Origin of the sequence: Phaeocystidibacter marisrubri, from assembly GCF_008933165.1 — a bacterium.
Lineage (GTDB): Bacteria > Bacteroidota > Bacteroidia > Flavobacteriales > Schleiferiaceae > Phaeocystidibacter > Phaeocystidibacter marisrubri.
The window spans coordinates 634,385-689,114 of record NZ_WBVQ01000001.1 but is presented as its reverse complement, the minus strand read 5'-3'; the positions used below and the strand labels follow the sequence as shown (position 1 = coordinate 689,114).

The following is a 54,730-nucleotide window of genomic DNA, read 5'->3' as shown; positions in this document are numbered from 1 at the left end:
AGCAGCAGCTCGTTATCTGATCTGATTTCAGGTACGAATTGCCTGGTTCATCTCATTAAACCCTGTGTTGTCGCTCCTAAAAGTTTCTCTGGAAACGGAGAACGCGCCTCACAAAAAATGATCAAATTATGCCAAGAAGTGTAAATCACGTTGCATCTCGCGCTCGCAGAAAGCGCCTTATGGAACTATCAAAAGGTTACTTCGGACGTCGTAAGAACGTTTGGACAGTAGCCAAAAACGCGGTTGAAAAGGGTCTTGTTTACTCTTATAGAGACCGTCGTAACAAAAAACGCACATTCCGTGCATTGTGGATCGCGCGTATTAACGCTGGTGCACGTTTGAACGGTATGTCTTACAGCGTTTTCATGGGTAAAGTAAAAGCTGCTGGTATCGAGCTTAACCGTAAGGTTCTAGCCGATCTAGCGATGAACAACCCAGAAGCTTTCAAAGCAATCGTTGAGAAAGTAAAATAAACACTCCGCAAGACTTACAGTGAAGCCCCACCAAATTGGTGGGGCTTTTTTTGTTGGGGGTTGGTTGTTTTAGGAGTTTGAAGGGTTTTAGAGGTTTTAGAGGTTTGAGGAGTTTTAGAGGTTTGAGGGGTTGGATGACGGGTGACGGATGGGGGGTGTTGAAGTCTAAGCTCTGAAGACTGCCATCAATTCCGTAATTTTATAAATCATAATCAAAAACCAACACATGAAACTCGGAGCATTTTCTATCAGTCTATCTGTAAAAGACATTCACGAGTCTAAAGCCTTTTATGAGAAACTAGGTTTCACGTATAAAGGAGGCAATATTGATCAAAATTGGATCGTACTGAAAAATGAAAATGCCGTGATTGGTCTTTTCCAAGGGATGTTTGAAGGAAACATTCTCACCTTCAACCCTGGATGGGATAGCGATGCTCAGAACCTTGAAGAATTTGACGATGTGCGCGCTATTCAAGAGCACCTAAAGAAGCATGGTATTCCTTTGACCGCTGAAGCCGATTCCAACACCTCAGGCCCCGCTCATATCACCATGAAAGATCCAGATGGGAACGCCATTCTTATTGATCAACATCGATAGGATCTTCTGAATCCCCCCTCTCCCATTCTAGCCGTTGGATGATAGTCGTACTCTCCCGATCAATATGACTGCCTTTTCATGAAGCTCAGAATGCTGGGAAATCTCCACCCGAAAACAATCCGGAGATTCAAGCGATACATTCGCTCTAATTAGATTCTCCGTTTCTATGGTGAATAATTTGGATGACAATGCGCTCAATGGATTTGATGAACATAGTTTTCCCTTGGCAGAGCCTCGGATACTGGAATTGAGAGTCTCACGTCCAAGTCCTGCCAAAATTACTTTCCACATCTTCGTTCCCCCTTTGATAATTTTTCATCTTTGTCCTCAATGAAAGCAGCCAAACTTCACAATCTAACTGGCTTGATTCGAAAATTGAGTCCAGCCAAAATTTGGAACGGTATTCAACTGATTTCTGGGTACTATGCCTCCCGAATCACCAAGAAGCCTATTCAGTGGGGAGAGCCATTCAGCCTCAGCATTGAACCAACCACCGCTTGCAACTTAGGCTGCCCTGAGTGTCCCAGTGGCTTGAAGCAATTCAGTAGACCTACGGGGAACTTGCGAATGGATCTCTTCCAAAAAATCATTGATCAGGTATCGAAGAAACTCATCTACCTTACCTTCTATTTCCAAGGAGAACCTTTTATCAATAAGCAGTTTTTGAAGATGGTGAAATATGCCTCCGACAAAGGTATTTTCACCTCAACCTCTACCAATGCCCATTTCATCAGTCCAAAGGTGGCCGATGAAATTGTAGAATCAGGACTGGATCGATTGATCGTAAGTGTGGATGGAACCACGCAAGAAACCTATGAGATGTATCGCTATCACGGCACGCTTGATAAAGTTCTAGAAGGAACAGCCAATGTGATTGAAGCGAAGAAACGCCTCAAGTCAAATGCTCCAGAGATCATTTTCCAATTTTTGGTAGTGAAGCACAACGAGCATCAAATTGACGACCTGCACGCATTGGCGAAAAAGATGGGTGTAGATAAAGTGGCGCTCAAAACCGCTCAAATCTACGACTATAAAAACGGGAGTCCACTGCTTCCATCCGACCAAAAATACAGTCGTTACAAGCAAAACCCCGACGGAACCTATAGCATCAAAAGCAAGCTGCACAATCACTGTTGGAGATTGTGGCATTCTGCTGTTGTTACTTGGGATGGCGACATCGTTCCATGCTGTTTTGACAAAGATGCCAAGTACAAAATGGGTACTTTGAAGGATCACACTTTTCAAGATATCTGGTACGATAAAACTTACCAGAATTTTAGAAATAGCATCATTCAGTCTCGTCAAAACATCGACATCTGTCAGAACTGTACCGAGGGAAGTAAGGTTTGGATTTAACCTGTAGAATGAATGCTACCATGGAGATACAATTGCGAAATCTCCAATGAACCGTACAGAAGTACCCTTGTAATCCTAGCAGCCCTAATTACTGGAGAACTCGCAGCGTTTCCCTTAAATGTTCCTAAGGAAGTGCAATGATGATCTGCACGAAATGGCAACCTCAGACTTTGGTGTAATGCCCCAGGTAAGGATGAACATAGAATTAGCATTAGATGGAGTTCAGATTGGACTTTACAACATGGCTATAGAATTGAGAGGATTCCAATTTGGATTGTGGAACGTGAATGGCAAACGATCCCTGCCATTGATCAATGGGCAGTTCTAGCTCCTCGGTTACTTCTCATCAGATCGAAATGTGATTATCGATTAACTAAGAGTAATCCGCAGTACTCACTTCTATGGATGTATTGCCCCTTTTTATTTTGGAACTTTAAAGCTCCTGCCCAAGCCACCTGCGAAGCCCTTGCCCCAAGCCACCTGCGAAGCCCTTGCCTCAAGCCACCTGCGAAGCCCCTGCCTCAAGCTACCTGCGAAGCCCCTGCCCAAGCCACCTGCGAAGCCCCTGCCTCAAGCCACCTGCGAAGCCCCTGCCTCAAGCTACCTGCGAAGCCCTTGCCTCAAGCCACCTGCGAAGCCCTTGCCTCAAGCCTCCTGCGAAGCCCCTGCCTCAAGCCACCTGCGAAGCCCTTGCCTCAAGCCTCCTGCGAAGCTCCTGCCCCAAGCCTCCTGCGAAGCCCTTGCCTCAAGCCTCCTGCGAAGCCCCTGCCCCAAGCTACCTGCGAAGCCCCTGCCCCAAGCCACCTGCGAAGCCCTTGCCCCAAGCCACCTACGAAGCCCTTGCCTCAAGCCACCTGCGAAGCCCTTGCCCCAAGCCTCCTGCGAAGCCCTTGCCTCAAGCCACCTGCGAAGCCCTTGCCTCAAGCCACCTGCGAAGCCCCTGCCCCAAGCTACCTGCGAAGCCCTACCCAAATCAACAGCGACAAAGCATAAATCACCAGCCCGTAAATCGTTGTAATCATCGATACTTTAACGCCACCGGCAAGCATGGCTGGAGAAATATCCATCATCGACATTTCGATGGCCTTGAAAGCGGAGAACAAGCCAATCAGCTGACCCAAAACCCCGATCACCAATGCAAGAAGTCCTGCATCCTTGATATAAGCTAGCTTTCTTCTTCCTTCATCTAAATCTGAGTATTTTCCTTTCAAGAATGGGATGCCGTTTATGACCGCTATGGCAATTATGGCGATGAAAATAAAAGTTAGAATTCCCATAAAAAGGGGTCCACCCATATAGAATAGCTCCATCATAATTTCGTGGTTTAAAATGGTTGATACTGCTTATTCCAAAAGTGGACAGAGCAGTGAAATTAGACAATGTCGAATCCATATCAAAACCTGCATTCTACCGACAAACGCTGGTTTTATAAGGGTTTTTGCGATATTCGCTCCACCGACGCATGAAAAATCGAACTGTACTTCATCTGGTCTATTGGGCAGTCATAACCCTCTTCCTCACCCTCTTCTTCGGGTCGAGTTGGAAGAGCTACACCTTGGCATTTTACTTCTCGAGTTTTTTACTCCCTATTGTAATAGGAACCACGTACTTCTTTAATGGATATTTGGTACCCAAGTATCTCTTCAAGGGACAATACGGTCGTTTTGCCCTTTACTTCATTTATATGTTGATAATCTCACTGTATTTGGAGATGCTTGTTTCATTGGGGTCCTTTGTTCTGTTGGCCGACTTCAATACCAGTGAGATCAATTTGAAGGGAATTTCCATTTTCATCCTAGGTGCCACCCTCTACCTCATCGTCTTCGCAACCAGCTTTATTCGACTGGTCATTCAATATAAAAGGGTTGAAGTCCAAGTGGCTTCCCTCGCCTCTGAGGCCGAGAGAAATCATCAACCGCATATCGTGATTCGAGCGGACCGAAAGAACCATCCTGTTCCCTTTGATCAGATTCTATACATTGAAAGCTTGAATGATTATGTAAAAGTAGTAACCCTCGAAAGGGAGTTAATTACGCGTCAGAGGATATCAACTTTGCTAGAATCCTTACCCACTCAATTCATCAGAATCCATCGATCCTTTTTGGTGAATCTAAATGCAGTGGATTCCTTTTCAACTACTGAAGTCATTGTGAATGGAATCCAGCTACCCATTAGTCGGACGTACAAAGGTGATGCTCTGGAGTGCTTAAGAGAGAGGATGGATTAGAGTTATAAGTTCGGAGTTGAGCGTTGAGAGAAGAGAGGTGTTGAATATTAACTATCTTGTTATCAGCACACTTAAATGGAGTCAACTCTCTCCTTATGAAAATATATGGCATACTCCTTCTTTTGTTGAGCCCGGCACTGAAAGCTCAACATCCTTACAATCAGTTAGATTCCAATGGCTTAAAAATTGGTGAGTGGCACACCGTCAACGAGCATGACCAACGGGTTATTGAAGTGTACAACCCTCCTACTGCCTATGATTTGAGCAATGTGAGAATTGCTTTTGATCTAGGAATCGCTAATTCACCAGATTCAATCCTATATCTAGAGAGTCTTAATTATAGAGATACCGAACTAACAAGCGGTATTTCCAACCTGCACTACTACAAACGAGAATATTACCGATGGAGAGCTACCTGGGTTTACGGAGAAGACCGAAAACTCGAACGACTCGATAAGCAAGTCTTTTACCTCACTGAACCGATTGGAGATTCCGTCCTATTTCAGTCCTCCTTTGTCTCCTATAGCGATAGTCCCATTTCACTTCGAACTGAGATACCTTCTAATTTTCGCGTCGTATCTGGTCAAACAATTGCGCCAAAGGATACGACCGTAATCGTCTTCAAATTGGGAGTTTTAGAAGAATCACAACGTCAGGCGGCCACCGTTTTATATTGGGAAGTTCCCATTGAGTTCACATTCGAATCATTCGGCTACCACATTACCTCGGAGGATTTCAATTCTGAGGAGCCACTTCAAATAAATGGTACATCACTCTGTTATTACCGAACGGCTGAGGAATCTGAACTCTCCATTTACGATGAGACCCAAACACAGGTGCTTCTTGAATCCAGTCTAGCGAAGGAAAAATCAATCCATGACCTTTCTTCTTTAGAACCTGGAGATTACTGGATACTTATCAAAAAGTATCCTTCTCGATACTTTCTTTGGAAGCCTTTAGAAATCGTTCAATAGACAATTCTTTTTGTAAAAGAATCGTAACTTTTAATTTCTAAATCAACTCCATCATCATGAAAAATTTCACCTTTTTTTTGATAATACTCGTTTCACTCTCAGCTGTTTCATGCAATAACAACACGACAGAAAAAGGTAATTTTTCAACTTTGTACTTCAACGGTGATATTATTACAATGGAATCCGATTCTGCCATCTATGCAGAAGCCGTTGTTGAAGAAAATGGAATGATCGTCTTTGTAGGGACGCTTGAAGAGGCCAATGAAAAATTCGGGAATGCGAATCGAGTTGACCTCAACGGGAAGACAATGCTCCCTGCCTTTCTCGATGGGCACGGTCATTTCTACAATGTAGGATTTACAGCGCTTTGCGCTAATTTACTTCCACCGCCTGATGGTCCTGGCGACAACTACAAATCCATCGTTGAAACCATGCGCACCTATATTCAATCAGAAGATGGACAGTATGTGCTTCAAAAACTTGGATGGATTATGGGCAATGGGTATGATGATTCTCAATTAGAAGAAAAGAATCACCCAAATGCGAAAACACTCGACGGTATAAGTACGGAATATCCTGTTATCATCATTCATCAATCAGGGCATTTGGGGGCAATCAATACAGTTGCTTTAGAACTGTTGGGCATTGATTCCGAAACCTCAAATCCAGAAGGTGGAGTAATCCGAAGAGATGAGAATGGCAATCCTACGGGTGTTCTAGAGGAAGGTGCCCTGTTCCAGGTTTTGTTCCCTCTTTTAGGAAAGATTGATGAGGATATGGCGATGAAGTGTATCCTTAAAGGGCAAGAAGAATATGCCAAAAATGGATACTTGACTGCTCAAGATGGTAGAACCACTATCGAGCAACTGGCATCTCTTCGAATGGCAGCAGATAGCAGTATGTACTTTATTGATGTAGTGGCTTATCCAGACATCACTTTAGGAACTGAGCACCTCACCCAAGGAAAGTATACCCCTTCTAAAATATATCAAGGTAAATTCAGAATTGGCGGAGTTAAACTAACCCTGGATGGCTCACCACAAGGAAAGACTGCATGGATTACAAAATGCTATCACGTGAATCCAGAAGGAAGAGATGGTTGCTACACTGGCTACCCTATCATGGATGATAACACGGCTATAGGTTATGTAGAGACTGCTTTTAAAAACCATTGGCAACTCCTTGCTCACACCAATGGGGACGCCGCAATTGATCAATACATTCAAGCCATTGAATCAGCACAGTCTAACTATGGCTATAAGGATCATAGAACGGTCATGATTCACGGACAAACCTTGAGAAAGAATCAAATTCCATCTCTCGTTGAATTGAATATCCTTCCTTCCCTCTTCCCTATGCATACTTATTATTGGGGTGATTGGCATCGTGAATCGGTATTAGGTGAAGAACGCGCAGAATATATCTCTCCATGTAAGGACGCCATTAATGCTGGACTAACTATAACTTCTCATCATGACGCTCCTGTGACTTTTCCCAATTCTATGCGTGTGTTAGATGCTACGGTCAACAGAGTTACACGTTCTGGTTTTGTGTTGGGACCTGATCAGCGAGTTACGCCTTATCAAGGACTTAAAACTTTAACCGACTGGGCTGCCTTTCAATATTTCGAAGAAAACTCTAAAGGAACCTTAACCGTAGGCAAACTTGCAGATTTTGTCATCCTAGATAAAAATCCACTCAAAATTGATCTTTTGGAAATCCACAACATCCAAATAGTTGAGTCCATCAAAGAAGGCAATACAGTATACTCTAATTAAAAAGCCGCTGCAGATTACCCACAGCGGCTTATTGCTATCGTCTTGAAATCTTAACTCAGGGCTACCTTAACGGCTTCAGAAAGCGGAGTGGTTGGGCGACCAATCAAGGTTGAAAGTGTAGTGCCGTCATCGTACAAATCGCCTTTTGACGCACTTACATCCCAACTGGCAATTCCTTCAGCATATAGATCTGGAATACCTAAGCCTTTGAGAATTTCGCTGTACTTCTCTTCTGGTAGATTCTGATATGGGATGTTCTTTCCCGTTTGCTTAGAAACCTCTGCTGCCAAATCAGAAAGAGTGTAAGCTTCATCACCAGAAAGCTCGTATACCTTCTGGCCTGACTCGTTCTGGGTAAGCACCACAGCCGCAGCTTCCGCAAAGTCGTTACGGGTTGCAGAAGAGATTTTACCCTCACCTGCGCTACCTACCAATGCACCCGCCTGTACAGATCCAGCCAAGTTTGCAGTATAGTTCTCCGTATACCATCCATTTCTCAAAATGGTATAATTGATTCCTGATTTTTCCAGAAGTTTCTCCGTCTCCACATGCTCACCTGCCAAACTGATAGAGGTGGTATCGGCCTTCAAAATACTGGTGTAAACCACTCTTCCTACCCCAGCTTCTACAGCAGCGTTAATCACGTTGGTATGCTGAGTTGTGCGTTTACCGATTTCGTTCCCGGAAATCAACAGTAGTGTATCAATACCCTTCAAAGCATCTACTAGCGCTTCAGGCTTTTCGTAATCAAAGGCACGAGCTTCAATTCCCTCTACCTTCTCAGGCGAACGAACCAAGGCTACCAAGTTGCTTGCATCGACTCTGTTCTTTAGATGCTCTACTACGAGAGATCCCAATTGTCCGGTGGCTCCAGTAATTCCAATTTTCATAATCTGAACTTTAACTGTAATAAAACTTGTTACATTTTTGGTTAAAAAAATAGTCAGTGGAACTCTTCCACGAAACTACTTAATGTCTTGCCTTTCAACTCATTCAAAACAGAGTGATCCACAGTTGCAAACAGTCCATCCAATTTGGAATTAATGTCTTTACCAATGGGACATTTTGGATTGGTATGCGTGTTTCTCTTTCCAAGCACATCAGAATTTTTCACGGCCAAATAAATTTGATCCAGTGTGATGTCTGAACTGCTCTTCGCCAATGCGGATCCACCTTCCTTCCCTTTCTTGCTGATTACAAGTCCGGCTTGAATAAGAACGGCTAACTCCTTACGCACAACCACAGGGTTCACATTGATGCTGCCCGCAATCCAATCGGAACTCATCCACTCCTCTTCCCCATGGGCCAAAAGAGTTAGAATATGTAATGCAGTGGCAAACCTTGTGTTGTTCATAACGGGACAAATGTACGATATTTTATTAATGTAACAAGTTTTGTTACATATAAATCACGAAGCCCTCTTACTTCATAGAAGAGCAGAATAGGAGCCCATTGTGATTCATCACCAATCAGATATGGTAACATTTTGCGTTATTACTGCTTCAACCACCGACTATGAAAACGTACATTCTCTTCGCATTCCTTGGAGTCGGCGGCATCGCATGCACAACAACCACATCTTCCATCACAGATCGCGCTTTTGTAGCTCCGAAAATTGTCAACTCTCAACCACTGGATAAACAGGTACCAGACACCTCCGCCTTGAATGAGATGCGATCCAGTGATATCATCTACATGGGAAGACACAACTGGAAAAGAGAAATCGACATTTATTCAGACAAACTGGGCGATGAAAACTTTGCTGATCGCTACCCTACCTCCGATAGGATGGCGGATAGTATGGATATAGTAGGTCTCACCATTGTTCCCGATTATGATCAAACTATTTGGTATGCCCACTACCCTTCTGCTTCACGAATGATGTATTCGTATTACCCCATATTCATTATCAACACGACCAATACGAACAAGTTATTCCAAGCCAAAGACACCTATATCTTGGGAATTCAGGAAGCTGTGGATTCAACCAATGGCAGATATGGGCATTGGTTTCCCATTGAACATCGTCCATTCGATTTTTGTGGAAATGGACGCTTTTATCAAGTCCTCCAACCTGGACAATTCATTTTGGCTTTGGTGAGAAAATACCACGGTGATTGCAAAACCTCCATGCGATTGCGACTGCAAATAGGAGAGAACATATTCGTTACCAAAGGTTTTGAAGGTTACATAAACGAACAGCAATTTGAATTGCGGGACAGCTCTTCTTTAGCTAGACAGGTAAAAGAGGACCCTATAGGATCTATTTCATACTCCTTCATGGGAGCTACTCCTAGGGTTTTATCTCATTAACATCCGTTCAACCACAAAATGAATTGATCCGTCAAATAATACCGAACTTTGACGGTAGAAACGCATTATTATGAGCCAGTTGATAGAAAGTATTACAGCCGTAGTTGATCTTGCGCCAGAAGAGCAGTCCAAGATTGAAGCTGCTTTCCATCCACATCTACTCAAGAAGGGAGATTACTTCATTCAATCTGGGGAAGTGTGTAACCGCATTGCCTTTGTTGAACACGGCCAAATTCGCGTGTATTACAGCGATGAGTCGGGAGATGAAACCACCTGCCACTTCGCCGGAAAGCACGAGTTTACTTCTTCACTTACGAGCATGCTAACCAGAGCTCCGAGCAAGGATAACTTCGTGGCCTTAGAGAATACAAAACTGTTGATTATTGAAAGAGATGCAATGGATCAACTTTGTGAAGACATCCCTCAATTACATATCTGGCGTCGAGTTCTCGTGGAGAATATCTACATCATGATGGAACGAAGATTATCGATGATGAGGAACCAATCGGCACAGAAACGTTACGAGACCATGATTCGTGAAAATCCGGATATCATTTTAAACGTCCCCCTGCAGTACACGGCCTCTTTTCTGGGCATCACACCGCAGCATCTCAGCCGTCTCCGAAAGCAAATTTCTTAACATTTGTTCAGTACATATAGGCTTGACCTTCCGAATTTTACACGTGTAAAAAAACATGATTATGGAAAGTCAACTTCACACCGTATTGGGCGCGCGAGGCGCTTCTGGTAGAGCGGTTTTAAACGAATTACACGCACGAAATCTGCCAACTAGAGCCGTGACTAAATCGAGTAGCATTCCCAATGTAGAAACTACCCATGCGGACCTACTCTCTGCTTCTTCCACTTTAGAAGCCGTTCGAGGCAGCTCTCACGTTTATCTGTGCATTGGTTTGCCCTACGACATCAAAGTGTGGAGTGCAGAATGGGAAATCATCATGAGCAACGTCATTGAAGCGTGTGCTACCATTCGTGCCGTGGTGATCTTCTTGGATAACATTTATATGTATGCTCCTCCTTTGCCCTTAAACTTTAGCGAAGAAACCCCACAAAACCCGAGCTCAAAAAAGGGAGCGATTCGCAAGAGAACGGCTACATTGCTCACCTCCGCCATCGAAAGTGGAAAAGTTCAAGGAGTAATTGGAAGGTCAGCTGACTTTTACGGTCCGGGGACAACCAACAGCATGCTCTATGTTTCCTTTCTTCAAAACATGCTCGCTGGGAAGCGCCCTATCGCATTATCAAACACCTCCATACCGCACACTTGGGCCAATGTAAACGACAATGCCAGAGCCCTCGTAGACATAGCCATTCACGAAGATTGTCATGGGGAAGTCTGGCATTTACCGGTTGGAGAACCCATTACCTATCGTCAGGTACTCGACGTTTTCAACCGTCAATTAGGAACCCACTACTCCCTCTCTCAAGTCCCAAAATTCGCCCTATCCCTTCTCTCCTTCTTCTCAACTCCTATTCGAGAAGTTGCTGAAATGCGCTATCAATTCGATCAGCCTTATGTGATGTCTTGGGAGAAATTCCACAAGCGATTTCCAGCGTTTCAAACGACCTCAACAGAGCGTGGCATCTCTGAAATGATAGCGAGTTTTCAGAGCCTATAGTGCTGATTCATTTCGATTTGTAGAATTCACTAATCTCGCTATCTTTAGGAGGAAACTCAACAACTCTCTCGGCAAGTGATGCATTCGCATAACTCATGTTCTCGCATCTATGGCCTTGGCCGTTGTTCTCAACAACAGATGCAATGATCATTTTCGGAACCCGTGGTGTAAAATCAACCATCAACACAGGTGAGTTTAATTGTCCGCAATGCGCCGAACAAAAGGCTTACCGCCACAGAAAAGTCACCCAATTTTTCACACTTTACTTTATACCACTCATTCCTTTGAGCCGGGTTGGAGAGTATGTGGAATGTAATCAATGTAAAGGAACGTTTGTCCCACGCGTACTCACCGCCCAATTGAATCCGTCAGAAGAACAAGTTCAAGCTCAATATGAAATTGCTGTTCGCAATTCACTAATCATGATCATGTTGGCAGATGGGGTAATTAATGATAATGAAAAAACACAGATACTCACCATTCTGAATGGTATTGGCAAGTATGAAGCGACGCCCGCTCAGCTAGAAGCCCATATCAAGAAGGTTCAAGAAGAGAATTTGAGCGTGAGCAACTACCTTTCTAAAATCGGCCCCATGCTGAATGAACACGGCAAAGAGATCGTTATTTCAAGCGCCTTGTCCGTGGCTGCATCTGATGGTGAAATTGACGATTCTGAATTGCGACTCATTTTCGAAATGGGAGTTGCCATGCAGATGTCCAAGACCCATTTGCGTGCTATCATGGAGGCGCCGTTCAAAAAGGCCCAGCAGAACTAATACAACGTGTGCAATGAGCAACACCCTTGAAGTGGATAAGAAGAGTACTTCCGAATACAGAAAGTGGTCCTTACGCATCTTCATTTACCAAGTCATCATCCAAATTAGTCTTTACTATCTGGTCGCTAACTTTTCTGCGTTTTCAGAAGAAGCTATTGTTGAATTTTCAGAGAAAATATTTCTGATAAACATCTTAGCCAATCTACTACTGGTGGCAGGTATTGTCACTTCCATCTTGGCCTTGTACAAAAAGGAAACAATGAATTATCAGTTGATGATTGGTATGATTGGAAATGGAATATTCTTACTCATAGCCCTACTGCCCCTCTCCTATAGGATTTGATTTTTACTACATTTCAAATGCGGCAAGCATCTCAGGACACTCTGCTTGATGTACCGTGCACATTAATTTATAATCTCGCCCAAGAACTATGTCAGTAAAAGAATATTCCAACGGAGAAGTCACCATCGTATGGGAAGCCTCTAAATGTCTACATGCGGGAATTTGTGTTCAGAAATTGCCTAGTGTTTACAATCCTTCCGAAAGACCGTGGATCAAAGCTGAGAAGGCCAGTACCCAAGCAATCATCGATCAAGTTTTTGCCTGTCCATCAGGAGCGCTGAGTATCAAAGGAAATCAACCTACGAAAATTGCCAGAGAGGACGATGGCAAAAAAGGGCGCTTCGCCATTTACGAGAACGGCATATTGGCTGGGGAAATGACCTACACCTGGGCAGGTGAAAAGAAATTTATCATTGATCACACTGGCGTTGAGCCTGGTTTTGAACGAAAGGGATACGGCAAGAAAATGGTCTATGCCGCTGTCAATTACGCCAAAGATAACGGCCTCTATATTATTCCACTTTGTCCATTTGCGAAAGCAGAGTTTGAGAAGAATGCAACACTTGGAAATGTCTTGAAATAGACATTGACCTATCTTCGCACTTCAAGCTAATTTCACCATGACAACCACACCAGAACACGACCGCAAAATTGCAGAGATGACCTTTGCTTCCGTATACCCCCATTATGTAACGAAAGTAGAACGCAAAGGGCGAACCGTGGAAGAATTGCATGAGGTTATTGAGTGGTTGACCGGCTTCTCAAAATCGGATTTAGATGCGCTAATGGAAGAGAAAGTGAACTTTGAAACCTTCTTTCAGCGTGCCACATTACACCCCAATGCTCACTTGATTAAAGGTGTTATTTGCGGATATCGAATTGAAAATATTGAAACTCCTTTGACTCAGCAAGTGCGCTACTTGGACAAGCTTGTAGATGAGTTAGCCAAAGGACGAAAAATGGAAAAAATCTTACGTATTTAAGCTGCAACCATGCTCTTCAAAAGCCTCCTCTCTCCGCTCCAAAGTTTGATTCTACTCATAGCCCTGACTTTAGTAAGCTGCAATGACGCATCTCCATCGGCCAAGAATGCGCCTACATCAACCGACACGGCGACTCAGAATGTCGTTACCTACAGCGACGTAACGTTGGAATGGAACATGCAAGGCAAGGTATATGAAGTTGGCCGTCCACATCTCATGACGGATTCCTGTAGCCTTCACCTTGCATGTGATTGCTGTATGGCGAAAATTGCATTCAATAGTGATGGAAACTTCTATGACATGTCCTACTGTATGTCTGACCAAGCGATGCGCAGTGGGGTTTTCAACGTACAATCGTAGAATTAAGTTATGATTCGACGTGTGTGAGGCGTTTGTACAATTGATGGCAAAAATCTACAGAAGCCCTAAATTCACAAAAAGTACAATCGAAATACTATGTATTATGGCTAAACGAGGTCCTATGCCCAACTTCGAAACTATTGATGACTACATTGCCCATCAACCTGTAGAAGTTCAAAAAGTACTGATGGAGTTGCGAAAAGCAATACTCGAGGTAATTCCAAATGCCATTGAAGTACTCAATTACAAAGTGCCTTCCTTCACTTTGGTACCTGGAGGCAAACGCGACCAACAGATAATGATGGCAGGATATGCAAAGTTTGTAGGTTTCTACCCTTTCCCCACAACTATAAAGGCGTTCGCCGAAGAATTATCTGACTACAAAAAGGGAAAAGGATCTGTACAGTTTCCGCTAAACAAGCCATTGCCCATTAAACTCATTCAGCGAATGGTTCTCTATCGCAAGATGGAATTAGACAGGATGGGATAAAGGTGATACTATGTAGCCTATGTTGTCGTTGATAATCAGCAGAACTTTCAACAAAACACATCTCTCATGAAAAGAATACACACATATGCCATCGCGCTACTGGCCTTCTCTTCATTCCACTCACAAGCTCAAGATTGGTCCCTAGAAGTTGATAAGGAAAATATCAAAGTGTACACTCGAGAGGTTGAAGGATCAAGCATGGACGAGTTCAAGGCCATCACCACGCTAAATTTTCCGTTGAGCAAAGTTTTTGAGACGCTAAAAGATGCAAGTGTCCTGTCTGAATGGTCCAAAAACACCTCTCATTGTGAAGTGGTTGAGGCCAAAGACAATGTTCAATATCGATATTCCATCAGCGACGCACCCTTCCCTATTGACGATAGGGATTCCTATGTCAAATTCACTTACACTGAATCTGCAAATCGGGTAAGGATTGACATAGAAGCCGTTCCCGAATATGGTCCGAAGAAGGAAGACTATGTTCGTGTGACTGAATCGAAAGGCTATTACCTACTTGAAAAGTTGGCCGATAATCAAACTCGCATCACCTATCAACTCCATGCCGAACCCGGCGGATCGGTTCCCGGTTGGTTGGCGAACTCCGCCTCTACCGATATACCTTTCAATGCTTTAACAGGACTAAAACAGTATTTAGAGGAGTGAATTCAGCTGGGTAAAAGTATGTTTGTTATATCTTATAGAACAACTCTTACCTCGAGCTATGAAAACACTTCTTTCCATTATCGCCTTCAGCACACTCCTCATCGGTTGTGATTCGAACAGCGCAGAAAAAATCGCCAATGAGACCTCCATTAGCGATGTAGAATTTCAATTAGACTCCACACCAGTGCGTGATACAACTCCACGAATAACAGGTATTGGTGGTATTTTCTACAAATCAAACGATCCTGTAGCTACCAAAGAATGGTATGCTCAACACTTGGGAATGAAGATGAACGATTGGGGATCTAGTTTTGAATTCCGAAACGCCCTACGTCCTTCGGAAACCAACTATCTTCAATGGAGTGTTTTTAACGATAGTACATCGTACTTAGATCCTTCCCAAAGTGACTTTATGATCAACTATAGAGTTCAAAACATAGAAGGATTAGTTCGCAAAATGCGCGCTTCAGGAGTCAACGTATTGGACAGTATCGCCTCGTATGAATATGGAAAGTTTGTTCACATTCTCGACCGCGACGGCAACAAGATAGAGCTATGGGAACCTGTAGATGAAGTATTGACAGAAATGGGCGGCGTCACCAACAAATAAATTTAGAAAATGAGTCATTTCCTTTTGAATGTACTCAAGGTGAAGTGGTCACTCTTTGTTCTTTTTGCATTGATTTCGCTGAGTGGATTTGGGCAAAAGCCCATTTTCACGGATGAAGTGAATCTTCAGTATTCTAATGGTATCAGTTCAGAGTTCATTCGCAGATCTAGTGGGTTCTAGGCTCAAGCGAGAGAGATATTCCACGGTAGAGATCATGGCTGGAATGCTTCCTTAAACTTCGACTACATTGGTTTTCCTGAGCAAATAGCTGAGTACTCTGTATCCATTCTTCCTGGATACCGATTTTTCCTTCTCGAAAAACTCGCCTTGGATGTCAATCTAGGATGGGGATTGTGTTATGTTTCCTATCAAGTTGATTCGCCAGGAAAAGTGATGGATAACTATGAAATCTTGGGACAATTGTACGATGATATTACGCTTCGGTATTTCATTACCAAAGAGATTAATGTATCGTCAAGCATCCGGAGTAGCTTTAGTTTGAGACATCTTCGCTATGTGGAGAACATTGATTCGGAGTACTTCCCTATCTTTGTTGGACTGGGTGTTTGGACTTTTTCAGAATAAACCTCCCCTACCCAACTCCTTATTTATCAGTATTCTATATTTCGTGTTTCTATATAAGGAATATAAATTGTGAATTATCTTCACATCCCTGCAACCTTATTTACCCAACCCTCGTATAGGGAATCAAATCGAACATAGTGCCATTGCATTCACCAACAGATTTCATACGTGTAATCGAAGCATGCCGTGCCAACGACCGTTTAGCACAGAAGGAGTTGTACGAACACTTCTACGGTTATAGCATGAGCGTTTCATTCCGCTATGTATCTGATAGAGAAGATGCTGTGGAGATATTGAACACTTCTTTCGTCAAAGTTTTCAAGAACCTTTCAAGTTATGATCTCGACAAGCCATTCAAGCCTTGGTTGAGACGAATATTGGTCAACACCGCCATTGATCATTTACGCGTAAGAAAGCGGATAATGGACAATGGTGACATTGACATGGTTCATGAACCTGGACACGAAGAAACTATCACGGGGAACCTAGCTTATGAAGAAATTCTCAAACTGATTCAAAACTTGAGTCCGTCGTACAGAACAGTATTCAATTTATTTGTGATAGAAGGATATAAGCACGAAGAGATTGCAGACATGCTGCAAATCTCTGTGGGAACGTCGAAGTCTAACCTATTCAAAGCAAAAGCTCACCTACGCACTGCTTTGGAGAAACTTGAGACGAAATGAGTAAGCACGATCCAATGGAAGAACTCTTCCGCGATCGCGCGGAGAAGTATGATTATCCTTTTGAAGAAAAGGATTGGGAAGCACTTGAAGCCCGATTAGACTATGAAATGCCTCAAAGAGGAGGTAATTTTATTGGATATCTATTGATTGGTTTTCTGTTGATAAGCCTTCCATTCTGGCCATGGAGCATCAATTCCAGCCCTTCTACGCAACAACGTTGGGAAGATTCAAATTCGGACATAGAGGAGAGTTCTATGCCCAATTCATCAAATGATAACGCGATTGCCAATCCTACATTTGAAGAACACGCTACTCCAGAAATGGAGGTAGAAAGGAGCACAATGGACGTAAGTCCAGCCGTCTCTGAACCAAAGACCATCACAGCTAGTAATCCTAAATCTACACCTTCAGGAGTGCCGTCTTCAATCGATGCACCGAAGAAATTGGAAATGAATCCGCAGCAAGAGGTGAATACTGAGCCTACCTCTCCAAAGGCATCTACTATTTCTGTGAATGAACCAAACGTAGTGGATGCAAGCGGAAACAATGAGGATCCAGAACAATTATCCGGTGAGTATCTCCCCACTACTGATTCCGCTTTCTCGAAGCTAGAAAATGAGCGACTAGAGGCTAATGAGGATGAGTACGTTGTGAATTATGAATCTGAACCCATTGCTGAAAGTCCAGCACTTAATAGTGAATCCGACAGTCTTTCCAACGAAATTATTTCTCCACAAACTTCTACGAGAAGAAGATGGAATTTCTTCGTACTCGCTGGAGCTGAAAAGGGTGGAACTCAACTTAACCGACTCACTCGATTTGGATGGCGCGCAGGGTTTGGGGTTCGATATTCACCTCTCTCCTCCTTGAGTATCAATACCGGAATCAACTTCAGTCAGCTAGGCTACACCGCTTGGGAAGAAGAGTACGATTTAAAAGACTATGAACTTCCATATGGTGATGAATTGGCATGGACCGATGGAAGTTGCAATATGATAGAAATTCCTCTAGAAGTGAGATATCATCCTGTGAAATGGATGAATATTGGAGCTGGAATACGATCCTATTATGTTCAGCAAGAAGAATACAACTTTCACTATGAATCTCGCTACAACGAGGATTACACCAACAATTACGTCAATAAAACCAATGCCTTCTCTTGGGTTTCTCATGCGGTGTTTAGCTTGGGATTCAATGTTCCCGTGTACGGCAAGCAACTAGAAATTCAGCCTTTCTATCAGATGCCAATCAAAGGAATTGGACAAGGAGAGGTTGAATGGCAAAGCTATGGGGTGTCGATTCTTTACCTATTCTGATACAACTAGAATAGTCTCGTCCACTTCCAGTTCAAGCCAAGTTTCACCTGGCATAGGTATTCGGCGGATTAGATGGTAATCTTTAACGAGGTTGTCCAACTTCATCTCGTTAGGACGGAACCACCTGAAACCATCAATGGTAGGATGCACAGCCTGCTCTCCGAACAATGCTGTGTATTCAGCTTCAGGAAGCACATTGACCGCACCAAACAAGCGAACGGTTTCAAGGAATTTTGGAGCATTGAGCAACTCTTCAGGTGTACCTTCTTCTAGAATTCTACCATCGGAAAAAACCACGACTCTTTCTGCCATTTGTAGGGCATCCATAGGATCGTGCATGACGCTGATCAAAGTAGTTGATTCTCTATCGAACAAACGACGGAGAGATGGAATAAACTCTTGTTTGTGTATGGGATCTAAATTGGAGAATGGTTCATCCATCAACATCACTTCAGGTTCTGCCAACAGCGTTTGTGCAAGAGCAACACGTTGCAATTGTCCTCCGCTGAGTTGAACCGTCTTCCGAGAACCGAGTTCCTCGATGGCCAATTCATTCAACCATTTCTGAATGCGATCGGCACGGGCTTCATCATCGTGTTGAAGAATGTATTTACGAAGATTCTCAACCACCTTCATATGGGGATCTTGACCAAAATCTTGGTGGACCAACTTGATGCGATCATTGCCAGGAACCAAGCGTTCATCGGCACCTTTCACCCGTTCATCCTTCCAACGAATCGTTCCCGAATCTGGTTGAAGAAGTCCAGCTAAGCACTTGAGAAAGGTCGTTTTTCCACTGCCTGATTTCCCTACAATTGCAACACGCCTCCCTTCTGGACACTCCCATTCAGGCACATCCAATTGAAAGGATTCTGACGATGTATAGGCATATGTGAGATTCTGGACAACTAACATGTGGCGAAGATAATCAACATGCGTACAGCATAGACGGAACTCCTACTGCTCTTCCATGGCAGAACGGAGTTCATTTACTCCCTCAGTAATTCGATTGCTCTTTGCGCTTTCACTGATAAATGCTTTTTCACGTTCTGTCAAGTGCCACGATAGCGCAATTTCTTGCTTCCTATCCGAAAGGAGCTGAAAAGAAACCACATCCAACGGAAAATCAACCCAAGAACGGGCAAAATGAAGGTGTTCTGTAGCCGAAAATCCTTGAAGATGCGTGAAAGAATTTACCACACCTCCGATGGGTTTAATCAAGGCATCAAATCGACTCTTGTACGGTGATCCAGCAATAGTATCACTTGGTGGGTCATTCGCTAGGAGTTGGACAAACACAACACCGGAAGTATTCTCTTCAATCCACGATTTAAAGGTGTACACAAAGCGAAGCGACAATTCGAATCCGTTGTTATCTCGCGCACCGGCATCAATCACTTCCATTCTGGGATTAGATGGCAAGCTAGCTAGTGGTGTGATGTACGGGAATGTAGCGCTCAATCGAAGAGCTGTCGTCGTACGAATAGAATCTCCTCTTTGCTCCTTGAAGAATCTATAAAAATCAACCCCATCTATTTCCAGGGAAGGCGTTTTGCTCCATGGATTGTCATTCCTAGTTAAATAGCTCACCCCAAGGTTAGAGATCAAAAGACGTCTACCTTCATTGATGACCGTAGGAGAAAGAATCATCCAAGGAATGCTGGCACTTTGCTCCTCAGCGCGATATGCTTGCCAACGAGCCGGAAGCACATCACCTGTATTCAAATCCAGTTGATTCTCAAACGACCACCCCCGATCATAGCTGTACGTACTGCCTGCATCTTCAAACTTCTTAAAAGAAAAGAATGCATCGGTAGAGACCATGGTAAAACCAATGGGATTCAGAAGATCCTTTCCCATTTTCTCGTACGCAAGTGGACTATTTGGGTCAACACTTGGAACCGTGTGCAGCCTCCTCTGTAGCTCTCTATAATAAGCAGTCCCTACCATTCCCCCAGAGGAACCTGTTACTAAAAAAGTACTCTTCCAGAACTCACTGTGGGTTGAAGAATCCAACCTCTGCATCATGGCCATACTCCAAAGCGAAGAACGCAAACCACCTCCTGAAGAATTAATGATAATCAATTTGGGTTTCCGCTTTCCTGTTTTCTCCTTCCAGGCCTCCAATGCTCGGAGTGTTTCCGCCTTATCCCGCGCCATGATTTCATCTGTGCTCAACTTCTGAAGTCGGCTAATGGAATATTCGGCAGGCTCTCCATCATAGTCAAGTCCAAATGCCGAATGCGTACGTTGGAATTCAGGCAACCCCGACACATAGTTAATCGACAGTCCAGCCAGTAGGAAAAATAAGAAAGTCCATCCCTTGAATCGCGAGTACAATGCACCGACAATCATCAGGAAGAAGGTCATCATCAAGACAATACTAGCACCGGCAGGAATCATCAAAAAGGGTTGATCTACAAACCAATTAAGACTCAGCATGATGATGGTCAGAATCAATAGAAACAAAGCTGCATTACTATGGTGTTGTTGCAGAATGCCGAGAAGATCTCTTTTGGGATAGTGAGTTGTATCTCTTGCCCATCGAACCGAATAAAAATTCTTGAGGTAGGTTACCACTCGATAATGTTCTTGCATATCGAGTTTATCGGTTGATTTTTCCTCCACAATAATTTTACTCAGAGTCTTATCGAGAGTTTCACCAATCTTTTCAAAAACTCTGGGGCGAATCGTGCTAAAAAACCAGCTAAAAGAGAATGTCACACTAATAATTGCACCTATAAACAGACCTGCAATATTGGCTGCAATCCATGCAACACTCAAATGCTCTGCATAAAGTTCTACGGCAATCTCATAGGTATAAAACAGATAGAAGGATACCGGTATAATGCTATTGTTGAAGCTAAATCGATAGAGCGGTCGGGATAAGGTCGCTAAAAATGGAAACTTGTGAGAATAGAAAATATACGATGTAATGTGAAACGACATCGTAAAGAGTCCGAGCACGATACCAATGATAAAATAAGAGAGCGGATTTACCTCCTCCAAATATTCAGGGGTGATAAACAAATATGGAATTCCCAACGTATTGAAGAAAACTCCACCAGCCATCCCAAAGAGCAACAGCCAAAAGGCAAGGAAAAGCCAACTTCTTTTAAAATGAATCAGAAGCAGTTGAATTGGAAAAAAATGAGCCATAGCTAGAGCGTACAGCCTTAGCTTCACCCATAATTTCCGTTGGTCTTCTGTCATCTTTCTATAAGTCCGAATTGTGCGAAATGATGGCGAGTGTGTTTGCGCATCAGGATGAGAATATCCTTCGCATTCATCTTCCCAAAATCAGGATGATAAGCCACATAATTTGGCTGATCGATCGCTTTGAGAAAAGAAGGTATCTCATTTAATAAACGTTCAGAAGCTTCCTTAAGGTTTGCTGAAGGTTCTACGGGGGCCTTAACAAAGCCTTCCGGAAGAGGGACATTTCGAGGCAAGGGCTTTTCACTGTGCAGGAAATGCTTGGCCGCCTCCAATTTATCTTCTGGGGCACGAACTGCCCAATGGGTTTTATTCTGGCTCAACACAAACGCGTTGTAGACGTGATCCACCATTTGGAGCGCATTCATACTTCCCCAGAGGGGCTCTCTATCCTCGTTCAACTTGCGCAACAACGCCGGAACTTCTTCCATCAAGAATTCATCAGTCATATGTTGAAGATACGACCTTTGGTTTGTTCTCACCAAGATCTCACATCAACAAAAAAGCCATCCTATAGAAAATCGGATGGAAGGAAGAGGCCCCGTGTGTGAATAGGCAGTTCGACGACGAGTTTTACCCAGCGTATGGTTCCAGTCATAGCCTATGGATAGGGGAATTAAATGCTCATTCCAATGGCACACATAGAACAATCCGACACTGCCTCCTCCTGTAAAACCGGCATTATTCCAATAGGTATAATCTCGCGGATTGGGCTGAATCAATGCTCCGTGAAGTCGGCTTGCCCCCAATCCAACATGTGCATTTATTTCATATCCAAAACGATCTCCATAAATCAGAGATCTATAACCTAGTCCCAATTGAACTTCCCAAAATTGAACCTTATGATTGTACATGATCGTACGTCCTGCATTCTCAAAGTCGTAAACCACATTCGAGTCTAAGTTGGAGGTATTCACCACATGAATTCCGCCCAACAAATACAATGCGCTGCGTTCCCACTGAACGCCGTAATGCATAAACTCAACGCCGAAGCCTGGCCGGGCTTCACCAGAAACAGCAAAAGGAACATTCAAACTGATCCTCACTTGTTGAAAAGCGCGAGCTGTATCCCTTTGAGCGGTTGTTGAAAGTGAAAAAAGTAAGACAAAAAAAGAGAGTAGATACCGCATGTTGCGAAGTTCGCTATCTTGAAAACAATACACGTTCCGAAATGAAGAAATTGATGACCATCGCCATCATACTCACCAGTCTGACGGCATATTCCGAATATAATGATTACTACACTAAAGTTGATATCGTAACGCAAGATGAACAGGGTACATTAAGTGAATACCAAGTATATCACTACGGATTTGACCGTCCCAATTCTTCATTTAGTCTCCAAAAATGGATAGAGCTATTCGCGTACAACCGTGAATCTGACAGTGTGGCCATCTTCTTTTACAACCTCGTGGTATACTCCCCAAAAATGATAAGCTCTGGTTATTCATTTGGTGATCATTACGCACTCAGCGATACGGTTCGCATTCAGATTAATCAGATTATCACAGTGAACTTAATTGAGAGTTATCAAGGTTCTACGTTGGATGGTATATTCAGTACTCTCAGTCCGGATGATGCGGAATGGATGACCTCAGCTGTAATTGACACGGCGTTCTTCACTGTACCTTTCAACATGTGTGGGCGTGAAGACTGCATTGATATCCTATATCCTACTTTCTACCTACTCATTCATGAGCACTCAGAGCGCACAGAGGAAGTCATTGCCACCTTGAGAAGCATGGCAGCCTTACACGCAAAAAGAGAGAATCAACTCAAAAACTTGTACGAATACAAAAGCAAGTCGTCACCCGAATATATAGAGTTTATAAATGCTTACTACCCCATGGTGGAGGCATTCTTGAGAATGCTGGACACTGAAAAAGTCGTCATTCTGTACGACTCTGGATGGTAGGGAGTTCCTCCGCCCACCCGGTCTCAAGTTAAGGATTACGAAGAAAAGTAAAGCAAATCTCAAGGCAGAAAATCCTCGCTTAAACAGTTCAAAACTAGTTGATTGTAAACGTTTATCATACGACTAATAGTTGACTGTTTTGTACCTTAATTCGGGGAGGAGGCTTGGTGGCCCCTGATCTGGGGGCAGTAATAATCAGAGAAATGTGCATAAAAAAAGCCGACTCAATGCGAGTCGGCTTTCATCTATTTATCCGTACTTCTTACAAGTGAATCACTTCATCGTAAGCAGCAGCAGTAGCTTCCATTACAGCTTCCGACATTGTCGGGTGTGGATGAACAGCTTTCAAAATTTCATGACCTGTAGTTTCGAGCTTACGCGCAACCACAATCTCAGCGATCATTTCAGTTACGTTTGCGCCGATCATATGGGCACCTAGAAGTTCACCGTATTTTGCATCGTAGATCATTTTTACGAATCCACCTTTAGCACCAGCGGCAGAAGCCTTACCTGACGCACTGAATGGGAACTTACCTACTTTAACTTCGTAACCGGCTTCTTTGGCTGCTGATTCGGTGTAACCTACAGAGCTAATCTCTGGAGAACAATAAGTACATCCAGGGATATTACCATAATCCAATGGCTCAGGAGAATGACCTGCGATCTTCTCTACACAAATAATTCCTTCAGCGGAAGCAACGTGAGCAAGCGCCTGACCAGGAACTACGTCACCGATCGCATAGAAACCATCTACGTTAGTACGGTAGAATTCGTCAACAACGATTTTTCCTTTCTCTGTTTTGATTCCAGTTTTCTCGAGTCCAATGTTCTCGATATTTGCTGTAACACCAACTGCAGAAAGAACCACGTCGCATTCAATCTTCTGCTCGCCTTTCTTGTCCTTGTAAGTTACCACACAACCTTCACCAGAGGTATCCACATGGGTTACTTCTGCTCCGGTTTTGATATCCATACCTGCTTTCTTGAAGGTACGTTCGAGTTCTTTTGATACCTCCTCGTCCTCAACAGGAACAATACGCGGCATATATTCAACGATGGTCACTTTCGTTCCCAATGCGCTGTATACATAGGCGAACTCAACGCCAATCGCACCAGAACCAACAATCACCATGCTCTTAGGCTGATTAGCCAAGGTCATAGCCTCGCGGTAGCCAATGATTTTCTTCCCGTCTTGTGGAAGGTTTGGAAGCTCACGTGAACGACCACCTGTAGCAATTACAATGCTCTTGGCTGCGTAGGTTTTCTTACCACCCTTTTCATCCGTAACTTCAATTTTCTTGCCCGGCATCACAACACCGGTTCCCTTGATTACCTCGATTTTATTCTTCTTCATCAAGAATTGAATACCGTTGCTCATTCCGTTGGCAACGTCGCGGCTGCGAGCCACTACTTTCGAGAAATCGTGAGAAGCATCTTTTACAGATAGACCGTAGTCTTCTGCGTGATTCATGTATTCGAATACTTGAGCGCTTTTGATCAATGCCTTTGTAGGGATACAACCCCAGTTAAGACAGACACCACCCAAGTTCTCCTTTTCAACGATAGCTGTTTTAAGCCCTAGTTGAGCTGCGCGAATTGCGGCTACATAACCGCCGGGACCACTACCGAGAACGATCAAATCAAAATCCATGGGAGTACATTTTTATATCGGTATGCGAAGGTAAGTCTTATTGTCTGAATATCCTTCCACAAGCACATTCGCGTTTCATGAGATTTGAATCTATATTCGACGTCCGTAAAAATTTCATTCTATCTCTCATGATTGACACATTAGACGACGACGTACACAATGAAGGTTCCAATGACTTTTTGTTGAATTCTTCGCTTACTAAAACGATTACCACCTATTCTAAATGGGGTAAGTTCATCTCCATCACATCCTATATTCTGTTGGGACTACTATTGCTTGTAGGACTGTACCTTATCATGAGTGGGATATCCGCATCTACCTACTCCGATCATCGAAATGCATATGGCACTTTCTTAAACCGCTCCAGTGGTGGATCAATAGTTTTGGTTGGTTTTATCTATGTGGTAATCTCAGTTGTTGCCATATACCCCATCTTCAGATTTCACCAATCTTGTACTTCTGGTGCAAGAGCGATTCGTTCAGCATCTGTGGCAGAGGGAATTTACGCATTGGAAAAACTAACCCAAGCCGTTAAATTCTACGGAATTCTTCTCATTATCTATTTGGCCTTCATCATTGTCACTTTCTTCATTGCAATGCTCACTGCCATGGCCGCAACGAACTATTGAACAGCGATACAGCTGATTTCAACATTCACATTTTTTGGTAAACACGAAACCTGTACGGTCTCTCGTGCAGGTGCTTCGTGTCCATCAAAATACTTGGAGTACACGTCATTGATCTGAGAAAACTGGCCCATGTCAGAAATGAAAATGCTGCATTTAACTACATCAGACAATTGAAACCCTCCGGCCTTCAATACGGCTTTCAAATTCTCCAAAACTCGAGTGGTTTCAATCTGAATATCACCCATTTCTAATTCTCCCGTTGCTGGATTGATGGCAATTTGCCCGGATACATAAATAGTGTTCCCGCTCTTAATCGCTTGATTATATGGACCAATAGGGGCTGGTGCTTCATCAGTTGTAATGACTTCTTTCATTTCTTGAGAGTTTTGACCAAACTTAGGTAATTTCGCTCTCCATGAAGATGCTCCTCATTGATAATTACGACAGTTTCACATTCAACTTGGTCCACGACCTAGAACGCGTTTCCACCGAAGTGTCGGTACAGGTACTTCGCAATGATGCATTAGAAGGAGTTGATTTCACAATGTTCGATAGAATTGTGCTCTCCCCGGGGCCTGGACTCCCTTCTGAATCTGGAGCATTGATGTCTGCATTGGAAGAGATTCGAAATCTAAAAATTCCAGTTCTAGGTATTTGTCTCGGACTTCAAGCCATGGTCGAAATCACGGGTGGCCGACTCTACAACCTCAAGTCCGTTCGCCACGGAGTTCCATTCACCGTTGAACTGTCCGATAGCAACCTGTTTGCCGAAATCCCTCATAAAACGGAAGTCGGATTGTATCACAGTTGGGCTGCAGTAGAATCTGAGCTACCTGCGGATTGGAAGGTCTTAGGACGATCCGAAGAAGGGGTAATCATGGCGATTCAACACACCACATTGCCTTGGGTGGCATTCCAGTTTCACCCAGAGAGTATCTTGACTAAATTCGGAAGAGTATTTCTTTCTAACTGGGTTACAACTGCCCCTGTCTGCGATTCTGCTCGTACTTAATATCCCGGAACATCGCAGCTTTTGCTTGGATCGCAAAGGTGTAACTTCTGAGTGTGCCGAACGGTACCCAACGTACGCTCAATTCCCAACAGTGCAAATCTCGTTTTAGATCGATGGTTGTATAGCTCAATCCTCCATTCTCAATATCATACCCCGAGCTAAAGCCGAGTCGCCAATTCGGAGTAGGCTCTATTGATCCAGAAAATTGCAAGGTTTGCGTCACATTGGTTTTTAGTCGATTAACTCGAGTTTGATAGGAATAAGAGAAGTTCAACGTCCACAGTGCACTTACATTCATGTAATCGTAAATCATGTAGTAGTTGGGGTCGTTTTGCATCAACCCAAGAGGACCCGTCGCTCTCTTATTCTCCCCTTTTTCTCCACCGCTCAATCGCAAATCAAACGAAAGGGTGTTCTGCGTGTTTCGGAGTAGTTTTCCATTCTGATCCAATGCAGAAACATCCACTCTGTTCCCAGCTGTATCAATCCCATAGAAATCAAAAACCCCTTGGTAATTGAATCCCAATTTACCGTCAAAGAAGGTGTTATTGGTATTGATATTCAAAGGCTGCATCTTAAAGCGATCCGCTTGAAAATTATAAGCCGTTGAAATATTTAATCGTTCGAGTAAGGCGAATTTTTTCTCTCCTATGGAATCGTTTCTAGATCTCCACTTACCATTGAAGTTATTCAAGAGGTTGAAGTTGATCTGACCACCACCTTGTCCTGGTGTAGGCGCATACAATAGGCCTTGATAAACAAATCGATCTTCCGTATTACCCGCCGAATCAATTTGAACAGTTTGATAGTAGTTCCAGAAATCACTTGTGAAATCTGGTGTGTAACTAATTCCAATGGTCGGTGTAATGATGTGTTGAAGACCGCTAAATCTCCCCTTGAAATTAAAGATACCATAAAGCTTCGTGGTGAAGTTGGCATTGGCACTTACGCGTTGCAAGAGGTTGAAACCATCAATGGTATCGGTCACTACCGACTGACTCACATCATCGTAAGCGTAGGAATATCTCTTGGGTAAGAGTGAAGCGGAATAATTTACAGTCGGAGTTAAAGTGGCGAACTTAAATATCTTGGTATTCCAAGTCATACCTACAACATTCTGGGCGCCATATCTCAATCGATTCTGCTGAGTGAGTCTGCTTATATCACTATATGCCGCTATGCTATCTCGAATTTCTGTTTTCGCATTGAGATTGTACACCAAACCGATGTTCTCGTACCACTTCTTCGCTCCTATTCCATCTCCTTCAAAAGGTTGGATACGGTTCATAGCAAATGCTATTTCAGGCAAATCCATAGTAAAGATTTGTGTACCGTTATTCTGTTGATGACGAAGTGCCATGTTTAAAGTAAACGGCGTCCCTTGCCAAGTCTTAGCGAGGTTGATAGAACTCTGAAAACTGTTCTGAAGGATGTCTTCAGGATTGGTAGAGTTGTTTCTATAGTATGAACTCGTCGCAAAATTCACATTCGCATTTAATCGCAAATCTGGACGAGCCTTAGGATCTTGCTTGTGGGTCCAACGAATATTGAAGTCCCTTTGCTCGCCATAGTTACCAGCTTCAGAGTAGCGTGGATCCCCCGTTCTCAATCTAGAGAAACCCGCTGAAATATTACCGCTGTACGCATATTTCACGCGATAATTCGACCCCAAATTCAAGGCATACGTGCCCTTGGTATAGATATCACCAGTAAAAATGAGATCCACATAATCGTTCACGGCCCAATAGTACCCACCTCCCAACAAACCGAATCCTCTATCAATTTGATCCGTATAAGAGGGAATAATGATACCGCTTGCTCTTCGCTCTTGCATAGGGAAAAACCCAAAGGGCACAAAGAGCGGTGTGGTTACATCCGCCACACGTAAAAAGGCCGGTCCAGTTACCACTTTCTCACCTGCCACTACTTTAGCCTTCCTAGCTACTATATCAAAGTGAGGATGCTCGAGATTACAGGTAGTAAAACTCACGTCTTCAATAAAGAATGTGCTCTGATCAACCATCTTTACTCGTGAGCCGTGTATATACCCCTCCCCTTCTTGGGTGGTAATAGTTTGTATTCTTGCCCGTCGAGTATTGAAGTTGTATCGAATGGTATCCGAAGCGTACTGCTTTCCCTTTTCGGTGAAAATCGGTTTCTGCTGGATGATTCCAGAACTGTCTCGTATTCCCGAAGCCGTAACCACGCCCGTTTCAAAATTGATGGCAATGAATCCCGCTTCCAAGGTGATGTCGCCGTAATCTACATGCGCCTTATTGAAAAGATAAGCAGTTCCACCGTGCACGTCGTATGAGATGGAATCTTCCGCATTGTAATTAACTTTATCGCGAAGGGCATCACTGCCTCCCTTAGGCATGGTATCTGTTAATGCTACGGTAGAATCAATGAGTGTATCACCCGGCACTTCCAGTGAATCGGATAGATATACGCCTGTTGTGTCTCCAGAATTGTGGACTTGAGCCGACAATTGGAAGCCAACAAGTAGCGTTAATAACTTAGGTATGAGGGCTAGTACGCGCCGCAACGGAAATTTTACTTTTGTAATACCCGAAAAAATCGGGTCAAAACTACTTAAAAAACACGCGAACGTGTCGAAACAAGTGCACGGTATTTACACACGTCCAACGAAACGATGGATACTTCTCGTATTCTTCGGTCTCATTTTGCCGAACATCGCAATGATTGTGCCTCGGCAAACTGACAATGGAAAAATAGATGTAGTAGTGATAGATGCTGGTCATGGTGGTCATGATCCAGGCAACTTAGGTACGGGACGATACTCTAAAAAAGAAAAGGATGTTGCCTTGGCTACTGCTCTTCTCTTGGGAAAATATATTTCTGAAAACATCGAAGGAGTGAAAGTAATTTACACTCGAACAGACGATCGTTTCTTGGAATTGTATGAACGTACGGCCATTGCCAACCGTGAACATGCCGATCTCTTTATCAGTATCCACTGTAATTCTGGTCCTCGAAGTGCCTACGGAGCAGAAACGTTCGTGATGGGACTAGCCCGAGAAGATGCCAACCTCGAAGTATCTAAAAGAGAGAACTCGGTAATCTTCTTGGAAGACAACTACGAACAGAATTACGAGGGTTTCGACCCGAATTCTCCCGTATCCAACATGGCCAACACCATCGCGCAGCGCGCCTATCTAGATCAGAGTATAGAATATGCCACGCTCGTTCAGAATCAATTTAAAGGTCGAGTTCAACGAAGAGACCGAGGAGTGAAACAAAGTGTGCTTTACGTGTTGGACTACACTTTCATGCCAAGTGTTCTAGTGGAATTGGGCTTCCTTACCAATAGAAGTGAAGAAGATTTCTTGATCACAACCAATGGTCAAGAGCTTATGGCCTCCGCTATGTTCCGTGCATTCCGCGATTATAAGAATCACCGCGACGCCGTTTCTGATGGCATCAAAGTTGACCAACCTCAACAAACCATCGAAGAAGTGATTGCGGTTGATCAATCAACCATCGAAGAACCAGAGCCTTCTGTTCCTTCTTTCACTGTTCAAATTGCCGTTTCTTCCTCCCTGAAGGAACTCGTGCCCCAGAATTTTAGAGGACTAGATGGTGTATCCTACTATAAGGAAGGAAGACTCTACAAATACACTTACGGTGAATACAGTTCTTTAAAGGATGCCGAAGTGGCTAAAAACGAAGCTCGTGAAGCGGGTTTTGAAGACGCCTACATCATCGCATTTCTCGGAGAAGAGAAGATTTCAGTTAGCGAGGCTGAACGTCTGCTCCAATAGTCGTATTATTGTGGTGTAAACCCAGTATTTGCAGTACTTTGAAGGTAAATAAGAAGATTAAGGTGGGCGTATTATTCGTCCTGAGCGCGGTAGTCCTCTATTGGGGCGTGAATTTCCTCAAAGGGAGCGATGTATTTACATCGCATACCGTACTCTATGGTGTATATGACAATACACAAGGTCTAAATCCTGGTAGACCCGTTACGATCAATGGAAATAATGTGGGAATCGTCAATAGCATTGATTTCACCCCTGATTATTCGGGAACACTATTGGTGACCTTCCAGATCACGACAGATTATCCCATTCCCAATAACGCCAAAGCCACTATTGTCAGCGATGTTTTAGGGAACAAAACCGTTGAACTCAACATCAATGGCCTAGATTATTTAGGTGATGCTGCTGTGTCTGGTGATACACTTCCAACTTTCATTCAACCGGGATTAACCGAAGCCGTGAATGAGCAATTAGCTCCTCTCAAAGCGAAAACAGAGAAACTACTAGGTTCATTAGATACTGCCCTCGCTGTATTCCAAGGGTTCCTCACGAAAGAAACTCAGAGCGATTTCCGCAACTCTTTCGCGAACCTGAACGAGAGTTTTGAAAACTTGAGAAGCATCACTCATGAAGCTAATGTGTACCTCGTCAGTAGTCGACCAAAGTTGCAGAACATCACGTCAAACCTCGACAATCTTACCTCTACACTGAATGCTAATAGAGGCCGACTAGATACCATCTTTAGTAACCTCGCTTCTCTCTCGGATACGTTGGCAAAAGCGAGAATTGCTGAAACCATGTCTCAGTTGGCCGTAGCCAGCAAGCAGGCCAATGAAATCTTGCTGAAAGTTAACAACGGCGAAGGGACCTTGGGTCAGTTACTCAATGACCCTGAGCTCTACCACAACCTGACGAGTGCAACAGCCGCACTGGATCGCCTACTTCTCGATTTGAGATACAATCCGAATCGTTACGTAGAATTTAGCATCTTTGGATCTAGCCCTCGATATTCTCAAGAAGAAATCGACCAATTGGAAGAGCAACGACTTAAGGAAAGAGAAGCCGCTACTCAAGAAAACTAACCGCATGCAGTACGTTGATAATATTGTTTTTGCCCTCGTATTAATCGGAGCAGGATATTGGTTCGCCAAGCAGGTTGGAACCATTCGAAGAAATATCAACCTAGGAAAGGACATCGACAGAACCGATCGCAAATCTGAGCGTTGGTCTACCATGCTCCGGGTGGCCTTTGGGCAGAGTAAAATGCAAGCTCGCCCTATTCCCGGAATCCTTCACTTCATTGTTTACGCTGGCTTTCTTCTTATCAATATTGAAGTCCTTGAAATTCTCATTGATGGATTGCTAGGTACTCACCGTATTTTCCACGAGTTCTTGGGTTCTTTCTATGATGTAGTGATTGGATTCTTTGAAATCCTTGCGGTGCTTGTCATTGTAGCTTGCGTGATATTCTTGATTCGCAGAAACGTAACGAAAGTAAAGCGTTTCCATAGTCCAGAAATGAAAGGCTGGGCCTTTAGAGATGCCAACAACATACTCGTTATTGAGATTGTGTTGATGACGGCTTTGCTCACCATGAACGCAGCAGAAGCCAACTTTGCCATAGAAGGTGCTGGACCTTTTGCCGTTTCACAGTATTTGGCTCCACTTTTCGATGGATTCACCCAGTCTACGTTGCACTTTGTAGAGCGATTCGCATGGTGGTTCCACATTTTAGGAATTCTCGCATTCTTAAATTACCTCCCTGTTTCAAAGCACTTCCACATCATTTTGGCCTTTCCAAACACATGGTTCTCCAACCTAGATGCGAAAGGAAGGTTCCCAAATATGGCTTCTGTTACGAAGGAGGTTCAAATGATGATGGATCCAAATGCCGATCCATTTGCAGCACCAGCTGAAGGTGATGCCAACGCAGAACCTGAACGCTTTGGAGCGAAAGACGTAACCGATTTGAATTGGGTTAACTTGATGAACGCCTACTCTTGCACAGAGTGTGGCCGTTGTACATCTGAATGCCCTGCTAATATCACCGGTAAAAAATTATCTCCTCGTAAAATCATGATGGACACCCGCGACCGCTTAACCGAGGTTGGTGCCATCATTGATGCGAACAATGGTACCTTCCAAGACGATGGAAAGAGCTTGTTGGGCGATTACATCACGCGCGAGGAGCTTTGGGCATGTACCAGCTGTAACGCCTGTACTCAGGCTTGTCCAGTGAACATCGACCCATTGAGCATTATTGTGCAGATGAGAAACTTCCTCGTTATGGAAGAATCCGCTGCTCCCCAAGAGTTGAACATCATGATGTCGAATGTTGAAAACAATGGCGCACCTTGGCAATACGGCCAAGCCGACCGACTCAACTGGAAAGACGAAGCTTGATGAACGAAAAAAAAGACCTCAAATTAGAGGAAAAGATTGTTGACGGACAGCATGTAAGTCCACTGCTCCCGGAAGACGTCAAGAATTATCTCATCGATATTGATGGCACAATTTGCGACGATATTCCCAACGAGGAACCCGAGCGAATGGCTACTGCTAAATTGTACCCGGATGCACTCGAAACTTTGAACAAATGGTACAATGAAGGTCATATTATCACCTTCTTCACTTCACGAGTGGAAGAACATAGAGAAGTGACCGAGACTTGGCTGAATAAGCACGGATTTAAGTACCATGGCCTACTCATGGGGAAACCTAGAGGAGGTAATTACCATTGGATTGACAATCACTTGGTGAGAGCAACGCGCTACAAAGGAACGTTCTCTGATTTGGTGGATAAAACCATGACAATCCAAGTTTTTAAAGACGAAGAATAAGACTCTAAAGTCCAGATCGATATGAGCGATGCGTTGAAAGTACCTACGATGGCAGAAATGATGGCTTCAGGAGAAAAGCCTGAAGTACTCTTCTGGGTAGGATGTGCAGGAAGTTTTGATGATAGAGCAAAGAAAATCACTCGTGCTTTTGTTCAGCTACTGAACAAAGCTGGTGTCTCTTTCGCCGTTCTGGGAACAGAAGAATCGTGTACTGGCGACCCTGCCAAACGGGCCGGAAATGAATTCCTATTCCAAATGCAGGCAATGATGAACATTCAAGTCCTCAACGGATACGAAGTTCAAAACATCGTTACCACTTGTCCGCATTGTTTCAATACGCTCAAAAATGAATATCCAGAATTGGGAGGGAAATACGATGTTATGCATCATACCCAATTCTTGAAAAAGCTTCTCAATGATGGTCGCCTGAAAGTTCAAGGCGGATCCTACAAAGGAAAGCGTATCACCTTCCACGATCCTTGTTATTTAGGTCGTGCGAATAATGAATACGAAGCACCTCGAGAAGTTCTAGCCCAACTAGAAGCCGATCTCTCTGAAATGAAGTCTTGCAAACAACGCGGACTTTGTTGTGGCGCCGGTGGAGCTCAGATGTTTAAAGAACCTGAAAAGGGCAACAAAGACATCAATATTGAACGCACCGAGCAAGCTCTCGAAACTCAACCAGAAATTATCGCCACAGGTTGTCCTTTTTGCAACACTATGATGACGGATGGTGTTAAGATTAAAGAGCAAGCCAATGTGAAAGTGTACGACGTGGCCGAATTGCTCGCTCAAGCCGAAGGCTAATCACAAAAACTAGAGAGTATGAATGTTGGTTTAGAAAAGCTACCGAACCATTCACGTATTTGGATCTATCAGGCGCCTCGCCCTCTCACTGTTGAAGAGCGAGAAGTGATCGCCGCTGAATTAGAGAACTTTGTCTCCGATTGGAAAGCTCACGGCAAGGAATTGTTTGCCGGTTATGCACTCCTCCATCGCAGATTTATTATACTGGCAGTAGATGAATCGGTTCAACCGGCCACTGGTTGTAGCATTGATGACAGTGTAGCCGTTATTCGCAAGATTCAAGATCAAATCAACCTAGATTTGATGGACAGAATGCAGATTGCATTCCGCAGCGAGAACAACTTGGTGGTGAGCACCGATATGTCTTCATTCAAAACAATGGCCGTAGAAGGCGAAATTGATGAAGAGACCATGGTGTTCAACAACCTTGTATCGAACCTCGGTGAGTTTAGAACAAAGTGGGAAGTGCCTGCCAAGGACTCATGGCACAGCAAGTACTTTGCTAAAGTCAATAGTTAAAGAGAGTACGAAAGGCTTCAAAGGCCTTCGCTTCGGTTGGGAAGGTAAACATCTCGCTGTTCAAGTCTGAGATTTCCCACCATTGAAAAGATTCAGAATCTCCAGGTTTTGGAATCTCTCCTTTGGGGTGAGTTTCAAAACTGAGAGATTCTTTTGCTTCTACTCGATAGTAGATAGACATCACTTGATACGCAGGATCGAAAAAAGAGTTCAGGTAAAAATCAGTGGTATACACATGTTGTGAAACCTCAACCGCTAATCCCAACTCTTCGTCAAATTCTCGAATCAAGGCATCCTTCGTTCCTTCCCCCTCTTCCATTCCGCCTCCAGGAAATTTAAAGAGGTGCTTTCCTTTAAAATGCTCTGAACTGATCAAGACTTTATCGTCTTTGACTAAAAAACCGTACACGCGAAGAGTATATTTTGTACTAGACATTTGAAGGTTTTGTGGCTTTGGTCATTTCGCGTTTCATGGGTGGTCCAGGCAAGGCCATTACCTCAAATCCAACCTCTTTCATATTTCGCTTCACCTGACCTTTCGCGCAATAGGTCACTAAGAAGCCCCCGGGCTTTAGAGTCTGAAAACACTTTGTAAAGAGTTCCGTGGTCCACAATTCTGGCTGTGCACTAGGCGCAAAAGCATCATAATAAATTAGATCTACAGAATTCGGTTCGAATTCCACCTCTTCGAACCCTGTTTCCACCTTCTTTAGAACGAAGCCTGATTCAATTTCAACTGGTGCGTTCCAATCAGCCAGATGAATGGAAGCAAATGCAACCCTTTCTTCTGATGTTCTGCCGTAAGCAACGGCATTCCATTCCTCCTCACTGAGCGGATACTTCTCCAAAGCCGTGTATTGAATCGACCTTCCACCTCGTTCAGAGAGCGTTAGTAAGGCGTTCAATCCTGTTCCAAAACCAAACTCCAAAATGTGAAGTGAATCCGCTTCAACTTCATTCAGACCGTTCTTAATGAAAACGTGCATGGACTCATTAAGAGCACCATGCACGCTGTGATAACATTCGTCCCAATTCTCCATGTAGAGAGTTTTGGAACCGTCAGATGTGACTTTTAATTCACGCTTCATCTGGCTTAATTCTCAATTGCTTGATTTTGGGAATGGGTCCCATACAAGCAACTGTTTTATGACAGTTGATGCAGGTCGTAACCATATGATTAAATGCAGTCACCGAGTGATCCTTGTCTGCAGCTACCATATTCTTCACCGCTTCCAAGTAGGCATCCGCCATAGCGTGATACGCTTCTGTAATCTTTTCTGGTTCAGTTGCATTGGAAGAGTGGATAGCTAAAAACTCTTCAGGGAAAGCAGTAGGTAACTCCCCATTCAAAATTCCCTGCTTAATCGCCATATTCTCATCAAACATCTTGCGCATAAGTAGCGCTAGTTCTGATGATTCTGGCATTATTATCTCCTCCTTAACCGCGCTTTGCTCCTCGGCTGCTGGTTCTTCAGCTGGTGCCGGTTCGTTACACGCTATCGCAAAGAAAACCAATGAAAGAATACCTGCAATTACAGATAGCTTCTTCATGATTATGACTTAATAGTTACTCCTGTAGCTAGGAAGCTAACTTTGGTTTTAGGCTCAACGATCGCTTGAATTTCTTCAGGTGACTTGCCTGCATCTTCAGCCAAGTGACGCAAGTACTCCACCGAGTGAACTACTTTTTTCACCTGCCCTTCAACCACTACTTCTTTACCTTCAATTCCTCCAGTTGGAAGTAGAAACTCGTAGTTGTAAGAAACGTGCATATCGCCTCCTTGTGGCAATGGCATGCTCATCCAACATCCCTTCTTTGTACAAACCGCAGAAATTTCGCCTTTCACCTTCAGCTGCGCAGAATCGTTCTCATTGAGAACAGCCATCATTTCTTCCGTGCTAACTGCATTCTCAAAAGTTACCGTATCACCAAAGTACATCAGCTCGCCTGTCGACATAGCGTCCTCACTTTGAGCAACTTCAGTTGATGTAGTTTCTGCATTATCTGCATTCGCTTCTTCTGCTCCTCCAGAATTGCAAGCCACTAGTCCCATAATGGCAGGGACAAACATCCAGTATTTCTTCATCATCATAAGTTTTTGAACCCCAAAGATAAGATATTGAGGCAAGTAGTGTGCAGGATGAATCTCTCAATTCAATTACCTATTTTTGCGCCAAATTCAAGGCTCATGAAAATTACGACTGTAACCAAATCGAAGATCGATCAGATCGATTTCGACAACCTTCCGTTTGGAAAATACTTTACGGATCACATGCTGGTTTGTCATCATGAGAATGGAGCTTGGAGCGAGCCTGAAATTCTCCCTTATGGTGAATTGAAATCGACCTATGCTCTACACGCCCTCCATTATGGTCAGGCTGCATTTGAAGGAATGAAGGCTTACCGAAACCAAAGTGGTGAAGTTCAATTGTTCCGTCCTGAAAAGAACTGGGAACGCTTGAATCGTTCTGCTGAACGCTTGTACATGCCTGAAGTTCCAAGAGAAGTTTTTTTAGATGGCCTAAACAAGCTTATCGAACTCGATGCAGCATGGGTACCTCAAGATGAAGTGAAATCACTTTACATCCGCCCGTTCTTGTTCTCAAGTAGTGAGTTTATTGCCGCTCGCCCTAGTGAACGATACACTTTTGCTATAATCTGTTCTCCTGTTGGCCCTTATTATGCAGGTGCCGTAAAGGTGAAGATTGAAGATACATACACCCGTGCCGCAAGCGGAGGAATTGGATACACAAAAGCAGCTGGTAACTACGGTGGCGCATTCTATCCAACTGCCAAAGCCATTCAAGAGGGATATAATCAAGTGATCTGGACCGATCACGCGAACCACGAACTCATTGAAGAGAGCGGCACTATGAACATCATGTTGCGCATTGGCGACAAGATGATCACTCCTCCATTAACCGATCGCATTCTTGCAGGAATCACACGCGACTCCATCCTCACCCTTCTTCGCGACTGGGGTGCAGATGTAGAAGAACGTCCAATCACCGTTACCGAAGTGATTGCAGCCGCTAGAAATGGTGAGCTCATGGAGGCTTTTGGTATGGGAACCGCAGCTGTGGTAAGTGTTATCGAACAAATCGGATTTAAAAACGAACGCTTCGATATTCCTACGCCAACCGATGGTATGGCTTCTAAAATTAGAGCCGGACTCAACGACATACGATTAGGTCGAGTTGAAGATCGCTTCAACTGGATGACCAAAGTGAAGTAATACTCTACATGCCTAGCCGTTTTTCGGCTAGGCTTTTTATTTCACGGTAAAGTTTTAGTGGGGACTTTGTTCTCCAAGCAATGTCACTCATCTTCCCTCCCAACAATAAATATTGGTCGATGTGATAATCGGCCAACTCTCGAGCCACATGCTCTCGAGCATTGAGGAAGGCAATCCAACCATCGGGAACCTCCTCCAACCACTCATCGTAGTAATCCGTAATATCTGCGTGAAAATTAAGCACGTTCTCAGCAATGAGGATGTACTTGTCTATTCCCTGATCGAGCATCATATCTATGATCTCTCGCTTCAATGTCATGATATCATTGTGAAGCACATCATTCCATTCTCCAAAAAGCTCAATGATCGCAAAGCCCTCTTCGTAATCGGCGTATAATATCTTAATGAACAGTGTCTCGCATCCAATGTTATCCCATTGTGGATGAATGACGAAGTCGTACATCACATCGGTGTAATAAACCTCAGAATTGAAGTAACCATAGAGCGGTGAACGATCATCTTCGCTTGCGATATAAAGGTGTCTCCAATTGTAGTATGGTTCTATATCTTGCATACCTATCGGAACGATTTTGAGATTCTGTTGTTTTGGTAAGTGTGAAAAATAGACAAAGCGCGAACTTATGAAGAAAGTACTGATATCAGGCGGCTCCGGAACAATAGGCACGGAACTTACAAAGCAACTTATCGAGAGGGGAATTGAAGTTAGATGGTTGAGCAGAAGTGCTTCCACCTCCTATCCCGGCGTTAAGGTCTTTGAATGGGATCCCATGCGCCATGATATCGATACAGAGGCCTTAAAAGATGTGGATACGGTCTTCCATCTTGCCGGCGCCAATGTGGCTATGCGATGGAATGCAGAGAATAAAAAGACCATTGTGAACAGTCGCGTTGAAAGCACACTCACCTTTATACGCGCTTGGGAAGAAGGCGCACACAAGCCCAACACCTTTATCAGTTCTAGCGCGGTGGGTTATTATCCGTCCAACTTCACTAAAACCATGCACGAAGACGATCAACCGGGCAATGGTTTTTTGAATGATGTAGTGGTTCAGTGGGAGAATGCAGTGAAGCAAGTGGAGAAGTATGGTATTCGTACCGTCCGACTCAGAATTGGAGTAGTTTTATCCGAGGACGGTGGTGCTTTGGGCAAAATGCTTCCCATCTACAAAATGGGACTTGGCTCTCCCCTGGGTTCTGGCAAGCAGTGGATGCCATGGATTCATTTAGAAGATGTAGCCCGTATTTTTCTACATGCAGCTACACACGATAATATGAGCGGCGCCTACAATACAGCTGCTCCAAATCCTGTCCAAAACGCCGAGTTTAGCAAGGCCCTCGCGAATGCACTAGGCAAGCCTCACTTTATGCCTGCCGTTCCCACTTTCGCCCTCAAACTAGCCATGGGTAGTATGGCTCAAATTGCACTAGATAGCAATAGGGTGTCTACCAATAAACTCGCTCAAACGGGTTTTGAGTGGAAGTGGAATGAACTAGAACCTGCTTTAAAGGATACTCTATAAACGAAAAAAGTCCCGCATTAGCGGGACTCCTTAGTCAAAAGTGACCTGAGCTTAACTCACTTTTGAGCAGTGAGATCAACAGACAATTTGATGTAATCGTCGATCAAGTCATCTTTCATTACTCCTTCAATACCAGAAGAACGGAACATTACATTCCACTTCGTACGGTTGATTGAGAATTCTGGAGTTTTGAAAGAAACAACACCGTCAGTAACTTGAATGTTAGCTGGGAAAGTAATGTTGTTTGTAGTGTCTTTCATAGTAAGGTTACCTTGAACCTCGTGTGAAGCTGCACCACCTTGAACCTTAGAAACATTTGTGATTTCAAAAGTAGCGGTTGGGTAAGCAGAAGTTTCAAAGAAGTCTGGAGATTCCAAGTGACCTACAAGGTTGGTGTAGTTCTCTGTACCTTCTTCAAGGTCCAATGGACGAATCGTCTTCATGTCGATAGTGAAGTTACCACCTACAAGCTCACCGTCTTTTACTTTGAACTCACCGTCTTTAACTTGGATAGTTCCGTTGTGGCTCCAATCTACGTTGGTTTTGAAGCCGATCCACGCAACGTGACCGCTCTGAGCAGATACTGGGTATGTTACCGCTTCTGCTACTTCTTTAACTTCCTGTGCTGCACCAGTGGCAGCTTCCGACTCAGCCGCGTCGTTACATGCAACAAGTGAAGTTGCCAATGCAGCGATGGTGAAGAAACGTGCTGTTTTCATTCTTATCTATATTAATTAGGATTAGACAGGACAAATCTACAATATTATCTCTTTTCAATGTTACAACATTAATAAATATTTGCAACTAACTGTGTTTCAACATCGAAAAACTTGCAAATGTCAATTTTTGTATTATTTTTGATATCATATTAATATCAATATAAAACCTGAAACAATGGAAAAACACAAAAAGGCGAATACGGGAGTAGGCTGGTTAATGGTCGTCCTAGAGCTGGTACTCATTGGCTTCGTTGTATTTTCAATAGTGAATAAAATTCTCGCCGGACTCTTTCTGATTCCTGTAATCATCTTCATACTACCCGGCTTTCTGGTTCTGAATCCCAATGAATCATCAGTTTTAACCTTCTTTGGTGCATATAAGGGGACCATCAAAGCGAATGGTTTGTTTTGGGTGAATCCTTTCATGAGTAAAAAGAAGATCTCATTGAGAGCGCGTAACCTCGACAGTGATCCTATCAAAGTGAATGACGCCCTGGGCAATCCTATTATGATTGGAGTTGTCTTGGTTTGGAGGGTAAAGGACACCTTTAAGGCTCGATTTGAAGTTGACAATTTCATCGAGTTCGTATTTGTTCAAACCGATGCAGCCATTAGAAAACTTGCCACTTCTTATCCGTACGATAACTTTGATGATGAAGAAGCTGAGATCTGTTTGAGAAGCGACATTGAAGAAGTAAATGAAATGTTGGAGAAAGAGCTCACCGAACGTTTAGACATGGCCGGTATTGAAGTGATTGAGGCGAGAATCTCTCACCTCGCTTATGCTTCCGAAATTGCTGGAGCCATGTTGCAGCGTCAACAGGCCACCGCAATTGTCGCTGCTCGTCGTCGTATTGTTGAGGGTGCCGTGGGTATGGTAGAATTGGCATTGGATGAGTTGGGACAGAAAGAAATTGTCAATTTGGACGATGAACGCAAAGCCGCCATGGTGAGTAATCTCATGGTCGTGTTATGTTCTGATAAATCGGCCTCTCCTGTTGTAAACACTGGATCCTTGTACTGATGAAATTTGAGTCAAGACAGAAATATCCCACTTGGGTCCTATTTCTATTGGGAAGCTCCTTCTCCTTTGCTGTAGTCATCATATTGGCAGTGGGCCATGGTCCAATCCTGGAGTATTTTCAAGACGGACCCAATGCCGAAAAAGGAGCCGAGGTGCTTACTTCGCTCGGTTTTGTTGTAGGCGTATTTTTGCTGATGTATCTCCTTCTATTCCGGTATCCTTTATATGTGCGAATCGACTTTGAAGGAGTACATTATAAGGCCTTTCCTTATGTTCGAACGCTGAAGACGATAAAGTGGAGGGAAATTGCAGAAATCAATACGGTAACCGTAGAACCTTTGAGTGAATTTGGAGGATGGGGATATCGGATTGTTCCTAAAGTGAAAAGGGGAATCATTATGCGTGGAGGTTCTGCCTTGCGAATTGTTTCTTCTGCCCATAAAACACCGTACTTCCTTACGATTACAGATGGGGCCATGGCCAAAAAGGCCATAGATCAGTATTACAAACCGAGTGAATAATCGTTCACATGGCTAAGAAAAAAGCATTTGCACTCCGACTAGATCCCGATGTCCACGCCGCATTAGAGAAATGGGCAGCGGATGAATTTCGCAGTGCGAATGGACAAATAGAATACCTGCTTCACAAAGCACTTAAGGAATCAGGCCGATTGCCGAAATCAGAATCATAAAAAAAGAGCTGTACCGATAGTACAGCTCTTCGTTTTTACAGTGCATTGATATCTCTAGAAGTAGACGCGAAGTCCAACTGTCGTTCCAAATCCACCTGCCACCGACTGATGTAGAGGATGAACATTCGAAAATCCACCATAACCTCCCATTTCGATGTAGTAACTCACAGGAGAAAGACCAGCTCCTTGGGTATTAAACTCAAAGCCGAATCCCCCGCTACCGGTGATTTTATCGGTATTCCAATCTGATGGACCGTTCGTCATAAACGAAACACGACCAAAACCATACATGTGGAACCATGGTGTAATTTGTCCCGCTTTACCGCGGACACCTAAAGTGGCCATGCCATAGGGCTGCCATGCCTCGCCCGAAATAGTAATAGAGGAACGAAATTGATTGACGTACGATACGTCGATGGTCAACGCCCCAAAGAACTCAGGAGAAAATGCCGATATCCCCATGCCGAAGTCGTTGCCCCATTCGTTGAGTTGGAATCCTACTCCCCACCCTTTTGAAGTGCGCTCTTGTGCAATGACTCCTATGGAGAGGAGCATCAGTGCAAGTATGGTTATTCTTTTCATTTGTTTTTGTGTTGAATGTATTTTGAAATGGCCGCTACATAGGCTTCAAAAGCTGCTCTTCCCTTTTTAGTTATCACACACAAGGTATGAGGGTAATTGTCTTTGTACCCCTTCTTAACCTCAATGTATTCCGCAGCCTTAAGCTTGTTGATCTGTACGCTCAAATTGCCTCGAGTAGCTCCCGTATTCTCCAACAGCCAGTTGAAGTCACCTTCCTCTACTCCTGCCAATAGCGTTACAATCTGCAAGCGCAGTTGTGTGTGTAATAAGGGGTCTAAATCAGGCAGCATTGTTCTTCTTCTCTGCAGACTTCAACGCATATCCCGGAATGAGATAACTCACAATGATACTCACCACCAAAAGCACAATCATATTTGGAAACTCTTGTGTCCATTCCTCTGCCAACAGAGCAAATGCGGAAATGCCCCATGAAGCAACACCTCCATAAATGAGGGGCTTAAAGCGCAGCAATCCACCAGAAACAAAGGTTCCCATTCCATAAAGCGCAATGATGATGCTGTATCCTACTCTCCACGACTGGGTTCCACCAATGATGAGCGCTAGCGCCATCATTGCTCCAAAGGCAATCCAAACGTAGCCCATCGATTTATCTACAAATGTGGTGTGACCTTTCCTTGCGCTGCTCTTTCTTCCATAAATCGCACTTGCTATACCACCTACCACTCCCATGACGGGCCAGACAATAGCATGCCATTCTGAATTTGCCACGGTTAGCAAAATGTACTGGGTTGAAGCTGCAGCTAATGTCAACCATCCCCATACCAAATAGTAGAATGAACCTTCCGTAATATTCTTCCTAGTCTTTTGAATCATCTCATGGATGACGGCCAAACTGCCTTCGTGATCTAATACTTTTTCCATCGGTTAGTTGTTTCTGATTACTTTGCAAATATATAGACTAGTTTATGATATAAACAAGATTTGTAAAAAGAAAACCTGATGCAATCGCTTGAACATCAGGTTTTACTAGTATTTAAATGGCTTCGCGTTCCTTAAACTGCATCTCGTAAAGCTTGGTGTAATAGCCATTCTCCGCTAAAAGAGTCTCGTGCGTACCCGATTCTACCACTTGGCCTTTATCCATTACCAAGATCTTATCGGCTTTTTGAATGGTAGCCAATCGGTGTGCAATAATAATAGAAGTCCTACCTTCTGTAATTACATCGGTTGCGCGTTGAATGAGCTGCTCGGTATGACTGTCAATGCTACTTGTCGCTTCATCCAAGATCAAAATGGGAGGATTTGTTACATAGGCTCGCAAGAATGCGAGAAGCTGACGTTGTCCTGCAGAAAGCATTTGTCCTCGCTCCTTCACATTGTAATCGTAACCTTCTGGCAATTCCTTCACGAATTCATCCACCCCAATTTGCTCGGCCGCCTTTACAATCTCCTCTTTCGGAATATCGGCTTTGAGGGAAATGTTATTGAAGATCGAATCACTGAAAAGGAAAACATCCTGCAGTACCAGTGCAAACTGCTTCCGCAATTCTCCCAGTGAAAGGTCGGTAATCTCAATTCCATCCAACTTAACACTGCCGCTTTGATAGGGGTAGAATCCCATCAAAAGACTAATGATGGTACTCTTTCCTGCACCCGTGGCCCCCACAATCGCTAGCGTTTCACCGGGATTTACATCGAAGCTTACACCGCGTAAAACGGGCTCTGACTCAACATAAGCAAAGTGAACATCACTGAATTCAATCTTACCAGAAGCTTCAGTAAGTTGAGCACTTCCTTCGGGTTCTACCGCATCGTTGTTATCTAGCAATTTCAATACACGATCACTGGCCACCATGCCCATTTGAAGCGTATTGAATCGGTCGGCAAGCTGACGCAATGGGCGATACAAAGCATTGATGAACATTACAAAAGCGAGCAACGTACCAATGGTAATCTGCTGTTCCATCTCCGCTGTACTCCATCCCATAACTTCATAGAAGAACATTTGGAGGGTTTGAGAGTCGAAACTGTTAATCGCCGCATATCCTCCATACCCCATAGCCAAACCAATACTGATGGCCGACAAGATTTCAATAAGAGGAAGAAAAATGGAGAAATACCAGATGGAACGAATATTCGCCTTTCGGTGTCGATTGTTAATCACCTTGAACTTATCCATCTCCGCCTTTTCCCGGTTAAACATCTGCACGATGTTCATCCCCGAAAGATGCTCCTGTACGAAGGCATTCAAAGCAGCTACTTCATTTCTGACATCCGAGAAAGTCTTTTTAATGGCCTTCTGGAACCAGCGTGTAGCGATAAAGAGAATGGGAACCACCGACAGGGAAATAACCACCAATTTGAAATCGAAAAACCAGAACATGGCGCCAACCATCACCACGATCTTGAAGAGATCGCCGAAAATCACCAATATACCTTCGGCGAAAATACTGGCAATGGTTTCGATATCGCTTACCGCACGTGTAACCAAAGTTCCGATGGGCGTTTTATCAAAAAAGCTCAGTTTAAAATGAGTGATCTTCTTATAAAGCTGGAGTCGAATATCCCGAATAATACTCTGCCCTAAGTAGTTTGCTGCATAGGTAAACAGGAACTGAAAGATGGATTCCACGAGAAGCACCCCGAGAATGAGCAAGGTGATGTTGAGCAATCCCGGCGCATCCCCTTTTAGAATATAATTGTCGATTGCTCGCTGGGTAAGAATAGGGCGAGCGGTTCCCAGCGACCCGAGCAAAATGGTAATTGCAAATGCCCCCCAAAACACCCCCTTATAGGGAGCGATGTAGCGAAGCATTCTCTTCAACAGAGATCTATCGAAAGCTTTACCGCTTACGTTTGATGCCATAAATTACGTATGTGTAGTCCGAATATCAGATGGGTAACTCACTTTAGACAAAAATAATCCCCCAGCTGGTGCCGAAGTTCCTGCTTTTGACCGACTTCCCGATTCCAATATCGATTTAAATTCCTCAATAGTGTGTTTGCCTTCTCCTACTTCAACCAATGTACCCACAATCGCTCGAACCATATTGCGCAAGAAGCGATCGGCCGCAATGTGAAAGATCCATGTATCTCCATCTCTTTCCCAATGTGCAGTTCGCACATCACAAAGCGTCGTATTTACATCGGAATCAGCCTTGCAGAAACAGGCAAAGTCATTATGCTCCAACAACAAGGAAGCAGCTTGGTTCATCTGCGCGAAATTTAATTCACGTTGAAACTGCCATGCATACTTGGTAGCAAAGGGATTCTTCACGCGAGAGAGCACGTATTCATAGGCTCTTTCTGTCGCACTGAAACGAGCATGCGCTTCCACCTTCACCTCGTAGATTTCTTGCAGGGCGATTTCTTCCGACAAAAAGCGATTCAACTTGTAAACCGCATCTTCTGGAGATTCAATGGGGTTGTGCAATTCAAAGTGCGCCACCATGTGTGAAGCGTGAACGCCGGTATCGGTTCGACCAGCTCCTACCACATAGACCTCTTCCCGGAAAAAGGTAGAGAATGCATCGATCAATTCTCCCTGCACAGAACGCGCATTGGGCTGCACCTGCCAGCCGTGAAATGCAGTTCCATCATAGGAAAGCTCAACAAAGTAACGATGAGCTGTTGGTTTGTTTGTAGTTTCGGACATGAATAGCAAAAGTACATAAAGCACCACGTGAAACGCATTCTTCTTTTATCCGATACACATAGTCACATAGATGACCGAATCATGAATTTCGTAGAAGCAGCTGATGAAGTTTGGCATGCGGGCGACATTGGCGATTTAAGCGTGACCGATCGCATCGCCGAAAAAGTGACGTTACGCGCTGTGTATGGCAATATTGACAATCACAAGGCTCGCGCAGAATACCCACTGGTGAATTGCTTTGTGGTAGAGGGACTAAAAGTGTTCATCACCCATATTGGAGGCTATCCAGGAAGATATGCTCCTGGGGTTAAGGACCAGCTCGCAAAAGAAAAACCCGGACTCTTTATATCCGGGCATTCTCATATTCTAAAAGTTAAATTCGACAAAGACCTCAATTTGATTCATATGAATCCGGGCGCAGCAGGAATTCATGGTTTTCACAGTATGCGGACCATGCTTCGCTTTGAAGTGCATAAAGGCAAGGTGGAAAACCTCGAAGTAATTGAACTTGGCAAACGCGGCTCAATAAAGTAATTATCTCAATCGATCAGCTGCCTTTACCAACATCTCGTCCTTCATGATACCGCGATTGGCTAAAACGAGTAATATCACGTTGATCAGTGGCATCATCATACCCAAGCCCACTTCTACAATGGCTCCTTCTGGCTGATTGATGAAATCAACCACAATAAATCCACTCAATACAAAGGATGCAATGATGTTCAAACGGTTGAGAACCACTTGTGATCTGCGATTTCTATACGCGAAAATATTCGCTAGAGAAATACCCGCTGCACCACCAGCAAGGGCCACATAAAAGCCTGAAGACGATAGAACGATGGCTTCTCCGTTCACCATAAAAAGTGGAGATAGGAAGATTCCTGCCGACATAACTATCGCAGAAAGAAGAAGATATACGGATTGAATTCTTTGAATCATGATATTCATTGGGTTTACAGCCACAAAGTTGTCAAAAAAAATCCCTACATGGTCTTCACAGATTGATTTTGTTGTATAATTGCAATGTATCCATCGCGATACACCTATTCCACTAAACTCATATATCATCTCCTTACGTAATTCAAAGACATTCGTCTGAGGAGTTGAATGATATCGATCCCCACTTACCTATTACTTTTCAAGTAGGATTAACAGATGTACACAAAAGCTGATTTAGCCGAGAAGAAATTGCCCGAACTCAAAGAGATTGGCATCGCTCTCGACATTCCAAAAGCGCGTTACATGCGCAAACCCGAACTTATCGATGCCATTGTAAATGGACCTAATTCAGGGGATTCAACCCCAAGTAAGGCGCCTGCTGAATCAGCAGCTCCAGCTGGGGACACTCGCACAGAAAAACCGCGCAGATCGAGAGTTTCTTCAGAAGAAAAAAGTGAAAACACCGATTCTTCATCCAACGATTCTCCAAAAGAAGAACGCAAAGAAGGTCGCCCTGTAGAGCGCAGACCACGCGCTGAACGAACCGAACGAACTGAACGCAGCAACGATCAACGCAACGAGCGCAATGAGCGCAGTGACAGAGGAGATCGCTCTGATCGCGGCGACAGAAACGACAGATCGAACGAAAGAAGAAATAGTCGCGAGAATACGAATCGCGACAACAACAATCGCGACAATAGCAACCGCGAAAGCCGCGATAACAATCGCAATCAAAACCAAAACCAGAATCGCAATCAAAACCGCAACCAAAACAGCGGTCAAAATCGCGATAACAATCAAAACGAAAGACGTCCGAAGAAGCCAGAATTCGAATTTGACGGCATCATCACAACTGAGGGCGTTTTGGAAATTATGCCCGATGGCTATGGTTTCTTGCGATCATCCGACTACAACTATCTCAACTCTCCAGACGACGTTTACGTAAGTCAGAGTCAGATTAAGTTGTTCGGACTTAAAACTGGAGATACCGTACGTGGACAAGTGCGTCCACCGAAAGAAGGTGAGAAGTACTTCCCACTTACTCAAATTGATAAAATCAACGGACGTGAACCAGACTACGTTCGCGATCGCGTTGCCTTTGAACACCTCACTCCACTTTTCCCGAATGAAAAGTTCAATATCACCGATAGAAAATCTACACTCAGCACTCGTGTCATCGACCTCTTCTCTCCTATTGGTAAGGGCCAGCGTGGATTGATTGTATCACAACCTAAAACAGGTAAAACCACCTTGTTAAAGGAAGTGGCCAACGCTATTGCAGCGAACCACCCAGAGGCTTACATGATCATTTTGTTGATTGATGAACGTCCAGAGGAAGTAACGGACATGGCTAGAAGTGTAAATGCGGAAGTTGTTGCTTCTACATTTGACGAACCAGCTGACCGTCACGTACGCGTTGCCAACATTGTATTAGAGAAGGCCAAGCGAATGGTAGAATGTGGACATGATGTCATCATCCTTTTGGACTCTATTACTCGATTGGCTCGAGCATACAACACGGTATCCCCTGCATCGGGTAAAGTACTTTCTGGGGGTGTTGATGCAAACGCACTTCACAAACCGAAGCGTTTCTTCGGTGCAGCACGTAACATCGAAGGTGGAGGGTCTCTAACCATTCTCGCCACAGCGTTGATCGATACAGGCTCCAAAATGGATGAAGTGATCTTCGAAGAATTCAAGGGTACGGGTAACATGGAAATGCAACTTGATCGTCGCATCTCTAACCGTCGTATCTACCCTGCCATTGATCTCATGGCTTCGGGTACTCGTAAAGAGGATATGTTGCTCAATAAAGATGTTCTTGCAAGAATGTACATCCTACGCAGACACCTAGCCGATATGACGGCCGTTGAAGCCATGGAATTCATGCACGATCGCATGAGTAAAACGGTAAATAATGAAGAGTTTTTGATTAGCATGAACGGGTAGTTCTAGAATCTATTATCTCCATAATCCCATAGCGCGAATTGAATCAATTCGCGCTTTTTTTATGCGTATGCATGCTACATTTGATTCGTCATTTAACTATCAATTCAATTATCCGACATATGAAAACGCATGCATTGAAACTCTTTAGTTTCGCTGTGATGGGCGCAATGATGATCTCTTGTGGTGGAGGTGAATCAGAGAAATCTACTGAGCCAGTGAGCTCAACCGAACCCTCTACAGAAACTCCTGCGGAAACACCCGCCGAAACCACTCCAGAGATGGTAGAATTCACCATTACTGGGAATGATCAGATGCAGTTTGATCTCAGCAAAATGGAAGTGATCGAAGGGCAAACCGTTCGTCTAACTTTCAAGAATATCGGCACTATGCCGGTTGAAAGTATGGGACACAACTGGACACTTTTTGTGAAAGATGCAGATATCAGCACTTATGCTACTAAAGCCATCGATCACAAAGAAGATGGTTATCAAGTACCCGATATGATGGATCAAGTACTTGTACACACTCGAATTCTTGGTCCAGGTGAAGAAGAAACCATCACTTTTACAGCTCCAGAAAAGGGAATTTACAAATACGTATGTACGTTCCCAGGTCACTATGCATTGATGAAAGGGACCTTCTTGGTAAAAGGAGAGTAATCGAGAAAGTATTCTCGGACGCAAATAGAGCCTCTCAGCTACTTAGTTGAGGGGCTCTTCCTTTTCTGCTCCTTTCAAGTAGAAGAAAGAATAGACAGCGAGCACCGCAACAATGGCCCCTCCAGTAACAAACGGAGTGTGGTAGTTAAACTGATGATACAGCGCTCCACCAATGATTGGGCCGATTACTCGAGCCAACGAAGACATACTCTGATTGACACTCAACACACTCCCCTGCTCTTTTTCTGAAACGAGTTTGGAGAGTAGGTTGGACATCGTTGGTGTAAAAAAGGCCATACCGAGCGACATGCAGATGATGAATAGAAACTCGAATGGAAAGAGATGATGAACGGGAACAAAAGAAAGTCCCAGCAATCCTATCCCTACCAAGATATTCCCATACACCAAGAGCAGACGCTCCGAAATGCGCTTTTGAAACCATCCAATCAATCCACCTTGGATGATAAATGCCATGGCACCAATAAAGGCAAACATAAGCCCCACTTGCTTCTCTGTGAGCAAATATTCTTCCTTCCACATGATGGCCGACATGGATTGCATCATGGCAAAGGCCGCCATGAAAATCAAGGTGATGGTCATAAGTCCGGCTACAGCTGGATACTTGCGAATTCGTATAAAGTCGGCAAAAGGATTTCTAGACTTGCCCGCTCTGGAAGATTTCTCCTTTACAGACTCCGTCAATAAACGATATGCCAGGCCAACATTGGCAAAAGAGATGATGGCTGCAACATACCCCACCCATGAAAAGCCGAGATATTCGTAAACTATACCACCGAGGAACGGACCAATTACAAAGCCCAACCCAAAAGCAGCACCAATGTAAGCGAAAGCCCTAGCCCTATTAGCAGGTTCTACCACATCCGAAATATAGGCTTGGGCCACTCCGATATTGGCACCCCCTATTCCTCCTAAAGCTCTAGCCAAAAGCAAGAGAGCTAAGGTATCTGCCTGACTAAAGACCAAGTAACTTATCCCGGTTATTGTTGATGTAATCAAAATAATGGGACGTCTACCTACACGATCGCTCCAACTACCTAGTATGGGACCAAAGACAAATTGCATCAAGGAAAAAATACCAATGATGATTCCGACGACAGTCTCCGTCAATTGAAGTTCGCCTTTCGCGTAATTGGGTAAAATCGGAATGATAAGTCCCACACCCACGAGATCGATAAAAACCGTGAATATGATAACTAGAATCGCCTTATTCTTGAACAGCATGAATAGAGTCGTGATCTACGTGTATACACAGGTTTTCGGTTCCTGCAATCACCTCGGGAAAGTACTCCCGCGCTTCCCGCAAATGTACGTCACGTGTCTTATATCGAGAGGAATAATGTCCCAAAACTAATGTTCTAACATTTGCCTGTGCAGCAATTTGTGCGGCATCTCCCGCCGTGCTGTGCTTCGTAATTTCAGCAAGACTTCTTTCTCGCTTCGTAAAAGTGGATTCATGATAGAGCAAGTCCACTCCACTTACAGCGGGAATCACGGCTTCGGAGTATTGTGTATCGGAACAAAACGCATAGCTCAATGGAGGTATGGGATCTTGAGTCAGTGCTGTATTCGGTATCGTTTCACCTTGACTGCTTACCCAATCTTGTCCCAATTGTAGGTTACGTCGATCCGATTCTTCCACACCGTATTTCTCAACCGCTTCTACATTGAGTTTGCGCAAGCTCGGCTTTTCTACAAACTTGAAACCCGTACTTGCAATTCCATGTACTAGTGGAATAGAATACACATCCACCTTTTCTCCATCTAAGATATGTTCAACCTTGTCAGCTTGGGTAGGATGAAATTCCAGAGGATAAGAAAGCCACGTTTTAGAGGCTTTGAGTTGCACTTGAATGATATTTTCAAGGGCGGGTGGACCATATACGTGCAAAGTCTTTGTGCGCCTTTGTAAATGGAAACTAGAGATCAATCCAATCAATCCAAAGTAATGATCTCCATGAAGGTGACTGATAAAAATGTGATGAATGCGAGACATCTTCGCTCTATTTCTGCGGAGCTGTTGTTGACATCCCTCACCACAATCAATTAAAAACAGCTGCTCACGCATGGTGAGCAGCTGTGAAGTTGTGTACTGCGTAGACGTAGGAGTAGCCGAAGCGGCTCCGAGAATGAGCAGCTTATAAGCCATCGCGGACAATCAGGCGGCCTGTGTGAAGATCGTCTCCCACGCGGAAACGATACAGGTACATCCCTTCTGGCCAGTTATTTCTAGAAATCGATACACGGTTGTTTCCCGTTCTGAACTGACCGCGCTCATTGTGGACCACGCGACCTGTTACATCCATCAACTCGAATGACCAAGATTCGGCCCTAGCAGAAGTGTAAACAATTTGTAGGCGATTAGACATTGGATTTGGTCCAATAGTAGGCACGCTCTTTTGAACGGTTGCCAAACCAATGCTATTTCCTGTTGACACTTCAATCCAAATAGAAAAAGTGTCAGAAACTTGACCAAAAGCGCCCAAATTGGCAAATACTTCCAATTTAGCTTCCATGAGGTAGGTATTGGTTGAATTCGGAACCAATCCAGAGAAATTCATACATCCATTATCACCTCCTACCCATGAACATCTGCTGTTACAAGCATAACTCAACCAAGCTGGCATATTGTTTACTTGAAGCACGCGCATCGAATCGATATCAGCAGTAATGGTGGTTGCACCAAACATAATGGTGGTATCCTCTGGAACAACCAGATTAATCGTTTCGCTGTAATTCACACCAATAGAAGCTCCAGGCAAAACGTATATCGAATCGTGTTTTATGGAACTACCTGCAGGTGGATAAATACCCGGACTGGTATACGTACCATTGGGTGTGCATTGAGCATACACTCCTCCGGCGATAAGCAAAGCAAGAAAAGTAGTGTAAAGCTTTTTCATGTAATGTGTTTATGCAAAGAAAGATAAGTAATTCTACCGAGGGTAGTCAACTACACTCCATAGAATTTCAACAGCAAAATGAACAAAGAGTTTATTCTTGATTCTCCTCTAACCAATCCAGCGCCTCTTGGTGCGACTCAACCATCACACAGTTCTCTGAAAACAGAAAATAGTGAGCGGGACGTAAGATGAAAACCATGGCAAACCCCTCTTCAAACCATTGATCTTGAACAGCCTCCAAATCTTCGGGAGCCTCAATCACTTCGGGTTTCATCAGATTGACAATACAATCTTGAGGTTGCTGCTTTTTTAAGAGAGCTGCGAGCTGTGCGGCATCGCCTGAACCGAACTCATCTCCGCCAAAGCGAATGGAGAGTACGGAATCTTTGATTTCAAACTTGAAGGACATATTAGATAATCAGTTAATCGCCTGAAGATACCAAACCTCGGTTGGCCAACAAATAGAGAACCGACATTCGTATTGCAACACCGTTCTCAACCTGCTGCAAGATAAGTGCTTGGTCGGAATCCGCAACTTCGCTTGTAATTTCCACCCCGCGATTAATTGGACCAGGGTGCATAATCGTAATCTCCTTATCCAGTCGATTCAAGCGCTCCATGTTTACACCGTATTGCATGGTGTATTCACGAATGCTTGGGAAGTATTTGATATCCATTCGCTCGTGTTGAACGCGAAGCATATTTGCAACATCACACCAAGCAAGTGCCTTATCAAGGTTATATTCCACTCTCACACCCAAGGTGTGAATGAACTTTGGAATCAAGGTTGTAGGTCCACAAACCATTACTTCTGCTCCGAGTTTTTGCAAGCAAAAGATATTGGAAAGAGCTACTCGTGAGTGAAGGATATCTCCAACAATCACCACTTTCTTTCCACTTAAATCACCGAGCTTTTCACGAATGGAATACGCATCTAACAAAGCTTGTGTTGGATGTTCATGTGTTCCATCTCCAGCATTCACAATTCGAGCATCAATATGCTTACTCAAGAATTGAGCTGCTCCGGGATTCGGGTGGCGCATTACTACCATATCCACTTTCATGGATAGGATGTTATTCACCGTATCAATCAGCGTTTCCCCTTTAGAAACAGAAGATGACGATGCAGAAAAATTGACAACATCGGCAGATAAGCGCTTCTCGGCCAACTCAAAACTGAGTCGGGTTCGCGTACTGTTTTCAAAAAAGAGATTGGCAATGGTAATATCGCGAAGAGATGGAACCTTTTTAATAGGACGGTTAATCACCTCTTTAAATTGGTCGGCTGTTTGAAAAATGAGACGGATATCGTTCTCCGTTACATCTTTGATCCCCAGTAAGTGATCTACACTTAACTCATTCATCGCCTTCAATTTGCACGATAGATACTTTATTTTCAGCTCCTTCGGTATCCCACTCTACCTTCACTCTTTCTGAGGCGATAGAATCTACTTGTCTACCTACGTAATCCGGTTGAATGGGTAACTCTCGACTGAATCTGCGGTCGATAAGCACCATCAATTCAATCTCGTGTGGGCGACCAAAAGACAAGATAGCATCAAGGGCTGCACGGATGGATCTTCCCGTAAACAATACATCGTCTACAAATACCACACGCTTGCCTTCCACCAAGAAATCAATACGAGTTTGATTGGCTTTTAACGGCTCATCTCTTCGGCGAAAATCATCGCGATAAAACGTAGTGTCCAAACGCCCTACAGGGATATTTGAAACCCCGTAGTCGCTTTGTAAAATGGAGGTCAATCTTTCGAGCAGAGGAATACCTCTGGGTTGAAGTCCAATTAACACTGTGTTCTTAAAATCATTGTGATTTTCAACCAATTGACAAGCCAAACGCTTAAGAATGACGTCAATTTCTACGGGGCCGATGAGAGTCTTGATTACCATACTTTCAGCGGCGAAGATAGCGAAAGTAGTATCACCCTGCACAACAGAGATCAGGAGAATCTGAAAAAATGATACGCAGTCTCATCCTTCCCCATATTCACATCTGTAATTAATTGAATAGCTTTACAGAATAGAGAACCCTTAACAACTCAATTATGAAAAGAACTTGGATTGCTGCTGTAGCCATTATGGGCCTAGTTGCCTGTAACGGTGGAGAATCGACAGAAAATGCTTCAGAAGGTGCTGACATGCAAATGGAAGAAACCATGAACGACGAAAGCACGGATGAATCTGCTCCAATGGAGATGGATGAAGTAGAGATGGACGAAACAGATGACAAGTCTGAAATGGAGGAACCTGCAAACGACGCTTCTTCAGCTACCGAAGCTCCTGCTGAAGAATCAACTG

Annotated in this window: 69 protein-coding genes (2 of these 69 cut by a window edge); 41 read left to right on the top strand and 28 right to left on the bottom strand. The window is 43.9% G+C overall.

What is annotated here, in order from left to right; translation table 11 throughout:
• The 5 genes from rpmI to F8C82_RS14945 all read left to right on the top strand — a co-directional run.
• Positions 1-20 carry the 3' portion of a 50S ribosomal protein L35 gene (rpmI, locus tag F8C82_RS03125; protein WP_151691973.1) on the top strand. It extends 175 nt beyond the left edge of the window, so only the last 20 of its 195 coding nucleotides appear in the window; its start codon lies off the left edge, out of view; its stop codon occupies positions 18-20.
• 108 nt (positions 21-128) lie between these two features.
• Entirely contained in the window at positions 129-473 is a 345-nt protein-coding gene (gene rplT / locus F8C82_RS03120; protein ID WP_151691972.1) for a 50S ribosomal protein L20, read from the top strand.
• A 226-nt stretch (positions 474-699) separates the two neighbouring features.
• Positions 700-1,071: a VOC family protein gene (locus F8C82_RS03115; RefSeq protein ID WP_151691971.1), complete on the top strand. Its 372-nt coding sequence runs from the start codon at positions 700-702 to the stop codon at positions 1,069-1,071.
• 330 nt (positions 1,072-1,401) lie between these two features.
• Complete coding sequence (locus tag F8C82_RS03110; RefSeq protein ID WP_151691970.1) at positions 1,402-2,427, top strand: radical SAM/SPASM domain-containing protein; 1,026 nt, start codon at positions 1,402-1,404, stop codon at positions 2,425-2,427.
• A 193-nt stretch (positions 2,428-2,620) separates the two neighbouring features.
• Positions 2,621-2,755, top strand: a complete 135-nt coding sequence (locus F8C82_RS14945) for an LA_2272 family surface repeat-containing protein (protein ID WP_262714039.1) — start codon at positions 2,621-2,623, stop codon at positions 2,753-2,755.
• Positions 2,756-3,377: 622 nt separating this feature from the next.
• On the opposite strand, the gene F8C82_RS03105 is transcribed toward F8C82_RS14945, so the two are convergent.
• A complete protein-coding gene (locus F8C82_RS03105) occupies positions 3,378-3,740 on the bottom strand; it encodes a MotA/TolQ/ExbB proton channel family protein (protein WP_151691969.1) in 363 nt (120 codons plus the stop codon).
• Positions 3,741-3,889: 149 nt separating this feature from the next.
• On the opposite strand from F8C82_RS03105, the gene F8C82_RS03100 reads away from it, so the two are divergent.
• The 3 genes from F8C82_RS03100 (at position 3,890) to F8C82_RS03090 (ending at position 7,406) form a co-directional block, all read left to right on the top strand.
• Positions 3,890-4,654 carry a LytR/AlgR family response regulator transcription factor gene (locus F8C82_RS03100; protein ID WP_151691968.1) on the top strand — a complete coding sequence of 255 codons (765 nt, stop codon included), beginning with the start codon at positions 3,890-3,892 and terminating at the stop codon, positions 4,652-4,654.
• A 95-nt stretch (positions 4,655-4,749) separates the two neighbouring features.
• On the top strand, positions 4,750-5,628 hold the full coding sequence (locus F8C82_RS03095; protein ID WP_151691967.1) for a hypothetical protein: 879 nt from the start codon (positions 4,750-4,752) through the stop codon (positions 5,626-5,628).
• A gap of 56 nt (positions 5,629-5,684) precedes the next feature.
• Positions 5,685-7,406: an amidohydrolase gene (locus tag F8C82_RS03090; protein ID WP_151691966.1), complete on the top strand. Its 1,722-nt coding sequence runs from the start codon at positions 5,685-5,687 to the stop codon at positions 7,404-7,406.
• Positions 7,407-7,456: 50 nt separating this feature from the next.
• On the opposite strand, the gene F8C82_RS03085 is transcribed toward F8C82_RS03090, so the two are convergent.
• Positions 7,457-8,296, bottom strand: a complete 840-nt coding sequence (locus tag F8C82_RS03085; RefSeq protein ID WP_151691965.1) for an SDR family oxidoreductase — start codon at positions 8,294-8,296, stop codon at positions 7,457-7,459.
• A gap of 53 nt (positions 8,297-8,349) precedes the next feature.
• Positions 8,350-8,760 carry an Rrf2 family transcriptional regulator gene (locus tag F8C82_RS03080; protein WP_151691964.1) on the bottom strand — a complete coding sequence of 137 codons (411 nt, stop codon included), beginning with the start codon at positions 8,758-8,760 and terminating at the stop codon, positions 8,350-8,352.
• Between the two features lie 161 nt (positions 8,761-8,921).
• On the opposite strand from F8C82_RS03080, the gene F8C82_RS03075 reads away from it, so the two are divergent.
• The 15 genes from F8C82_RS03075 to F8C82_RS03010 all read left to right on the top strand — a co-directional run bounded on the left by F8C82_RS03075 (position 8,922) and on the right by F8C82_RS03010 (position 18,168).
• Positions 8,922-9,719 (top strand): hypothetical protein, encoded by a 798-nt coding sequence (locus tag F8C82_RS03075; RefSeq protein WP_151691963.1) that lies wholly within the window; start codon positions 8,922-8,924, stop codon positions 9,717-9,719.
• A gap of 70 nt (positions 9,720-9,789) precedes the next feature.
• The gene (locus tag F8C82_RS03070; RefSeq protein ID WP_151691962.1) at positions 9,790-10,359 is read left to right on the top strand and encodes a Crp/Fnr family transcriptional regulator; all 570 of its coding nucleotides are present in this window, start codon (positions 9,790-9,792) and stop codon (positions 10,357-10,359) included.
• Between the two features lie 61 nt (positions 10,360-10,420).
• Positions 10,421-11,356 carry an NAD-dependent epimerase/dehydratase family protein gene (locus tag F8C82_RS03065; RefSeq protein ID WP_170266135.1) on the top strand — a complete coding sequence of 312 codons (936 nt, stop codon included), beginning with the start codon at positions 10,421-10,423 and terminating at the stop codon, positions 11,354-11,356.
• Positions 11,357-11,499: 143 nt separating this feature from the next.
• Entirely contained in the window at positions 11,500-12,132 is a 633-nt protein-coding gene (locus F8C82_RS03060; RefSeq protein ID WP_170266134.1) for a TerB family tellurite resistance protein, read from the top strand.
• Positions 12,133-12,145: 13 nt separating this feature from the next.
• Positions 12,146-12,475, top strand: a complete 330-nt coding sequence (locus tag F8C82_RS03055) for a hypothetical protein (RefSeq protein ID WP_151691959.1) — start codon at positions 12,146-12,148, stop codon at positions 12,473-12,475.
• An 88-nt stretch (positions 12,476-12,563) separates the two neighbouring features.
• Entirely contained in the window at positions 12,564-13,058 is a 495-nt protein-coding gene (locus F8C82_RS14970) for a GNAT family N-acetyltransferase (protein ID WP_151691958.1), read from the top strand.
• 37 nt (positions 13,059-13,095) lie between these two features.
• Positions 13,096-13,458, top strand: coding sequence for a DUF2200 domain-containing protein (locus tag F8C82_RS03045; protein ID WP_151691957.1), 363 nt, complete (start codon positions 13,096-13,098; stop codon positions 13,456-13,458).
• A 9-nt stretch (positions 13,459-13,467) separates the two neighbouring features.
• The gene (locus tag F8C82_RS03040; protein WP_151691956.1) at positions 13,468-13,818 is read left to right on the top strand and encodes a hypothetical protein; all 351 of its coding nucleotides are present in this window, start codon (positions 13,468-13,470) and stop codon (positions 13,816-13,818) included.
• A 103-nt stretch (positions 13,819-13,921) separates the two neighbouring features.
• A complete protein-coding gene (locus tag F8C82_RS03035; RefSeq protein ID WP_151691955.1) occupies positions 13,922-14,308 on the top strand; it encodes an iron chaperone in 387 nt (128 codons plus the stop codon).
• A gap of 66 nt (positions 14,309-14,374) precedes the next feature.
• Positions 14,375-14,971, top strand: coding sequence for an START domain-containing protein (locus F8C82_RS03030; RefSeq protein ID WP_151691954.1), 597 nt, complete (start codon positions 14,375-14,377; stop codon positions 14,969-14,971).
• A 58-nt stretch (positions 14,972-15,029) separates the two neighbouring features.
• Positions 15,030-15,581 carry a VOC family protein gene (locus F8C82_RS03025; RefSeq protein WP_308419979.1) on the top strand — a complete coding sequence of 184 codons (552 nt, stop codon included), beginning with the start codon at positions 15,030-15,032 and terminating at the stop codon, positions 15,579-15,581.
• Between the two features lie 9 nt (positions 15,582-15,590).
• Positions 15,591-15,761 carry a hypothetical protein gene (locus F8C82_RS14705; protein WP_170266133.1) on the top strand — a complete coding sequence of 57 codons (171 nt, stop codon included), beginning with the start codon at positions 15,591-15,593 and terminating at the stop codon, positions 15,759-15,761.
• Positions 15,762-15,908: 147 nt separating this feature from the next.
• Positions 15,909-16,166, top strand: coding sequence for a hypothetical protein (locus F8C82_RS03020; RefSeq protein WP_151691953.1), 258 nt, complete (start codon positions 15,909-15,911; stop codon positions 16,164-16,166).
• 143 nt (positions 16,167-16,309) lie between these two features.
• Positions 16,310-16,852: an RNA polymerase sigma factor gene (locus tag F8C82_RS03015; RefSeq protein ID WP_223279431.1), complete on the top strand. Its 543-nt coding sequence runs from the start codon at positions 16,310-16,312 to the stop codon at positions 16,850-16,852.
• Positions 16,849-18,168 (top strand): porin family protein, encoded by a 1,320-nt coding sequence (locus F8C82_RS03010; protein WP_151691951.1) that lies wholly within the window; start codon positions 16,849-16,851, stop codon positions 18,166-18,168. Before F8C82_RS03015 ends, F8C82_RS03010 begins: the two co-directional genes overlap by 4 nt.
• Here the strand turns inward: F8C82_RS03010 and F8C82_RS03005 are convergent.
• The 4 genes from F8C82_RS03005 to F8C82_RS02990 are packed head-to-tail and all read right to left on the bottom strand — an operon-like array spanning position 18,160 to position 22,514.
• On the bottom strand, positions 18,160-19,083 hold the full coding sequence (locus tag F8C82_RS03005) for an ABC transporter ATP-binding protein (RefSeq protein ID WP_151691950.1): 924 nt from the start codon (positions 19,081-19,083) through the stop codon (positions 18,160-18,162). The genes F8C82_RS03010 and F8C82_RS03005 overlap by 9 nt on opposite strands.
• 42 nt (positions 19,084-19,125) lie before the next feature.
• Positions 19,126-21,327, bottom strand: a complete 2,202-nt coding sequence (locus F8C82_RS03000; protein WP_151691949.1) for a hypothetical protein — start codon at positions 21,325-21,327, stop codon at positions 19,126-19,128.
• Between the two features lie 50 nt (positions 21,328-21,377).
• Entirely contained in the window at positions 21,378-21,833 is a 456-nt protein-coding gene (locus F8C82_RS02995) for a hypothetical protein (RefSeq protein ID WP_151691948.1), read from the bottom strand.
• A 45-nt stretch (positions 21,834-21,878) separates the two neighbouring features.
• A complete protein-coding gene (locus tag F8C82_RS02990; RefSeq protein WP_151691947.1) occupies positions 21,879-22,514 on the bottom strand; it encodes a hypothetical protein in 636 nt (211 codons plus the stop codon).
• A gap of 41 nt (positions 22,515-22,555) precedes the next feature.
• Here F8C82_RS02990 and F8C82_RS02985 point away from each other — a divergent pair, with 41 nt between their 5' ends.
• A complete protein-coding gene (locus F8C82_RS02985; RefSeq protein WP_151691946.1) occupies positions 22,556-23,299 on the top strand; it encodes a hypothetical protein in 744 nt (247 codons plus the stop codon).
• A 262-nt stretch (positions 23,300-23,561) separates the two neighbouring features.
• On the opposite strand, the gene lpdA is transcribed toward F8C82_RS02985, so the two are convergent.
• Positions 23,562-24,950 carry a dihydrolipoyl dehydrogenase gene (gene lpdA / locus F8C82_RS02980; RefSeq protein ID WP_151691945.1) on the bottom strand — a complete coding sequence of 463 codons (1,389 nt, stop codon included), beginning with the start codon at positions 24,948-24,950 and terminating at the stop codon, positions 23,562-23,564.
• Positions 24,951-25,078: 128 nt separating this feature from the next.
• Between lpdA and F8C82_RS02975 the strand changes: the two genes are divergently transcribed.
• Positions 25,079-25,579: a hypothetical protein gene (locus F8C82_RS02975; protein WP_151691944.1), complete on the top strand. Its 501-nt coding sequence runs from the start codon at positions 25,079-25,081 to the stop codon at positions 25,577-25,579.
• On the opposite strand, the gene F8C82_RS02970 is transcribed toward F8C82_RS02975, so the two are convergent.
• Positions 25,573-25,953 carry a RidA family protein gene (locus tag F8C82_RS02970; RefSeq protein ID WP_151691943.1) on the bottom strand — a complete coding sequence of 127 codons (381 nt, stop codon included), beginning with the start codon at positions 25,951-25,953 and terminating at the stop codon, positions 25,573-25,575. The genes F8C82_RS02975 and F8C82_RS02970 overlap by 7 nt on opposite strands.
• Before the next feature lie 41 nt (positions 25,954-25,994).
• On the opposite strand from F8C82_RS02970, the gene F8C82_RS02965 reads away from it, so the two are divergent.
• Positions 25,995-26,591: an anthranilate synthase component II gene (locus F8C82_RS02965; RefSeq protein ID WP_151691942.1), complete on the top strand. Its 597-nt coding sequence runs from the start codon at positions 25,995-25,997 to the stop codon at positions 26,589-26,591.
• On the opposite strand, the gene F8C82_RS02960 is transcribed toward F8C82_RS02965, so the two are convergent.
• Positions 26,554-29,136, bottom strand: a complete 2,583-nt coding sequence (locus F8C82_RS02960; protein WP_151691941.1) for a putative LPS assembly protein LptD — start codon at positions 29,134-29,136, stop codon at positions 26,554-26,556. The two genes, F8C82_RS02965 and F8C82_RS02960, sit on opposite strands and share 38 nt — an antisense overlap.
• Positions 29,137-29,200: 64 nt before the next feature.
• Here F8C82_RS02960 and F8C82_RS14940 point away from each other — a divergent pair, with 64 nt between their 5' ends.
• The 6 genes from F8C82_RS14940 to F8C82_RS02930 all read left to right on the top strand — a co-directional run bounded on the left by F8C82_RS14940 (position 29,201) and on the right by F8C82_RS02930 (position 34,536).
• Positions 29,201-30,373 carry an N-acetylmuramoyl-L-alanine amidase family protein gene (locus F8C82_RS14940; protein WP_308419980.1) on the top strand — a complete coding sequence of 391 codons (1,173 nt, stop codon included), beginning with the start codon at positions 29,201-29,203 and terminating at the stop codon, positions 30,371-30,373.
• A gap of 62 nt (positions 30,374-30,435) precedes the next feature.
• Positions 30,436-31,452, top strand: a complete 1,017-nt coding sequence (locus tag F8C82_RS02950) for an MlaD family protein (RefSeq protein ID WP_170266132.1) — start codon at positions 30,436-30,438, stop codon at positions 31,450-31,452.
• A 4-nt stretch (positions 31,453-31,456) separates the two neighbouring features.
• Complete coding sequence (locus F8C82_RS02945) at positions 31,457-32,773, top strand: 4Fe-4S dicluster domain-containing protein (protein WP_151691938.1); 1,317 nt, start codon at positions 31,457-31,459, stop codon at positions 32,771-32,773.
• Complete coding sequence (locus tag F8C82_RS02940) at positions 32,773-33,210, top strand: LNS2 domain-containing protein (RefSeq protein ID WP_151691937.1); 438 nt, start codon at positions 32,773-32,775, stop codon at positions 33,208-33,210. The genes F8C82_RS02945 and F8C82_RS02940 overlap by 1 nt, the downstream gene beginning before the upstream one ends.
• 21 nt (positions 33,211-33,231) lie before the next feature.
• Positions 33,232-34,017, top strand: a complete 786-nt coding sequence (locus tag F8C82_RS02935) for a (Fe-S)-binding protein (RefSeq protein ID WP_151691936.1) — start codon at positions 33,232-33,234, stop codon at positions 34,015-34,017.
• A gap of 18 nt (positions 34,018-34,035) precedes the next feature.
• Entirely contained in the window at positions 34,036-34,536 is a 501-nt protein-coding gene (locus tag F8C82_RS02930) for an ABC transporter ATPase (protein WP_151691935.1), read from the top strand.
• Here F8C82_RS02930 and F8C82_RS02925 read toward each other — a convergent pair.
• The 4 genes from F8C82_RS02925 to F8C82_RS02910 are packed head-to-tail and all read right to left on the bottom strand — an operon-like array spanning position 34,526 to position 36,623.
• Positions 34,526-34,972, bottom strand: coding sequence for an NUDIX domain-containing protein (locus F8C82_RS02925; RefSeq protein ID WP_151691934.1), 447 nt, complete (start codon positions 34,970-34,972; stop codon positions 34,526-34,528). The two genes, F8C82_RS02930 and F8C82_RS02925, sit on opposite strands and share 11 nt — an antisense overlap.
• The gene (gene mnmD, locus F8C82_RS02920) at positions 34,965-35,624 is read right to left on the bottom strand and encodes a tRNA (5-methylaminomethyl-2-thiouridine)(34)-methyltransferase MnmD (protein WP_151691933.1); all 660 of its coding nucleotides are present in this window, start codon (positions 35,622-35,624) and stop codon (positions 34,965-34,967) included. Before mnmD ends, F8C82_RS02925 begins: the two co-directional genes overlap by 8 nt.
• On the bottom strand, positions 35,614-36,087 hold the full coding sequence (locus F8C82_RS02915) for a hypothetical protein (RefSeq protein ID WP_151691932.1): 474 nt from the start codon (positions 36,085-36,087) through the stop codon (positions 35,614-35,616). Before F8C82_RS02915 ends, mnmD begins: the two co-directional genes overlap by 11 nt.
• 2 nt (positions 36,088-36,089) lie before the next feature.
• Complete coding sequence (locus tag F8C82_RS02910) at positions 36,090-36,623, bottom strand: DUF4920 domain-containing protein (protein ID WP_170266131.1); 534 nt, start codon at positions 36,621-36,623, stop codon at positions 36,090-36,092.
• 102 nt (positions 36,624-36,725) lie between these two features.
• Here F8C82_RS02910 and F8C82_RS02905 point away from each other — a divergent pair, with 102 nt between their 5' ends.
• A complete protein-coding gene (locus F8C82_RS02905; protein ID WP_151691930.1) occupies positions 36,726-37,772 on the top strand; it encodes a branched-chain amino acid aminotransferase in 1,047 nt (348 codons plus the stop codon).
• A gap of 4 nt (positions 37,773-37,776) precedes the next feature.
• On the opposite strand, the gene F8C82_RS02900 is transcribed toward F8C82_RS02905, so the two are convergent.
• Positions 37,777-38,346 carry a hypothetical protein gene (locus F8C82_RS02900; protein ID WP_151691929.1) on the bottom strand — a complete coding sequence of 190 codons (570 nt, stop codon included), beginning with the start codon at positions 38,344-38,346 and terminating at the stop codon, positions 37,777-37,779.
• A 67-nt stretch (positions 38,347-38,413) separates the two neighbouring features.
• On the opposite strand from F8C82_RS02900, the gene F8C82_RS02895 reads away from it, so the two are divergent.
• On the top strand, positions 38,414-39,313 hold the full coding sequence (locus F8C82_RS02895; RefSeq protein ID WP_151691928.1) for a TIGR01777 family oxidoreductase: 900 nt from the start codon (positions 38,414-38,416) through the stop codon (positions 39,311-39,313).
• Positions 39,314-39,369: 56 nt separating this feature from the next.
• Here the strand turns inward: F8C82_RS02895 and F8C82_RS02890 are convergent, their stop codons facing one another.
• A complete protein-coding gene (locus F8C82_RS02890; protein WP_151691927.1) occupies positions 39,370-40,032 on the bottom strand; it encodes a YceI family protein in 663 nt (220 codons plus the stop codon).
• A 175-nt stretch (positions 40,033-40,207) separates the two neighbouring features.
• Between F8C82_RS02890 and F8C82_RS02885 the strand changes: the two genes are divergently transcribed.
• The 3 genes from F8C82_RS02885 to F8C82_RS02875 are packed head-to-tail and all read left to right on the top strand — an operon-like array spanning position 40,208 to position 41,747.
• Positions 40,208-41,056, top strand: a complete 849-nt coding sequence (locus tag F8C82_RS02885; RefSeq protein WP_151691926.1) for an SPFH domain-containing protein — start codon at positions 40,208-40,210, stop codon at positions 41,054-41,056.
• Positions 41,056-41,577, top strand: coding sequence for a hypothetical protein (locus tag F8C82_RS02880; protein ID WP_151691925.1), 522 nt, complete (start codon positions 41,056-41,058; stop codon positions 41,575-41,577). Before F8C82_RS02885 ends, F8C82_RS02880 begins: the two co-directional genes overlap by 1 nt.
• An 8-nt stretch (positions 41,578-41,585) precedes the next feature.
• Positions 41,586-41,747, top strand: coding sequence for an Arc family DNA binding domain-containing protein (locus F8C82_RS02875; RefSeq protein WP_151691924.1), 162 nt, complete (start codon positions 41,586-41,588; stop codon positions 41,745-41,747).
• Between the two features lie 54 nt (positions 41,748-41,801).
• Here the strand turns inward: F8C82_RS02875 and F8C82_RS02870 are convergent, their stop codons facing one another.
• The 5 genes from F8C82_RS02870 to truA all read right to left on the bottom strand — a co-directional run bounded on the left by F8C82_RS02870 (position 41,802) and on the right by truA (position 45,945).
• Complete coding sequence (locus F8C82_RS02870; RefSeq protein WP_151691923.1) at positions 41,802-42,329, bottom strand: hypothetical protein; 528 nt, start codon at positions 42,327-42,329, stop codon at positions 41,802-41,804.
• Complete coding sequence (locus tag F8C82_RS02865) at positions 42,326-42,619, bottom strand: winged helix-turn-helix domain-containing protein (RefSeq protein ID WP_151691922.1); 294 nt, start codon at positions 42,617-42,619, stop codon at positions 42,326-42,328. Before F8C82_RS02865 ends, F8C82_RS02870 begins: the two co-directional genes overlap by 4 nt.
• Complete coding sequence (locus tag F8C82_RS02860; protein WP_151691921.1) at positions 42,609-43,211, bottom strand: hypothetical protein; 603 nt, start codon at positions 43,209-43,211, stop codon at positions 42,609-42,611. The genes F8C82_RS02865 and F8C82_RS02860 overlap by 11 nt, the downstream gene beginning before the upstream one ends.
• Before the next feature lie 112 nt (positions 43,212-43,323).
• Entirely contained in the window at positions 43,324-45,156 is a 1,833-nt protein-coding gene (locus F8C82_RS02855; protein ID WP_151691920.1) for an ABC transporter ATP-binding protein, read from the bottom strand.
• Positions 45,157-45,159: 3 nt separating this feature from the next.
• Positions 45,160-45,945 carry a tRNA pseudouridine(38-40) synthase TruA gene (gene truA, locus F8C82_RS02850; RefSeq protein WP_151691919.1) on the bottom strand — a complete coding sequence of 262 codons (786 nt, stop codon included), beginning with the start codon at positions 45,943-45,945 and terminating at the stop codon, positions 45,160-45,162.
• Positions 45,946-45,972: 27 nt separating this feature from the next.
• Between truA and F8C82_RS02845 the strand changes: the two genes are divergently transcribed.
• On the top strand, positions 45,973-46,479 hold the full coding sequence (locus F8C82_RS02845; RefSeq protein WP_151691918.1) for a metallophosphoesterase family protein: 507 nt from the start codon (positions 45,973-45,975) through the stop codon (positions 46,477-46,479).
• On the opposite strand, the gene F8C82_RS02840 is transcribed toward F8C82_RS02845, so the two are convergent.
• The gene (locus tag F8C82_RS02840; protein ID WP_170266130.1) at positions 46,480-46,884 is read right to left on the bottom strand and encodes a DUF4293 domain-containing protein; all 405 of its coding nucleotides are present in this window, start codon (positions 46,882-46,884) and stop codon (positions 46,480-46,482) included.
• Between the two features lie 216 nt (positions 46,885-47,100).
• Between F8C82_RS02840 and rho the strand changes: the two genes are divergently transcribed.
• Entirely contained in the window at positions 47,101-48,834 is a 1,734-nt protein-coding gene (gene rho / locus F8C82_RS02835; protein WP_151691916.1) for a transcription termination factor Rho, read from the top strand.
• A gap of 119 nt (positions 48,835-48,953) precedes the next feature.
• The gene (locus F8C82_RS02830) at positions 48,954-49,493 is read left to right on the top strand and encodes a plastocyanin/azurin family copper-binding protein (RefSeq protein ID WP_170266129.1); all 540 of its coding nucleotides are present in this window, start codon (positions 48,954-48,956) and stop codon (positions 49,491-49,493) included.
• A 42-nt stretch (positions 49,494-49,535) separates the two neighbouring features.
• Here the strand turns inward: F8C82_RS02830 and F8C82_RS02825 are convergent, their stop codons facing one another.
• From F8C82_RS02825 to pyrR, 6 genes are all read right to left on the bottom strand, one after another.
• Entirely contained in the window at positions 49,536-50,735 is a 1,200-nt protein-coding gene (locus tag F8C82_RS02825) for an MFS transporter (protein ID WP_151691914.1), read from the bottom strand.
• Positions 50,719-51,660, bottom strand: a complete 942-nt coding sequence (locus tag F8C82_RS02820; protein ID WP_151691913.1) for a ribonuclease Z — start codon at positions 51,658-51,660, stop codon at positions 50,719-50,721. Before F8C82_RS02820 ends, F8C82_RS02825 begins: the two co-directional genes overlap by 17 nt.
• Entirely contained in the window at positions 51,650-52,414 is a 765-nt protein-coding gene (locus tag F8C82_RS02815; protein WP_151691912.1) for a T9SS type A sorting domain-containing protein, read from the bottom strand. The genes F8C82_RS02820 and F8C82_RS02815 overlap by 11 nt, the downstream gene beginning before the upstream one ends.
• A gap of 91 nt (positions 52,415-52,505) precedes the next feature.
• Positions 52,506-52,823 carry a hypothetical protein gene (locus F8C82_RS02810; RefSeq protein WP_151691911.1) on the bottom strand — a complete coding sequence of 106 codons (318 nt, stop codon included), beginning with the start codon at positions 52,821-52,823 and terminating at the stop codon, positions 52,506-52,508.
• Positions 52,824-52,836: 13 nt separating this feature from the next.
• Positions 52,837-53,778: an aspartate carbamoyltransferase catalytic subunit gene (locus tag F8C82_RS02805; protein ID WP_151691910.1), complete on the bottom strand. Its 942-nt coding sequence runs from the start codon at positions 53,776-53,778 to the stop codon at positions 52,837-52,839.
• Positions 53,771-54,322 (bottom strand): bifunctional pyr operon transcriptional regulator/uracil phosphoribosyltransferase PyrR, encoded by a 552-nt coding sequence (pyrR, locus tag F8C82_RS02800; RefSeq protein WP_151691909.1) that lies wholly within the window; start codon positions 54,320-54,322, stop codon positions 53,771-53,773. Before pyrR ends, F8C82_RS02805 begins: the two co-directional genes overlap by 8 nt.
• Before the next feature lie 155 nt (positions 54,323-54,477).
• Between pyrR and F8C82_RS02795 the strand changes: the two genes are divergently transcribed.
• Positions 54,478-54,730 carry the 5' portion of a hypothetical protein gene (locus F8C82_RS02795; RefSeq protein WP_151691908.1) on the top strand. It continues 146 nt past the right edge of the window, so only the first 253 of its 399 coding nucleotides appear in the window; its start codon is at positions 54,478-54,480; its stop codon lies beyond the right edge, outside the window.

What these genes read in the sequence shown, in the direction of transcription:
- rplT (WP_151691972.1), top strand. Translation starts at nt 129, where the DNA reads ATGCCAAGAAGTGTAAATCACGTTGCATCTCGCGCTCGCAGAAAGCGC.
- F8C82_RS03115 (WP_151691971.1), top strand. Translation starts at nt 700, where the DNA reads ATGAAACTCGGAGCATTTTCTATCAGTCTATCTGTAAAAGACATTCAC.
- F8C82_RS03110 (WP_151691970.1), top strand. Translation starts at nt 1,402, where the DNA reads ATGAAAGCAGCCAAACTTCACAATCTAACTGGCTTGATTCGAAAATTG.
- F8C82_RS14945 (WP_262714039.1), top strand. Translation starts at nt 2,621, where the DNA reads ATGAACATAGAATTAGCATTAGATGGAGTTCAGATTGGACTTTACAAC.
- F8C82_RS03105 (WP_151691969.1), bottom strand. Translation starts at nt 3,740, where the DNA reads ATGATGGAGCTATTCTATATGGGTGGACCCCTTTTTATGGGAATTCTA.
- F8C82_RS03100 (WP_151691968.1), top strand. Translation starts at nt 3,890, where the DNA reads ATGAAAAATCGAACTGTACTTCATCTGGTCTATTGGGCAGTCATAACC.
- F8C82_RS03095 (WP_151691967.1), top strand. Translation starts at nt 4,750, where the DNA reads ATGAAAATATATGGCATACTCCTTCTTTTGTTGAGCCCGGCACTGAAA.
- F8C82_RS03090 (WP_151691966.1), top strand. Translation starts at nt 5,685, where the DNA reads ATGAAAAATTTCACCTTTTTTTTGATAATACTCGTTTCACTCTCAGCT.
- F8C82_RS03085 (WP_151691965.1), bottom strand. Translation starts at nt 8,296, where the DNA reads ATGAAAATTGGAATTACTGGAGCCACCGGACAATTGGGATCTCTCGTA.
- F8C82_RS03080 (WP_151691964.1), bottom strand. Translation starts at nt 8,760, where the DNA reads ATGAACAACACAAGGTTTGCCACTGCATTACATATTCTAACTCTTTTG.
- F8C82_RS03075 (WP_151691963.1), top strand. Translation starts at nt 8,922, where the DNA reads ATGAAAACGTACATTCTCTTCGCATTCCTTGGAGTCGGCGGCATCGCA.
- F8C82_RS03070 (WP_151691962.1), top strand. Translation starts at nt 9,790, where the DNA reads ATGAGCCAGTTGATAGAAAGTATTACAGCCGTAGTTGATCTTGCGCCA.
- F8C82_RS03065 (WP_170266135.1), top strand. Translation starts at nt 10,421, where the DNA reads ATGGAAAGTCAACTTCACACCGTATTGGGCGCGCGAGGCGCTTCTGGT.
- F8C82_RS03060 (WP_170266134.1), top strand. Translation starts at nt 11,500, where the DNA reads ATGATCATTTTCGGAACCCGTGGTGTAAAATCAACCATCAACACAGGT.
- F8C82_RS03055 (WP_151691959.1), top strand. Translation starts at nt 12,146, where the DNA reads ATGAGCAACACCCTTGAAGTGGATAAGAAGAGTACTTCCGAATACAGA.
- F8C82_RS14970 (WP_151691958.1), top strand. Translation starts at nt 12,564, where the DNA reads ATGTCAGTAAAAGAATATTCCAACGGAGAAGTCACCATCGTATGGGAA.
- F8C82_RS03045 (WP_151691957.1), top strand. Translation starts at nt 13,096, where the DNA reads ATGACAACCACACCAGAACACGACCGCAAAATTGCAGAGATGACCTTT.
- F8C82_RS03040 (WP_151691956.1), top strand. Translation starts at nt 13,468, where the DNA reads ATGCTCTTCAAAAGCCTCCTCTCTCCGCTCCAAAGTTTGATTCTACTC.
- F8C82_RS03035 (WP_151691955.1), top strand. Translation starts at nt 13,922, where the DNA reads ATGGCTAAACGAGGTCCTATGCCCAACTTCGAAACTATTGATGACTAC.
- F8C82_RS03030 (WP_151691954.1), top strand. Translation starts at nt 14,375, where the DNA reads ATGAAAAGAATACACACATATGCCATCGCGCTACTGGCCTTCTCTTCA.
- F8C82_RS03025 (WP_308419979.1), top strand. Translation starts at nt 15,030, where the DNA reads ATGAAAACACTTCTTTCCATTATCGCCTTCAGCACACTCCTCATCGGT.
- F8C82_RS14705 (WP_170266133.1), top strand. Translation starts at nt 15,591, where the DNA reads ATGAGTCATTTCCTTTTGAATGTACTCAAGGTGAAGTGGTCACTCTTT.
- F8C82_RS03010 (WP_151691951.1), top strand. Translation starts at nt 16,849, where the DNA reads ATGAGTAAGCACGATCCAATGGAAGAACTCTTCCGCGATCGCGCGGAG.
- F8C82_RS03005 (WP_151691950.1), bottom strand. Translation starts at nt 19,083, where the DNA reads ATGTTAGTTGTCCAGAATCTCACATATGCCTATACATCGTCAGAATCC.
- F8C82_RS03000 (WP_151691949.1), bottom strand. Translation starts at nt 21,327, where the DNA reads ATGGCTCATTTTTTTCCAATTCAACTGCTTCTGATTCATTTTAAAAGA.
- F8C82_RS02995 (WP_151691948.1), bottom strand. Translation starts at nt 21,833, where the DNA reads ATGACTGATGAATTCTTGATGGAAGAAGTTCCGGCGTTGTTGCGCAAG.
- F8C82_RS02990 (WP_151691947.1), bottom strand. Translation starts at nt 22,514, where the DNA reads ATGCGGTATCTACTCTCTTTTTTTGTCTTACTTTTTTCACTTTCAACA.
- F8C82_RS02985 (WP_151691946.1), top strand. Translation starts at nt 22,556, where the DNA reads ATGAAGAAATTGATGACCATCGCCATCATACTCACCAGTCTGACGGCA.
- lpdA (WP_151691945.1), bottom strand. Translation starts at nt 24,950, where the DNA reads ATGGATTTTGATTTGATCGTTCTCGGTAGTGGTCCCGGCGGTTATGTA.
- F8C82_RS02975 (WP_151691944.1), top strand. Translation starts at nt 25,079, where the DNA reads ATGATTGACACATTAGACGACGACGTACACAATGAAGGTTCCAATGAC.
- F8C82_RS02970 (WP_151691943.1), bottom strand. Translation starts at nt 25,953, where the DNA reads ATGAAAGAAGTCATTACAACTGATGAAGCACCAGCCCCTATTGGTCCA.
- F8C82_RS02965 (WP_151691942.1), top strand. Translation starts at nt 25,995, where the DNA reads ATGAAGATGCTCCTCATTGATAATTACGACAGTTTCACATTCAACTTG.
- F8C82_RS02945 (WP_151691938.1), top strand. Translation starts at nt 31,457, where the DNA reads ATGCAGTACGTTGATAATATTGTTTTTGCCCTCGTATTAATCGGAGCA.
- F8C82_RS02940 (WP_151691937.1), top strand. Translation starts at nt 32,773, where the DNA reads ATGAACGAAAAAAAAGACCTCAAATTAGAGGAAAAGATTGTTGACGGA.
- F8C82_RS02935 (WP_151691936.1), top strand. Translation starts at nt 33,232, where the DNA reads ATGAGCGATGCGTTGAAAGTACCTACGATGGCAGAAATGATGGCTTCA.
- F8C82_RS02930 (WP_151691935.1), top strand. Translation starts at nt 34,036, where the DNA reads ATGAATGTTGGTTTAGAAAAGCTACCGAACCATTCACGTATTTGGATC.
- F8C82_RS02925 (WP_151691934.1), bottom strand. Translation starts at nt 34,972, where the DNA reads ATGTCTAGTACAAAATATACTCTTCGCGTGTACGGTTTTTTAGTCAAA.
- mnmD (WP_151691933.1), bottom strand. Translation starts at nt 35,624, where the DNA reads ATGAAGCGTGAATTAAAAGTCACATCTGACGGTTCCAAAACTCTCTAC.
- F8C82_RS02915 (WP_151691932.1), bottom strand. Translation starts at nt 36,087, where the DNA reads ATGAAGAAGCTATCTGTAATTGCAGGTATTCTTTCATTGGTTTTCTTT.
- F8C82_RS02910 (WP_170266131.1), bottom strand. Translation starts at nt 36,623, where the DNA reads ATGAAGAAATACTGGATGTTTGTCCCTGCCATTATGGGACTAGTGGCT.
- F8C82_RS02905 (WP_151691930.1), top strand. Translation starts at nt 36,726, where the DNA reads ATGAAAATTACGACTGTAACCAAATCGAAGATCGATCAGATCGATTTC.
- F8C82_RS02900 (WP_151691929.1), bottom strand. Translation starts at nt 38,346, where the DNA reads ATGCAAGATATAGAACCATACTACAATTGGAGACACCTTTATATCGCA.
- F8C82_RS02895 (WP_151691928.1), top strand. Translation starts at nt 38,414, where the DNA reads ATGAAGAAAGTACTGATATCAGGCGGCTCCGGAACAATAGGCACGGAA.
- F8C82_RS02890 (WP_151691927.1), bottom strand. Translation starts at nt 40,032, where the DNA reads ATGAAAACAGCACGTTTCTTCACCATCGCTGCATTGGCAACTTCACTT.
- F8C82_RS02885 (WP_151691926.1), top strand. Translation starts at nt 40,208, where the DNA reads ATGGAAAAACACAAAAAGGCGAATACGGGAGTAGGCTGGTTAATGGTC.
- F8C82_RS02880 (WP_151691925.1), top strand. Translation starts at nt 41,056, where the DNA reads ATGAAATTTGAGTCAAGACAGAAATATCCCACTTGGGTCCTATTTCTA.
- F8C82_RS02875 (WP_151691924.1), top strand. Translation starts at nt 41,586, where the DNA reads ATGGCTAAGAAAAAAGCATTTGCACTCCGACTAGATCCCGATGTCCAC.
- F8C82_RS02870 (WP_151691923.1), bottom strand. Translation starts at nt 42,329, where the DNA reads ATGAAAAGAATAACCATACTTGCACTGATGCTCCTCTCCATAGGAGTC.
- F8C82_RS02865 (WP_151691922.1), bottom strand. Translation starts at nt 42,619, where the DNA reads ATGCTGCCTGATTTAGACCCCTTATTACACACACAACTGCGCTTGCAG.
- F8C82_RS02860 (WP_151691921.1), bottom strand. Translation starts at nt 43,211, where the DNA reads ATGGAAAAAGTATTAGATCACGAAGGCAGTTTGGCCGTCATCCATGAG.
- F8C82_RS02855 (WP_151691920.1), bottom strand. Translation starts at nt 45,156, where the DNA reads ATGGCATCAAACGTAAGCGGTAAAGCTTTCGATAGATCTCTGTTGAAG.
- truA (WP_151691919.1), bottom strand. Translation starts at nt 45,945, where the DNA reads ATGTCCGAAACTACAAACAAACCAACAGCTCATCGTTACTTTGTTGAG.
- F8C82_RS02840 (WP_170266130.1), bottom strand. Translation starts at nt 46,884, where the DNA reads ATGATTCAAAGAATTCAATCCGTATATCTTCTTCTTTCTGCGATAGTT.
- rho (WP_151691916.1), top strand. Translation starts at nt 47,101, where the DNA reads ATGTACACAAAAGCTGATTTAGCCGAGAAGAAATTGCCCGAACTCAAA.
- F8C82_RS02830 (WP_170266129.1), top strand. Translation starts at nt 48,954, where the DNA reads ATGAAAACGCATGCATTGAAACTCTTTAGTTTCGCTGTGATGGGCGCA.
- F8C82_RS02825 (WP_151691914.1), bottom strand. Translation starts at nt 50,735, where the DNA reads ATGCTGTTCAAGAATAAGGCGATTCTAGTTATCATATTCACGGTTTTT.
- F8C82_RS02820 (WP_151691913.1), bottom strand. Translation starts at nt 51,660, where the DNA reads ATGGCTTATAAGCTGCTCATTCTCGGAGCCGCTTCGGCTACTCCTACG.
- F8C82_RS02815 (WP_151691912.1), bottom strand. Translation starts at nt 52,414, where the DNA reads ATGAAAAAGCTTTACACTACTTTTCTTGCTTTGCTTATCGCCGGAGGA.
- F8C82_RS02810 (WP_151691911.1), bottom strand. Translation starts at nt 52,823, where the DNA reads ATGTCCTTCAAGTTTGAAATCAAAGATTCCGTACTCTCCATTCGCTTT.
- F8C82_RS02805 (WP_151691910.1), bottom strand. Translation starts at nt 53,778, where the DNA reads ATGAATGAGTTAAGTGTAGATCACTTACTGGGGATCAAAGATGTAACG.
- pyrR (WP_151691909.1), bottom strand. Translation starts at nt 54,322, where the DNA reads ATGGTAATCAAGACTCTCATCGGCCCCGTAGAAATTGACGTCATTCTT.